General features: G+C 65.2%; 51 protein-coding genes and 1 other RNA gene (1 of these 52 running past the window's edge). 35 read left to right on the top strand and 17 right to left on the bottom strand.

The window, feature by feature from the left end; all coding sequences use genetic code 11:
* Positions 1-48: the 5' end (the start) of an acyl-CoA thioesterase gene (locus QUV25_RS14225; protein WP_300864903.1), read on the bottom strand. 363 nt of this gene lie to the left of the window's left edge; the window shows 48 of its 411 coding nt (coding positions 1-48); it begins with the start codon at positions 46-48; the stop codon falls past the left edge of the window.
* A gap of 35 nt (positions 49-83) precedes the next feature.
* Between QUV25_RS14225 and QUV25_RS14220 the strand changes: the two genes are divergently transcribed.
* The 7 genes from QUV25_RS14220 to htpX all read left to right on the top strand — a co-directional run bounded on the left by QUV25_RS14220 (position 84) and on the right by htpX (position 7032).
* The gene (locus QUV25_RS14220; RefSeq protein WP_300864902.1) at positions 84-2066 is read left to right on the top strand and encodes an ABC transporter ATP-binding protein/permease; all 1983 of its coding nucleotides are present in this window, start codon (positions 84-86) and stop codon (positions 2064-2066) included.
* 119 nt (positions 2067-2185) lie between these two features.
* Positions 2186-3106, top strand: a complete 921-nt coding sequence (locus QUV25_RS14215; RefSeq protein ID WP_300864901.1) for a LysR family transcriptional regulator — start codon at positions 2186-2188, stop codon at positions 3104-3106.
* A 316-nt stretch (positions 3107-3422) separates the two neighbouring features.
* Entirely contained in the window at positions 3423-3764 is a 342-nt protein-coding gene (locus QUV25_RS14210) for a hypothetical protein (protein ID WP_300864900.1), read from the top strand.
* The gene (locus tag QUV25_RS14205; RefSeq protein ID WP_300864899.1) at positions 3719-4123 is read left to right on the top strand and encodes a transporter substrate-binding domain-containing protein; all 405 of its coding nucleotides are present in this window, start codon (positions 3719-3721) and stop codon (positions 4121-4123) included. The genes QUV25_RS14210 and QUV25_RS14205 overlap by 46 nt, the downstream gene beginning before the upstream one ends.
* Positions 4120-5181: a dihydroorotase gene (gene pyrC / locus QUV25_RS14200; protein WP_300864898.1), complete on the top strand. Its 1062-nt coding sequence runs from the start codon at positions 4120-4122 to the stop codon at positions 5179-5181. Before QUV25_RS14205 ends, pyrC begins: the two co-directional genes overlap by 4 nt.
* A 19-nt stretch (positions 5182-5200) precedes the next feature.
* Positions 5201-5992, top strand: a complete 792-nt coding sequence (locus tag QUV25_RS14195; RefSeq protein ID WP_300864897.1) for a DUF3025 domain-containing protein — start codon at positions 5201-5203, stop codon at positions 5990-5992.
* Between the two features lie 170 nt (positions 5993-6162).
* Entirely contained in the window at positions 6163-7032 is an 870-nt protein-coding gene (htpX, locus tag QUV25_RS14190) for a protease HtpX (RefSeq protein WP_300864896.1), read from the top strand.
* 68 nt (positions 7033-7100) lie between these two features.
* On the opposite strand, the gene QUV25_RS14185 is transcribed toward htpX, so the two are convergent.
* A complete protein-coding gene (locus QUV25_RS14185) occupies positions 7101-7853 on the bottom strand; it encodes a glycine zipper 2TM domain-containing protein (protein ID WP_300865236.1) in 753 nt (250 codons plus the stop codon).
* Positions 7854-7986: 133 nt separating this feature from the next.
* Complete coding sequence (locus QUV25_RS14180) at positions 7987-9828, bottom strand: NAD(P)/FAD-dependent oxidoreductase (protein ID WP_300864895.1); 1842 nt, start codon at positions 9826-9828, stop codon at positions 7987-7989.
* A 57-nt stretch (positions 9829-9885) separates the two neighbouring features.
* On the opposite strand from QUV25_RS14180, the gene rnpB reads away from it, so the two are divergent.
* Positions 9886-10235: RNase P RNA component class A (rnpB, locus tag QUV25_RS14175), an RNA gene on the top strand.
* A gap of 38 nt (positions 10236-10273) precedes the next feature.
* Here rnpB and QUV25_RS14170 read toward each other — a convergent pair.
* The 7 genes from QUV25_RS14170 to ltnD are packed head-to-tail and all read right to left on the bottom strand — an operon-like array spanning position 10274 to position 17574.
* Complete coding sequence (locus QUV25_RS14170) at positions 10274-11074, bottom strand: metallophosphoesterase family protein (protein WP_300864894.1); 801 nt, start codon at positions 11072-11074, stop codon at positions 10274-10276.
* 17 nt (positions 11075-11091) lie between these two features.
* Positions 11092-12795 (bottom strand): MBL fold metallo-hydrolase, encoded by a 1704-nt coding sequence (locus QUV25_RS14165; protein WP_300864893.1) that lies wholly within the window; start codon positions 12793-12795, stop codon positions 11092-11094.
* 59 nt (positions 12796-12854) lie between these two features.
* Entirely contained in the window at positions 12855-13883 is a 1029-nt protein-coding gene (denD, locus tag QUV25_RS14160) for a D-erythronate dehydrogenase (RefSeq protein ID WP_300864892.1), read from the bottom strand.
* Positions 13880-14680 carry a 2-oxo-tetronate isomerase gene (gene otnI, locus QUV25_RS14155; protein WP_300864891.1) on the bottom strand — a complete coding sequence of 267 codons (801 nt, stop codon included), beginning with the start codon at positions 14678-14680 and terminating at the stop codon, positions 13880-13882. Before otnI ends, denD begins: the two co-directional genes overlap by 4 nt.
* Before the next feature lie 28 nt (positions 14681-14708).
* Positions 14709-15389, bottom strand: coding sequence for an aldolase (locus QUV25_RS14150; protein WP_300864890.1), 681 nt, complete (start codon positions 15387-15389; stop codon positions 14709-14711).
* Complete coding sequence (gene otnK / locus QUV25_RS14145) at positions 15386-16654, bottom strand: 3-oxo-tetronate kinase (protein WP_300864889.1); 1269 nt, start codon at positions 16652-16654, stop codon at positions 15386-15388. Before otnK ends, QUV25_RS14150 begins: the two co-directional genes overlap by 4 nt.
* Positions 16651-17574, bottom strand: coding sequence for an L-threonate dehydrogenase (gene ltnD / locus QUV25_RS14140; RefSeq protein ID WP_300864888.1), 924 nt, complete (start codon positions 17572-17574; stop codon positions 16651-16653). The genes otnK and ltnD overlap by 4 nt, the downstream gene beginning before the upstream one ends.
* Before the next feature lie 204 nt (positions 17575-17778).
* Here ltnD and dapF point away from each other — a divergent pair, with 204 nt between their 5' ends.
* The 26 genes from dapF to QUV25_RS14010 all read left to right on the top strand — a co-directional run bounded on the left by dapF (position 17779) and on the right by QUV25_RS14010 (position 49667).
* The gene (gene dapF / locus QUV25_RS14135; RefSeq protein WP_300864887.1) at positions 17779-18654 is read left to right on the top strand and encodes a diaminopimelate epimerase; all 876 of its coding nucleotides are present in this window, start codon (positions 17779-17781) and stop codon (positions 18652-18654) included.
* Between the two features lie 28 nt (positions 18655-18682).
* Positions 18683-19381 carry a DUF484 family protein gene (locus QUV25_RS14130; RefSeq protein WP_300864886.1) on the top strand — a complete coding sequence of 233 codons (699 nt, stop codon included), beginning with the start codon at positions 18683-18685 and terminating at the stop codon, positions 19379-19381.
* A gap of 7 nt (positions 19382-19388) precedes the next feature.
* Complete coding sequence (locus tag QUV25_RS14125; RefSeq protein WP_300864885.1) at positions 19389-20402, top strand: tyrosine recombinase XerC; 1014 nt, start codon at positions 19389-19391, stop codon at positions 20400-20402.
* Between the two features lie 97 nt (positions 20403-20499).
* Positions 20500-21585: a GTP-binding protein gene (locus QUV25_RS14120; protein WP_300864884.1), complete on the top strand. Its 1086-nt coding sequence runs from the start codon at positions 20500-20502 to the stop codon at positions 21583-21585.
* 304 nt (positions 21586-21889) lie between these two features.
* Positions 21890-22924 carry an RNA polymerase-binding protein DksA gene (dksA, locus tag QUV25_RS14115; RefSeq protein WP_300864883.1) on the top strand — a complete coding sequence of 345 codons (1035 nt, stop codon included), beginning with the start codon at positions 21890-21892 and terminating at the stop codon, positions 22922-22924.
* A 48-nt stretch (positions 22925-22972) separates the two neighbouring features.
* Complete coding sequence (locus QUV25_RS14110; RefSeq protein ID WP_300864882.1) at positions 22973-24811, top strand: STAS domain-containing protein; 1839 nt, start codon at positions 22973-22975, stop codon at positions 24809-24811.
* A gap of 22 nt (positions 24812-24833) precedes the next feature.
* Positions 24834-25379, top strand: coding sequence for an ATP-dependent protease subunit HslV (gene hslV, locus QUV25_RS14105; RefSeq protein ID WP_300864881.1), 546 nt, complete (start codon positions 24834-24836; stop codon positions 25377-25379).
* Positions 25380-25471: 92 nt separating this feature from the next.
* A complete protein-coding gene (hslU, locus tag QUV25_RS14100) occupies positions 25472-26809 on the top strand; it encodes an ATP-dependent protease ATPase subunit HslU (protein WP_300864880.1) in 1338 nt (445 codons plus the stop codon).
* 350 nt (positions 26810-27159) lie between these two features.
* Positions 27160-27585, top strand: a complete 426-nt coding sequence (mraZ, locus tag QUV25_RS14095; RefSeq protein ID WP_300864879.1) for a division/cell wall cluster transcriptional repressor MraZ — start codon at positions 27160-27162, stop codon at positions 27583-27585.
* Positions 27586-27594: 9 nt separating this feature from the next.
* Entirely contained in the window at positions 27595-28518 is a 924-nt protein-coding gene (rsmH, locus tag QUV25_RS14090; RefSeq protein ID WP_300864878.1) for a 16S rRNA (cytosine(1402)-N(4))-methyltransferase RsmH, read from the top strand.
* Between the two features lie 85 nt (positions 28519-28603).
* Positions 28604-28900 carry a cell division protein FtsL gene (ftsL, locus tag QUV25_RS14085; protein WP_300864876.1) on the top strand — a complete coding sequence of 99 codons (297 nt, stop codon included), beginning with the start codon at positions 28604-28606 and terminating at the stop codon, positions 28898-28900.
* Positions 28897-30654, top strand: a complete 1758-nt coding sequence (locus QUV25_RS14080) for a penicillin-binding protein 2 (protein WP_300864874.1) — start codon at positions 28897-28899, stop codon at positions 30652-30654. The genes ftsL and QUV25_RS14080 overlap by 4 nt, the downstream gene beginning before the upstream one ends.
* On the top strand, positions 30654-32192 hold the full coding sequence (locus tag QUV25_RS14075) for a UDP-N-acetylmuramoyl-L-alanyl-D-glutamate--2,6-diaminopimelate ligase (RefSeq protein ID WP_300864873.1): 1539 nt from the start codon (positions 30654-30656) through the stop codon (positions 32190-32192). The genes QUV25_RS14080 and QUV25_RS14075 overlap by 1 nt, the downstream gene beginning before the upstream one ends.
* On the top strand, positions 32189-33628 hold the full coding sequence (gene murF / locus QUV25_RS14070; RefSeq protein WP_300864872.1) for a UDP-N-acetylmuramoyl-tripeptide--D-alanyl-D-alanine ligase: 1440 nt from the start codon (positions 32189-32191) through the stop codon (positions 33626-33628). The genes QUV25_RS14075 and murF overlap by 4 nt, the downstream gene beginning before the upstream one ends.
* Positions 33618-34796, top strand: a complete 1179-nt coding sequence (gene mraY / locus QUV25_RS14065) for a phospho-N-acetylmuramoyl-pentapeptide-transferase (RefSeq protein WP_300864871.1) — start codon at positions 33618-33620, stop codon at positions 34794-34796. Before murF ends, mraY begins: the two co-directional genes overlap by 11 nt.
* Positions 34793-36586 (top strand): UDP-N-acetylmuramoyl-L-alanine--D-glutamate ligase, encoded by a 1794-nt coding sequence (murD, locus tag QUV25_RS14060; protein ID WP_300864870.1) that lies wholly within the window; start codon positions 34793-34795, stop codon positions 36584-36586. Before mraY ends, murD begins: the two co-directional genes overlap by 4 nt.
* A 41-nt stretch (positions 36587-36627) precedes the next feature.
* The gene (gene ftsW, locus QUV25_RS14055; protein WP_300865234.1) at positions 36628-37839 is read left to right on the top strand and encodes a putative lipid II flippase FtsW; all 1212 of its coding nucleotides are present in this window, start codon (positions 36628-36630) and stop codon (positions 37837-37839) included.
* A 174-nt stretch (positions 37840-38013) separates the two neighbouring features.
* The gene (gene murG / locus QUV25_RS14050; RefSeq protein ID WP_300864868.1) at positions 38014-39096 is read left to right on the top strand and encodes an undecaprenyldiphospho-muramoylpentapeptide beta-N-acetylglucosaminyltransferase; all 1083 of its coding nucleotides are present in this window, start codon (positions 38014-38016) and stop codon (positions 39094-39096) included.
* A 112-nt stretch (positions 39097-39208) separates the two neighbouring features.
* Positions 39209-40618 carry a UDP-N-acetylmuramate--L-alanine ligase gene (gene murC, locus QUV25_RS14045; RefSeq protein ID WP_300864867.1) on the top strand — a complete coding sequence of 470 codons (1410 nt, stop codon included), beginning with the start codon at positions 39209-39211 and terminating at the stop codon, positions 40616-40618.
* A 14-nt stretch (positions 40619-40632) separates the two neighbouring features.
* Positions 40633-41595, top strand: a complete 963-nt coding sequence (locus tag QUV25_RS14040) for a D-alanine--D-alanine ligase (RefSeq protein WP_300864865.1) — start codon at positions 40633-40635, stop codon at positions 41593-41595.
* An 8-nt stretch (positions 41596-41603) separates the two neighbouring features.
* Positions 41604-42398, top strand: a complete 795-nt coding sequence (locus QUV25_RS14035) for a cell division protein FtsQ/DivIB (protein ID WP_300864864.1) — start codon at positions 41604-41606, stop codon at positions 42396-42398.
* Positions 42399-42411: 13 nt separating this feature from the next.
* Complete coding sequence (gene ftsA, locus QUV25_RS14030) at positions 42412-43641, top strand: cell division protein FtsA (RefSeq protein ID WP_300864863.1); 1230 nt, start codon at positions 42412-42414, stop codon at positions 43639-43641.
* Between the two features lie 263 nt (positions 43642-43904).
* Positions 43905-45125, top strand: a complete 1221-nt coding sequence (gene ftsZ, locus QUV25_RS14025) for a cell division protein FtsZ (RefSeq protein ID WP_300864862.1) — start codon at positions 43905-43907, stop codon at positions 45123-45125.
* Positions 45126-45324: 199 nt separating this feature from the next.
* Positions 45325-46248 (top strand): UDP-3-O-acyl-N-acetylglucosamine deacetylase, encoded by a 924-nt coding sequence (lpxC, locus tag QUV25_RS14020; protein WP_300864861.1) that lies wholly within the window; start codon positions 45325-45327, stop codon positions 46246-46248.
* Positions 46249-46257: 9 nt separating this feature from the next.
* Positions 46258-46434 carry a hypothetical protein gene (locus tag QUV25_RS14015; protein WP_300864859.1) on the top strand — a complete coding sequence of 59 codons (177 nt, stop codon included), beginning with the start codon at positions 46258-46260 and terminating at the stop codon, positions 46432-46434.
* Positions 46435-46937: 503 nt separating this feature from the next.
* Positions 46938-49667: an IPT/TIG domain-containing protein gene (locus QUV25_RS14010; protein ID WP_300864858.1), complete on the top strand. Its 2730-nt coding sequence runs from the start codon at positions 46938-46940 to the stop codon at positions 49665-49667.
* A gap of 28 nt (positions 49668-49695) precedes the next feature.
* Here the strand turns inward: QUV25_RS14010 and ruvC are convergent, their stop codons facing one another.
* The 7 genes from ruvC to QUV25_RS13975 all read right to left on the bottom strand — a co-directional run bounded on the left by ruvC (position 49696) and on the right by QUV25_RS13975 (position 56423).
* Complete coding sequence (gene ruvC / locus QUV25_RS14005) at positions 49696-50244, bottom strand: crossover junction endodeoxyribonuclease RuvC (protein ID WP_300864857.1); 549 nt, start codon at positions 50242-50244, stop codon at positions 49696-49698.
* A complete protein-coding gene (locus tag QUV25_RS14000) occupies positions 50241-51230 on the bottom strand; it encodes a phosphatidate cytidylyltransferase (RefSeq protein WP_300864856.1) in 990 nt (329 codons plus the stop codon). The genes ruvC and QUV25_RS14000 overlap by 4 nt, the downstream gene beginning before the upstream one ends.
* On the bottom strand, positions 51230-51847 hold the full coding sequence (locus QUV25_RS13995) for a lysophospholipid acyltransferase family protein (RefSeq protein ID WP_300864855.1): 618 nt from the start codon (positions 51845-51847) through the stop codon (positions 51230-51232). The genes QUV25_RS14000 and QUV25_RS13995 overlap by 1 nt, the downstream gene beginning before the upstream one ends.
* 163 nt (positions 51848-52010) lie before the next feature.
* On the bottom strand, positions 52011-52796 hold the full coding sequence (locus QUV25_RS13990; RefSeq protein WP_300864853.1) for a transglycosylase domain-containing protein: 786 nt from the start codon (positions 52794-52796) through the stop codon (positions 52011-52013).
* Complete coding sequence (locus QUV25_RS13985) at positions 52793-53638, bottom strand: energy transducer TonB (RefSeq protein WP_300865232.1); 846 nt, start codon at positions 53636-53638, stop codon at positions 52793-52795. The genes QUV25_RS13990 and QUV25_RS13985 overlap by 4 nt, the downstream gene beginning before the upstream one ends.
* Before the next feature lie 43 nt (positions 53639-53681).
* Positions 53682-55745, bottom strand: coding sequence for an RNB domain-containing ribonuclease (locus QUV25_RS13980; RefSeq protein ID WP_300864851.1), 2064 nt, complete (start codon positions 55743-55745; stop codon positions 53682-53684).
* A 39-nt stretch (positions 55746-55784) separates the two neighbouring features.
* Positions 55785-56423: a YqiA/YcfP family alpha/beta fold hydrolase gene (locus tag QUV25_RS13975; protein WP_300864849.1), complete on the bottom strand. Its 639-nt coding sequence runs from the start codon at positions 56421-56423 to the stop codon at positions 55785-55787.
* Between the two features lie 19 nt (positions 56424-56442).
* On the opposite strand from QUV25_RS13975, the gene rodA reads away from it, so the two are divergent.
* Positions 56443-57597: a rod shape-determining protein RodA gene (gene rodA, locus QUV25_RS13970; protein WP_300864848.1), complete on the top strand. Its 1155-nt coding sequence runs from the start codon at positions 56443-56445 to the stop codon at positions 57595-57597.
* Positions 57598-57671: the final 74 nt, after the last annotated feature.

Here is a 57671-nt window from a genome sequence, read left to right as displayed (position 1 = left end):
GTCGACGGGCAGGGTACTTTGGGCGGGGGAGCTTGATTCGACGGACATGGGCACAATCTTGATGCAAACCGCGATTGTCCTGCATGCGCCCGTCTTCCTCCACTTCCGCCACCTCCCTACCCCACGCCACAGCTGCCACCGCCTCGCCCAACGGGCAGGCGGCCACTGCCCGTGGATCCGACTGGGCCACGCTTCGGCGTCTGCTGCCCTACCTGTGGCAATACAAATGGCGCGTGGTGATCGCGCTGAGTTTCATGGTCGCGGCGAAGATGGCCAACGTGAGTGTGCCGCTGCTGCTCAAGCAGCTGGTCGACGCCATGACCATCAAACCCGGCAGTGTCGAGGCCTTGCTGGTGGTGCCGTTGGGCCTGTTGCTGGCCTATGGAGGTCTGCGCCTGTCCACTGCCATCTTCACCGAGCTGCGGGAGCTGGTGTTCGCCAAGGCCACCGAGGGCGCCACCCGGAGCATTGCGCTGGAGGTGTTTGGCCACCTGCACGCGCTGAGCCTGCGTTTTCACCTCGACCGACAGACCGGTGGCATGACGCGCGACATAGAGCGCGGCACGCGTGGCGTGCAGTCGCTCATCTCGTATTCGCTCTACAGCATCGTTCCCACGCTGATCGAGGTCGCCATGGTGCTGGCGCTGCTGGGCACGCAGTTCGACATGGGGTATGTCTGGATCACCCTGGTGGCGCTGGTGCTCTACGTCACCTTCACGGTGATCGTGACCGAGTGGCGCACCCGTTTCCGGCGCGAGATGAACGAGCTGGAGTCGGCCAGCCAGACGCGCGCCATCGACTCGCTGCTGAACTACGAAACCGTCAAGTACTTCAACAACGAGACCTTCGAGGCGCGGCGCTACGACGAGGCGCTGGAGAAGCTGCGCCGCGCGCGCATCAAGAGCCAGACCACGCTGTCCATGCTCAACGCTGGACAGCAGCTGGTGATCGCCACTGCCCTGGTGCTCATGCTCTGGCGCGCCACCCAGGGCGTGGTGGCCGGCGACCTCACGCTGGGCGATCTGGTCATGATCAACGCCTTCATGATCCAGCTCTACATCCCGCTGGGTTTTCTCGGCGTGCTCTACCGTGAGATCAAGCAAAGCCTGACCGATCTGGACAAGATGTTTGTCCTTCTGGAAAAGGAGCGCGAAATCGCTGACCTGCCCGGTGCTACCGACCTGGTGCTCGATGGTCCTCCGGCGGTGCGTTTCGAGAACGTGCGCTTTGGCTACGAGCCGGCACGAGAGATCCTGCACGGCGTGAGCTTCGAAATTCCAGCGGGCAAAACGGTGGCGGTGGTCGGGCCTTCAGGTTCGGGAAAATCGACGCTGGCGCGCTTGCTGTACCGCTTTTATGACGTGACGAATGGGGAGCCCACGCGCTCCGCCGCTGCGCGGGTCGCTGCCCCCCATGGGGGTGGTTTCGCCCTGGGGCGGCCCGACGGCGAAACGGGTTCTGGTTCCGGGCTTCCGAATTCCGAGCAAGTCAGCGACGATTTCGGCCGCATCACCATCAACGGGTTGGACATCCGCCATGTCACCCAGGCCAGTGTGCGTCAGGCGATCGGTATCGTGCCGCAGGACACGGTGCTGTTCAACGACACGATTGAATACAACATCCTTTATGGTCGGCCCGATGCAGGGCACGACGCGGCCGTGGAGGCGGCCAGGGCCGCCCACATCCACGGCTTCATCGAGCGCCTGCCCAAGGGCTACGCCACGCCAGTGGGCGAGCGTGGCCTCAAGCTCTCGGGGGGTGAAAAACAGCGGGTGGCGATTGCGCGCACGCTGCTGAAAAACCCGCCGATCGTGATCTTCGACGAAGCCACCTCGGCCCTGGACTCGGCCAATGAGCGCGCCATCCAGGCCGAGCTGCGCAGCGCAGCACGCAACAAAACCTCGCTGGTCATCGCCCACCGCCTGTCCACCGTGGTCGACGCCCACGAAATCCTGGTACTCGTCAACGGCGATATCGTCGAGCGCGGCCGGCACGCCGACCTGGTGGCCCGGCCTGGTGGCGCCTATGCTGAAATGTGGGCCTTGCAACAAGTGAGCCAAGAATAGAAAGGAGAATCCTCTTCGGAGCGGAGATTCGTGCCATGACACCCCCGAACCGGCTTTGCCGGGCGGACAGTGTCTCCCCTTTGAGGGGTGGCGCGCGCAGCGCGACGCGGGGGTGGGTCATGGAAACCAAATGGCTGGAAGATTTTGTGAGCCTGGCCGAGACGCGCAGTTTCAGCCGGTCGGCGCAGCTGCGCCACGTCACTCAGCCCGCGTTCTCGCGACGCATCCAATCGCTGGAGGCCTGGGCCGGCACCGATCTGGTGGACCGATCCTCTTACCCCACGCGCCTCACGCCGGCAGGCCAGACCCTGCACGAGCAGGCGCTGGAGATGCTGCAGGCTCTGCAGGTCACCCGCGCCACGCTGCGCGCTCACACGGCGGCGGCGCAGGACGTGATCGAGTTCGCCGTGCCGCACTCGCTGGCCTTCACGTTTTTCCCCACCTGGCTGTCGGGCCTGCGCGAAACCTGCGGCCCGACCAAGACTCGGCTGATCGCGCTCAACGTACACGACGCGGTGATGCGCTTGGTCGAGGGCAGTTGTGACCTGCTCATCGCCTACCACCATGCGGGTCAGCCCATCCAGCTTGATATCGATCGTTACGAGATGCTGCCCCTCGGCCGTGAAATCCTCGCGCCCTATGTGAAACCCAATGCGCAGGGCGGTCCGATGTACGCGTTGCCTGGGCAGCCGGGCCAGCCGGTGCCTTATCTGGCCTATGCGCCTGGCGCTTATCTGGGGCGTGCGGTGGAGCAGTTGGTGAAACAGAGCCCGATTCCGGTGCACCTGGATCGCATCTATGAGACCGACATGGCCGAGGGCCTCAAGGCCATGGCGCTGGAAGGACACGGCATCGCGTTTCTGCCGGCCACGGCAGTGCGCAAGGATGTGCGCGCCAAGAAGCTGGTCTCGGCCGGCGATGGACTGGAGACGGCGCTGGATATCCGCATTTATCGCGAGCGACCCAATGCCCGCAAGGCCAAGCGGGCGCTCGAGAAGTTCTGGCAAGACCTTCAGACGCGCCTGGGCTCGGCCGGCTGAAGCATTCCACACGCTGCACGGTTCTTCGGTGGTCGTCTGTGGGCGGTGGAAGCCGGCGCGAAGTGTCTGACACTGCACGGCGCAATCCAACGGAGTGTTCATCAAGCTGCCACCCTGAATCGAAAAAACAGCGGTGTTGACCCAGGCAAGGTTTGTAATGGTGCCCTGAGCCAGACCGCTGCCGGGATGGGGAGACGCGACGCTCGACTCAACATCGCCCATCGGGATACGTCGGATCCTGGCTTGTTCCTCGATAGGCCAGGCGGGCAGGTGCAGCGATCCAGCTGCCTCTGGCGCGAGCAAGCTGCAACCGGATTTGGTGCCGCTGACCTCGGCCAACCGCATCGAGACGGCAGAGAAGCCGCAGGCCTTGCCGGAATGCGGCTACACCACCAACAACGCGGCAAGTCGCGAACAGGTGAACCTCGCCATCCCGCACGGCATGGCGGGCGTGCGCCTGCTGGTCAAGGCTTGCAGCAGGATTGATTCGATCGACAGCCCGGACATCAAGCGGCTCGTCTCCACCCGAGGTTCCACGCCCGTCACCGCGATGCGGCGCAGCGCCTCAAGTTTAAGCTCGTGGAGTGCGAGGATCATCTGCAGGCGCTGGAGATGGGGTCGAAAGGACAGGCTGATGCTTTCGCCCTGGACGAAGTGATGCTCTGCGACCTGGCCGCCAGCCGCCCGGGCCCCAAGGCGGTGAAGGGGGAGGGCCGGTTTTTCACCATCGAGCCGCTTGCCATCCTGTACCCCAATGGCGAAGAAGCTTTTCGCAAGTTGATCAACGACGAACCGCGCCGCCTGATTGACAGCCCCGATGTTCAGACCATTGACGAAAAGTGGTTCGGAGTCCCCGTCCGTCCAAGGGTGCCGTGCTCAATGGCCACCGATCCACCTGTTTCGCGATTTCGGGAAGTACCCGATTGCCAACATGCCTTGAGCGACCGAAGTGCGTCCACCCTTCTCGGGCTTGGACGCCGCTGTCGGCGGGGCGGGTTTTGCGACAATGGGGTATGAACACCCTTGCCGCCGCGACCCTGGCCCCGAACGCCCTCACCCTCACCCGCCCCGACGACTGGCACCTGCATGTGCGCGACGGCGAGGCCCTGCGCACCGTGGTGCCGCACACGGCCGCTCAGTTTGGCCGCGCCATCATCATGCCCAACCTCAAGCCGCCGGTGACTACCGCGGCGCAGGCACTGGCCTACCGCGACCGCATTCGGGCTGCGGTGCCCGAAGTGATGGTCTTTGAGCCGCTCATGACGCTGTATCTCACCGACAACCTGCCGGCCGACGAAATCGCCCGTGCGAAGGAAGCCGGTGTGGTCGCTGTGAAGCTCTACCCTGCGGGCGCCACCACCAACAGCGACGCGGGTGTGACCGACATCCGCAAGACCTACAAGACGCTGGAGGCCATGCAGCGCGCCGGCGTGCTGCTGCTGGTGCATGGCGAAGTGACCAGCCCCGACATCGACCTGTTTGATCGCGAGGCCGTGTTCATCGAGCAGCAGCTCCAGCCTCTGCGCAAGGACTTCCCCGAGCTCAAGATCGTGATGGAGCACATCACCACGAAAGAGGCAGCGCAGTATGTGGCTGGTGGAGACCGCTTCCTGGCGGCCACCATCACCGCCCACCACCTGCTCTACAACCGCAACGCCCTGTTCACTGGCGGCATCCGACCTCACTACTACTGCCTGCCGGTGCTCAAGCGCGAAACCCATCGCCAGGCGCTGGTGGCCGCCGCCACTGGCGGCAGCCCGAAGTTCTTCCTGGGTACCGACAGCGCGCCGCATCCGGCCCACCTGAAAGAGCACGCCACTGGCTGCGCCGGCTGCTATACCGCTCACGCCGCGCTGGAGATGTATGCCGAGGCCTTCGATGCCGTGGGTGCCATCGACAAGCTCGAAGGCTTTGCCAGCTTCTTCGGCGCCGATTTTTACGGTCTACCGCGCAACAGCGGCAGCGTGACGCTGAAGCGCGAAAGCTGGACGCCGCCCGAGAGCTTCACGTTCGGCGAAGCCGAGCTCAAACCCTTGCGTTCAGGCGAGCCGCTGGCCTGGAGACTGGTGGCCTGATCTGGGTCTCATCGACGCCGTGACCGCCAGCCCTGACGCCGTCGCGCCAGCTGGGTTCGCGCTCGACTGGCAACATCCGTGGTTCGAACCAGTGGCCAGCCAGGGGCAGCAAGTCCTCCAGATGCTGCAGACTGGGCGCACCTTGCCGGATGCACTGGGCGCTCTCGAAAAGATGGCCTTGCCAGGTGTTTCTTTCGTTCCCCAGTCCGACCTGCCCGACAGCACCCCCTACGAGCAGCACATTTTCGACACCGGCCGCGTGCCCACGCGCGACAACCTGCACGATTTCTTCAACGGCTTGTGCTGGCACCGCTTTCCCACCACGAAGCACCGCCTCAACCGGTTGCAGGCGGCCGAGATCGCGCGCAGCGGGGTGTGCCAGGTGCGTGGGCCGGTGCGCGACGCGCTGACGCTCTTCGATGAAAACGCCGCGTTGCTGCAGGCGCCAGACGAACTGTGGGACGCACTCAGACAGCGCGACTGGCCCAGGCTGTTCCTGGAGCTGCGCCCGCTCTGGTGCCAGGCGCGCCTGGTGCTGGTGGGCCATGCCCTGCTGGAAAAGCTGGTCACGCCCTACAAATCGATCACCGCCCATGTTTACGCGGTGCCTGTGCCGATGGAGTTGAATGGCAATTTGGTCGAGTGGGATTCATGGCTGTCCGGCCGGCTGCAAGCGAGCGAGCTGGCGGGTAAACCGTTCACCCCGCTGCCAGTGCTGGGCGTGCCGGGCTGGTGGGCGCCGAATGAAGATCCCGTCTTTTACGAAGATGCCTCGGTGTTTCGGCCGCCGAGGTCAGCCGCAAGCCCTTGAGCCCCAAGGGGTTTGGCTTGAAACCGCAGGCGGCGTCCCCATAACGGTTTCTCGGTATCATCCGCGCACCTCGCGACCCTCGGCGGCTCAAGTCGCCGGGGAACCTTGGTCATGCGGCTGGGTCGCAAGCAGCGCGCCGGTTTCCGGCAATCCGAATCGATGGAGCACACATGAAACGCATCCTGTTGTTTGTTCTGACCAACTTCGCCGTGATGGCGGTGTTGCTGGTCACCACCCGCATCCTGGGAGTGGACCGCTTTCTCACCGCCAACGGGCTGAACATGACGGCCTTGGCCGGGTTCTCGCTCGTCATCGGCTTTGGCGGAGCCATCATCTCCTTGCTGATGAGCAAGAAGATGGCCAAGTTCAGCACCGGCGCGCGCCTCATCAACCAGCCCCAGAACGCCGACGAGGCCTGGATCGTGCAAACGGTGCAGAAGTTTGCGGACAAGGCGGGCATCGGCATGCCCGACGTGGCCATCTTTGAGGGCGCACCCAATGCGTTTGCCACCGGCGCGTTCAAAAACTCGGCCCTGGTCGCCGTCTCTACCGGCCTGCTGCAAAGCATGACCAAGGAAGAGGTCGAGGCGGTGATCGGCCACGAGGTGGCCCACGTGGCCAACGGCGACATGGTGACCATGACCCTGATCCAGGGCGTGATGAACACCTTTGTGGTGTTCCTCAGCCGTGTGATCGGCTACGCGGTCGACAGCTTTCTGCGCCGCGGCAGCGACAGCAACTCTGGTCCGGGCATCGGCTACATGGTCACCACCATCGTGATGGACATCGTGCTGGGCTTTCTGGCCGCCATCATCGTCGCCTGGTTCAGCCGCCAGCGCGAATTCCGCGCCGACGCGGGCGCTGCCAACCTCATGGGTCGCAAGCAGCCCATGATCAACGCTCTGGCCCGCCTGGGCGGCCTCACGCCGGGCGAGCTGCCCAAGACCATGCAGGCGCTGGGCATTGCCGGCGGGCTGGGCAAGCTGTTCTCCACCCACCCGCCCATGGAAGAACGCATTGCCGCGCTGCAGAAGCTCTGACCATTCCGGGTTCTCCCAAGAAAAAAAGCGACCTCCGGGTCGCTTTTTTTTGGACAAGTATTCGCTGGTCAGTGGCGCTGCCATTTGCGCTGGTCGTCCTGGTCGCGGCGCTCCTCGCGCCGGTGCTCGCGGCGGTCGTGCTGGCGCTCACGCCGGTCGTCCTCGCGCCAGTGGCGGGGCGGGCCGGCGTACCAGTGGCCGGGCCGATAGCCGTTCACCCACACCACCTGCGGCGCCACCGGGTAGGTCGGGATGAAATGCGTACCAACGACCACGCGGGTGACGACCGGAGCGCGGTACTCCACCTGAGGCGCCTGGTACTGCACCCGAGGCTGAGGCGCGTAGCGGGGCGCTGGCGGCGGCAGGGCATCCACCGGCGTCACGCTCAGACGCACAAACCGGCCTGGGTCCTGTTGCATCTGCACGCTGTACTGCTGGCCGGCGTATTCGTACACCACGTCGTAGGCCACGGTGCGGTTCTCGTAGAAGGTCTGCGTGCCGCAGTTGCGCACGATCTCGGTGCGAGTCTGACCACCGCCTTCGATGCGGTCGCCCAGGATGGCGCCGCCCATGAGGCCGATCACCGTGGCGGCGGCGCGCCCGCTGCCGTTGCCGATGGCGTTGCCGATGGCCCCGCCCGCAATGCCGCCCATCAGCGCACCAGCACCCGATTTGCGGTCTTGCACCGAAATCTGCTCGTCCTGGCAGACCTCGCGCGGTACGGCCACTTGCTGCACCACCGGCGTGCTGCTGAGCACACGGCCTTGCGCTTCCTGCGCTTGCGCGGCGCTGGCACCGCCCAGCGCCAGAAGACCTGCCATCAGGGGCAGCAACACGGGCTTGTTCACAGGTTTCATGAATCACTCCGGCAAATGAAGAACTTGAAGTGTGAGCAGCTCATGTCAAGCGAATGTGGCGCCTGTGTAAAGTTGAGCCTCAACCCGACGGCCGGCATCAGGTCGTTGCGGTCTGGCCGAGCAGTTCGCGCGCCACCGCTTCGGCGACCTTCAGACCGTCCACGCCTGCCGAGAGGATGCCGCCTGCGTAACCCGCGCCTTCGCCGGCCGGATAAAGGCCACGGGTGTTCAGGCTCTGGAAATCGGCGCCGCGGGTGATGCGCAGCGGCGCCGAGGTGCGGGTTTCCACGCCGGTCAGCACCGCGCCGGCCATGTCGTAGCCCTTGATCTTGCGGCCAAACACCGGCAGCGCTTCGCGCACCGCCTCAATCGCGTAGGCGGGCAGGGCAGTGGCGAGGTCACCAAGTCGCACCCCAGGCTTGTAGGAGGGTTCCACCTCGGCCAGCGAGGCGGAGGGTCGGGACGCCACAAAGTCACCTACCAGCTGACCCGGCGCCTCGTAGCTGCCACCACCCAGCTCAAAGGCGCGCGCTTCAAGCTGGCGCTGCAGCACGATGCCAGCCAGCGGATGCACCTGGCCTTGTGCAGCCAGGGCCTGTGCCTGCGCGGCGTATCGCGCGCCGTCGGTCCCGCCGAAGGCGGCGGTCCAGAGCGCCATGTCTTGCGGGAACTGCTGGGGAAAGTCGGCTGGCTCGATGCCGACCACGATGCCGGCGTTGGCGTTGCGCTCGTTGCGCGAATACTGGCTCATGCCGTTGGTGACCACGCGACCGGGCTCGCTGGTCGCTGCCACCACGGTGCCGCCCGGGCACATGCAAAAGCTGTAGACGGTGCGGCCGTTCTGCGCATGGTGCACCAGCTTGTAGTCGGCCGCGCCCAGCAGCGGGTGCCCCGCGTGGCGACCCCAGCGAGCCTGGTCGATCACGCTTTGCGGGTGCTCGATGCGAAAGCCGACCGAAAACGGTTTGGCTTCCATGAACACCCCTGCGTCGAACAGCATGGCAAAGGCATCGCGCGCGCTGTGGCCCAGGGCAAGCACCGCGTGCCGTGTGGCCAGCTCGGTGGTGGCCCCAGTCGCCAGGTGCTGCACCTGCAGGCCGATGAGCTCCTGGGACCCGTTGCCGTTGTCGCCGGGCGCCATTGACACACCCACCACCTGCTGCTGGAACCGGATCTCACCGCCCAGCGCGATGATTTTCTCTCTCATGGCCTCCACCACTTTCACCAGCTTGAAGGTGCCGATGTGCGGGTGCGCCATGTACAGGATTTCAGCGGGCGCTCCAGCGGCCACGAACTCGCGCATCACCTGGCGACCCAGGAAGCGCGGGTCTTTGATCTGGCTGTAGAGCTTGCCATCGGAAAACAGGCCGGCTCCACCTTCACCGTACTGCACGTTGCTTTGCGGATCGAGCTTCTGATGCCGCCACAGCCGCCAGGTGTCCTGGGTGCGCTCGCGCACCGGTTTGCCGCGCTCGATCACGATCGGCCTGAAGCCCATTTGCGCCAGCGCCAGCGCAGCGAACAGGCCGCACGGTCCAAGACCCACCACCACCGGGCGCTTGGCGTCCGAAGCCGCCCAGCTTGCAGGCGCCTGGCCAGGCGGGTGCCAGGCCATGTCGGGCGTGGGCTGGATGTGGGGGTGCCTCTGAAACTGGGCCAGCAGCGTTGATTCCTGCGAAGGGTCTGCCAGGCTCAGATCCACGATGTAGACAGCGAGCAGATCGGCCTTGCGGGCGTCAAAGCTGCGCTTGAAAACCTGAAGCTCGGCGATGGCGATCGGATCCACCCCGAGGGCTTGCGCTGCCAGCCGCGTGAGGGCCTCAATGGGGTGGGGAGGCGGCCGGCGGTCACGCTCGGTCTCTGCCGGTGCGTCGGCGGCGCGGCGGTGCTCGGTGGCGATGGCCGCCAGCGGCAGCTTGAGTTCGGAAACGCGGATCATGGGCTTCTCGGTGGCTTGTGGTGATCAAGCAGGAGGGTGGGTCGATAATACCGGTGTGGAGCGCGCCAGGCCGTCGCTGGCACTAGACCCGAAAGGGTGTGCTGGAGGAACGTCCGGACTGCACAGGACAGCGCAGGAGGTAACACCTCTCCACCGACAAGCCCGGCGAGTTCGCTCAAAGGGCCCTAAGGTGAGGATCAGAGCAACAGAGACGAGCCGCTTCAGTGCGGGTGAAACGGGCAATCTCTGCGCGCAGCAATACCAAATAGGCCAGCGTTGATGTGGTTCCGCGGAGCTGGCGGGTAGGTAGCATCGAGCCGCCTGGGTGACCAGCGGCCCAGAGGAATGACGGTCACGTCCCGGGCAACCGGGACGCACAAAATCCGGCGTATCGGCGCGCTTCACACTTTTTTCATCACGCAGAGCCGCTGAGTGGCTCTGCCGCTCAGCTTCGCGTCATGCGGCCCGTGCGCAAGGCGTGGGCCCAGTCCGGGCGACGGTTGCGCTCGGCCAATGCGGCCATTTGCCCGAATTCGTAGGGCACGCTGATCAGATCGCTGGACCAGCCGCCCTCTCGCTGCTCCACCACCGCATACCGCGCGTCCGGACTGCCGTTTTCAATGCGGTGAAATCCGGAGTGGGGATGGGGGTGGTCGTCGTCGTAGGCCGGCAGGCCGACGCTGCCGGGGTTGACGATGAGCAGGCCCTGGGCAGTGCGGACCGACCGCGGCACGTGGCTGTGGCCGCAAGCCAGCAAGCCGATGTGGGGTGGGATGCGACCATCAAGGCGCTCTTCAATTTCCTCAGCTGAGGCGAGCAGCGCCACCTCGCCCACCGGCGTTTCCAGCAGGTATTCGATGTCGCTGCGCGGGCTGCCGTGGCACAGAGCCACATCGGACCCCAGCCGCTCGGGCCACATCTCACCGCGATGCAAACGGGGATCGCAGGGGTCTGCGTGGCTGCTCAGCCAGTGTCTGTCGTGTGGGGTCAACTGCTGGCTGGTGAACGCGTCCGACGCGTTCTGGCGCGCCAGGGGCAAGGTCAGCACCTGACGCTCGTGGTTGCCAGCGACATGCAACCACGGCAGGTCGCTCAGCCGTCGGGCGGTTTCCTTCGGCAACAGAGGCCCGCTGAGGGTGTCGCCCAGGTTCACCACCTGATGCACCTGGCGGTGCGCGATGTCGGCGATGACAGCCTCCAGGGCCGCCAGATTGCCATGAATGTCTGAGACCAGAGCCAGACGCATGCCCCCGCCAGCCACCGCTAGAGGTTGAAGCCGCCCAGGCTCTGGATGCGCTCCACATGCGCGAGCAGCGAGCGCTTGGCCACTGGCCACAGGCGCTCGGGCACGTCGTCGTAGGCCAGTGTCACCCAGTCGTCCATCGTCCCCTGCGGTTGAGTCTGCATGGCGCGGGCTACCTTGGCTTCGCGGGCGAGCCGGTGGGCTTTGAGGTGGGCGATGGCTGCGCGGGCACCGCCGTGTTCGGGCGCGCTCGGGTTGTCCGCTGTGCGCTTCAGATCGCCGAGCACGTGCCCGTGGGCGGGCAGGATGAAATCGACTTCGAACTGCTCACAGTGGTGGTCGAGCAGGTCGAGCGAATCGAGGTAGGCACTCATGTTGCCATCCGGCGGATCGATCACGGTGGTGCTGCCGTTCAGGATGTGGTCGCCGCTGAACAGCAGCCCGTCTTCCTCCAGCACCAGGCACAGGTGGTTGGCTGCGTGGCCGGGAGTGTGCACCACGCGCAACGTGTGCAGCGTCTCGCCGTTCGCGTTCTGCAGCGTCAGGCGTTCGCCGTCGGCCAGCGCTCGATCGGGCGTGAAGCGGCTGTTTTCGCGCGAGGTCGGGGCGCTCGGCAGGCCCAGGATGGGTGGCGGGGTTTTACCACCGGCGCTGCACAGGGCCTGCAGGCGAGTGGCACCGGGTGAGTGGTCCGGGTGTGAGTGGGTGCAGACAATGGCGCGCAGGTCGCCGCCAGCGGCGCGCCACAACCGCTCCAGGTGCTCGGGCAGGTCCGGTCCGGGGTCGATGGCCACATAGCCCGTGTTCGGGTCGCCAACCAGGTAGCTGTTGGTGCCTGGCCCCGTCATGAAGCCGGGGTTGGGTGCGGTCAGGCGCATCACGTTCTTCAGCAGCGGCACGGGTCGCTCGGTCTGCCAGTCCAGTGCATGGGTGATCTGGCCATCGGGGCAGACCAGGGCCAGCTCACCAAACGGCGCTTCGTGCTCCATGTGGCGCGACTCGGCGCCGCCCAGCAGACCGGCGCGTGGGCAGCTGGTGAACAGCGGTTCGTCGTTGACTGCGCACGCTGCCAGAACCGATTCCACGGTGGCGTGGGCTTTGAGGCGCTCCAGTGTGCGGATGGTCGGGAAGATGATGAAAAAGTTGCCGGCGGCGTGGCGCGCCAGAGCCTCGGCTGGGCGCACCCAGACCGGTTCGAACTGCTCGGACTCGTCGGCCACCGGCTCCTGACCCTCCGGCATACGGGCAACGAGAAAGGGCACGTCGAAGCGGCGCGGCAGGTCGCGGTCGGTGATCCAGTGGGCGAGCACGAACACCTCGGCCGCGTCCAGCGTGAGGCCGCGCGCGGTGCATTGCTCGGCGAAGGGCGCCTTGCGATCGAGTGCTGTGATGTCATCCGCACCGGCGTGCGCGCCGTTCGAACGGCGCGCCAGCAAAACGCCCAGCTCCTCAAAGCTCTCTCGGATGGCAGCGATCGCCTGGGTGAGGTGCAGGTCGCTCTGGCTGACCCGGCGCGTGGCCTGGGCGTGGCATTGGGCGTCGGCGGCATCGATGCCACCACCGGGAAACACGTAGGCGCCGGGTGCGAAACTGGCCGTCATGGAGCGGCGTGTCATGAGCACCTCGATGCCGCCGGCCGCGTCGCGCAACAGCAGAACGGTGGCGGCCGGACGCAGCGGCGCCGGGGTGCGGGAGGTGTGGAGCAGTTGAGTGGAGCGGACCATGACCGCATTGTGCGGCAGGTCGCCGAAGCGGCGGCCCTGGAAGCCCGGGTGCACGTCGCTCAGTGCTGCGCGAGGCGGGCCAGTACGGCCGGATAAGTCACGGCTTCGGGATGGTTTTGAACGTACTGGCGCAACACACTACCGAAGTCGGGATCGGGGGACAGGCCCAGCGCGGCGGCGCGCGGGCTTTCGAATCGCGAGGGCCAGGCCTGGACAATCTTTCTGACACTGGCATCGGGCTCATCCCGAATCAGGGCCATGACCTCGGGCCCGGCCAGGTCCTGCAAGGCCTGCAACATCTGGCGCACCGTGACCGTGAGCGCCGGCAGATTGATGGCGGTGCGCCCACCAAACGCCTCCCGGCTGGCCTCGGTGACCGCCAGGATGCCGGCGATGGTGTTGGCGGGCGAGGAGAGCGCAACCTCGGTGTCCCGGTCCACCGGGCAGGAGCTGGGCTGAGCAGCCAGCGGTTCGCGGAACAGGCCGGAAAGAAAACCGGAGGCCGCGCCATTGGGCTGGCCGGGACGCACCGATACCGTCATCAGCCGCGCTGAGCGGCCGTCGATGAAGCCCTTGCGCGTGTAATCGGCCACCAGCTGTTCGCAGATGAATTTGTGGATGCCATAGCTGGACTGTGGCGTGGGCAGGGTATCGTCGCGCACCACGGGGGGCAGCGGGATTGCTGCGTCGCTGCCAAACACGGCCACCGAGCTGGAGAAGAAAAACACCGGCGGTGCGTGGCCGGTAGCGGTCTGCGCGCGGCAGGCGTCGAGCAGGGCGCGGGTGCTGTCGAGGTTGGCGTGCAGGCCGAGGTCGAAATTCGCTTCGCACTCGCCCGAGACGGCGGAGGCGAGGTGGAACACCGCGTCCCATGGGCCAGCGGCCATGAGCGCAGGCACGCTGGCCAGCAGGTCGCCCGTGTGCACGTTCACGCGTGAGTCCTGCGTGAGCGCGGGGTCGCGCGGTGCAATCAGATCGGCCAGATGAATGCGCTGGATGTCGCGCCCGGCGAGCTGGCTGCGTTGCAGCAGGACGTGCGCCAGGCCTCGGCCGAGGAAGCCCGCGCCACCGGTGATGAGGATGTTCATGGGCTTTTTGAGGAGGCAATGGCCTGGTACCGGCGCAGCCAGTCCAGGCCTTCGCTGGTGCCGCTGCGTGGGCGGTATTCGCAGCCCACAAAGCCGCTGTAGCCCAGCGCATCCAGGCGGTCGAACAGGTGTGGGAAGTGGACCTCGCCTTCGTCAGGCTCGTGGCGGTCGGGTACGCCGGCGATCTGAATGTGACCCACGCCGGCAAAGTGCTTTTCCATGCGCTTGCTCAGATCGCCTTCCATGATTTGGCAGTGGTAGAGGTCCATCTGCACCTTGAGGTTGGGCGCACCCACCTCCGCCAGCACGTCGTGCGCCTGCTGCTGCCAGCTCAGGTAGAAGCCCGGCATGTCGCGGGTGTTGATGGGCTCGATCAAGAGCGTGATGCTGTGCGGCGCGAGGCGCTGGGCCGCCGCTCTCAGGTTGGCCACGTAGGTGGCGCGCTGCTGCGCTTCGCTCACACCCGCAGGCTTGAGGCCGGCCATGGCATGCAGCCGCTGGCAGCCGGTGGCCTGAGCAAATACCAGGGCCCGGTCGACGCTGGCGGCGAACTCGGCCTCGCGTCCCGGGATGCAGGCCATGCCGCGCTCGCCAGCGGCCCAGTCGCCTGGTGGCAGGTTGAACAGGGCTTGGGTGAGGCCGTTTGCCGTCAGGCACGATGCAATCTCTTCGGGCGTGTGCTCATAGGGAAACAGATATTCCACCGCGTCGAAACCGTCTCGTGCGGCTGCGGCGAACCGGTCGAGGAACGGAACCTCGGTGTACATCATGGACAGGTTGGCAGCGAAGCGGGGCATGGGTGTCTCGATGGGTGGATTGGCAGATTCACCAGGGGGCATTGAACTGCGTGCGCAACTCGTCGATTTGCGCGTCGCTCAGCGGCTTGATCGCGCGCGCTCCCAGCAGCCACAGGCGCGCGGTTTCCTCCAGCTCTTCCAGCAGAGCCATTGCGGCCGCGGGGCTGGTGTGCCACACCGTGGGACCCAGGCGCTCCAGCATCACCGCGCGCAGCGGCCGTGCGGCGTGTTCGATGCGCGCTGCCACGTCGTCGGCCACGGCGGGGTGACCCGGGCGGCGGTAGGCAATGAGTGGCACATGGCCGACTTTCATCACTTGGTAGGGCGTGAGCGGGGGCAGGATGTCGTCATCGCGCCAGACACCTTGCAGCGTGAGCGCGACCAGGTGGGTGGCATGGCTGTGCAGTACGCAGTGCGCCTCGGGCGCGCTGCCGTAGATGCGGCGGTGCAGCGTCAGCGTCTTGCTTGCGCGATCACCGCTGAGCTGGGTGCCACTCTCATCCACCCAGGCGAGCTGGGCGGGATCAAGAACACCCAGGCAGGCGTCGGTCGGGGTGATGAGAAAGCCGCCACCTTGCTCTGGGATGAGCCTCGCACTGATGTTTCCCGCCGTTGAATGCACGTAGCCGCGCTGAAACATCGATGCACCTACGCGCACGATCTCGGAACGAATCGTGTTCTGTGCCTCGGGCCAGACGGCCTTGCTCACAGCGTCACCCCGGCTTGCCGCAGTGCGTCGGCAAAAAAATCGACGCCACCGAAGTTGCCCGATTTCAGCGCCAGCCACATCGGTTCGCCCGAGTCCGGCAGTGTGGCCTCGGTCCAGGGCACGCCAGGGCAGATCGGCGAGCCGATGCGCAGCTGTGGCACGTTCAGGGCTTGCACCACGGCACCTGAGGTTTCGCCGCCCGCCACCACCAGGCGGCGCACGCCCGCCGTCACCAGACCCTGCGCCAGCGCCGCCAGCGTGTCTTCCACCAGCGCGCCAGCGGCTTCCACGCCCAGCGCAGACTGCACTGCTTTCACGTTGTCGGGCGCGGCTGTGGCGTACAGCAGCACCGGGCCTTGGGACAGCAGCGCCAGCGCCTGGGCCAGCAGCGTCGCTGCACCTTGTTCGCCGCGGTGCAGGGCCAGTGGGTCGAGCGCGATGGCGGCGCGACCGTCGGCGATCCAGCGCGCGACCTGGGCGTTGGTGGCTTGTGAGCAGGAGCCGGATAACACAGCCGCCGTCCCTTGCACGGGGCTCAATTGGGCCGCAGTGTCGCTCGGTGACCATCCGCCGCGTCGCAGGTAGGCCGGCGGCAAGCCCAGTGCCACGCCGGAGCCCGCAGTGATCAAGGGCAGATCGGCGCAGGCCTCGCCCAGGGCCAGCAGATCGCTGTTGTCGATGGCGTCGGCCACGGCGATCCGCACGCCGTCGGCACGCAGCTGAACGATCTGGGCGGCTGCGTTGGTGCGCAGCGCGTCTACCCGCAGCAGACCGACATTTTGCGCTGTCTGTGCCTGCAGCACACGTACCAGGTTGGCGTCCGTCATGGGTGTGAGCGGGTGGTGCTTCATGCCCGAATCACTGAGCAACTCGTCGCCCACGAACAGGTGGCCGCGGAACACGGTGCGCCCGTTTTCGGGGAAGGCTGGGCAGGCAATGGTGAAGTCGGTGGACAGCGCCTGCATCAGCGCGTCGGTCACCGGGCCGATATTGCCTTCTGCGGTGGAATCGAAGGTGGAGCAGTACTTGAAATAGATCTGGCGCGCGCCAGCGGCCCTCAAGGCGGCCAGCGCCTGCAGGCTTTGCGCCACCGCGTCAGCAGCGGGGATGGTGCGCGTCTTCAGTGCAATGACCACCGCGTCAGCCGCCGGCAACTCGCCATCGGGCACACCCAGCACCTGCACCGTGGGCATGCCAGCGCGCACCAGCATGCTGGCCACATCGGTGGCGCCGGTGAAATCGTCTGCAATGACGCCGAGGATCATGGGAGGTTTCCCTTGAGTGCGGGCAACTCCAGCCCGGCCAGCGCGGCATAGTACTTGACCACGGCCGAGTCGTCTTCGGACCCCAGGCCCATGGCGGCGGTGGACAAATAGAGCTGGTGGGCGGCGGCGGCCAGCGGCAGCGGGAATTTCAGCGCGCGCGCCGCGTCGAGCACGATGCCCAGGTCTTTCACGAAGATGTTCACCGCCGACAACGGCGTGTAGTCGCCCTCCAGAATGTGCGGCACGCGGTTCTCGAACATCCAGCTGTTGCCGGCGGCGTTGGTGATCACTTCATACAGCTGGCGCGGGTCGGCACCTGCCTTGATGCCCAGCGCCATGGCCTCGCAGGCGGTGGCGATGTGCACGCCCGCCAGGTGCTGATTGACCATTTTCACCGTCGAACCGACCCCAGCCTGATCGCCCAGCCGGTAGACCTTGCCAGCGAAAGCGTCGAGCAGCTTGCCCGCGGCGGCAAACGCCTCGGGTTTGCCTGATGCCATGACCGTCATCTGACCAGCTGCCGCCTTTTTTGAACCGCCCGAGACGGGGCCGTCGATCAGCCAAAGGCCTTTTTCTTCCAGTCGCCGCTCCCACACTGGTGGCAGTGCGGGGTCCACCGTGGCCGAGGTGACCACCACACTGCCGGGTTTCAGGTGGGTGGCCAGCCCCTGTTCGCCGAACAGCACCTGCTCGGTCTGGGCCGCGTTGACCACCAGCACCAGCACCACGTCGCATTTCGCAGCGAGTTCGGCCACGCTGCCGGCCGGGTGGCCACCGGCTTCTCCGAATGCGGCGAGCGCCTCTGGACGAGGGTCGAAGCCCCAGGTGGGTGTGCCTTGGCGCACGGCTGAGCAGGCAGCCCCCATGCCCATGGAGCCCAGGCCGATGACGCCAAGTGTGCGAGGGGTGTGTGTGCTCATGTGGGCAGAGTTGGGGATGGAGGTTGAAACGGGAAAAGCAGAGGCATCGAACCAAGTCTATGTGTACGATTGATGTGGTTATCATACAAATTTACCTCGAAAGCATCGATGCAGGTAAACCCTGAAAACCGTTCCCGGTTGTCTTGGTTGCATCGGGCTTCTCGCCGCTTTGGCCGGTCGGCTCGAGAGGGGATAATCGGCTGTATGCAGATCCGGTTCACCAAAATGCAGGGTGCGGGCAACGATTTTGTGGTGCTCGACGAGACCCGTGCCCGGTTGAACCTCAGCCCGGCTCAGTACCGCTGGCTGGCCGACCGACATCTTGGCGTTGGCGCCGACCAGATCCTGAGCGTACGACCCTCGCCTGGTCCCGAGCTGGATTTTGAATACGTGATCCACAACGCCGATGGAGGCGAAGTTGAGCACTGCGGCAACGGCGCACGCTGTTTCGTGCGTTATGTGCATGACCATGGGCTGACCGATCGCAACCCGGTGCGGGTGAAGGTGATGAAAGGCGTGTTGTCGCTGCAGCTGCACGCCGACGGCCGCGTCACGGTGGACATGGGTCCGCCTGTGTTCGCGCTGGCGCGTGTTCCCTTTGATGGCACTGGCCTCAAGGCCCATCCCATGGGCAACTTCGAGCGCTGGCCTGTGACCCTGCCGGAGGTGGGCGAGGTGCTGGTGTCGGTGCTGTCCATGGGCAACCCGCATGGGGTGCTGTTGGTGGGCGACGTCGACCAGGCGCCAGTCGAAAGCTGGGGCCCGATGATCGAGTCGCACGCGCGCTTTCCCGAGCGTGTGAATGTGGGCTTTCTGCAGGTGGTCGATCGCCACACGGCGCGGCTGCGTGTGTATGAGCGCGGCGCTGGCGAAACCCTGGCCTGTGGCACGGGCGCGTGCGCAGCTGTCGTGGCCGGTATCCGCCTGGGCCTGCTGGACCCGCAGGTTGAGCTCCATACGCGCGGCGGAGTGCTCAGTATCGAATGGGCTCCCAGCGCAACCCATGACGCAGCGGTGTACATGACCGGACCCGCCACCACCGTGTTCGAGGGCACGGTCGACGTGCCTGATCTGACCTGACTCCCCTCCGCTGTATCGTCTGCACACCATGATCGAACCCACCATTCCCCCCATCACCGAAGACGACATCGCCAATTACCTGGCCAACACGCCCGACTTTTTCGAGCGTCATGCCAGCCTGCTCGCGACGGTGCAGCTCACCAGCCCGCACAGCCACCGCGCGGTGAGTCTGCAGGAGCGCCAGGCCGAGATGCTGCGCGAAAAGATCAAGGCACTGGAGCTCAAGGCTGCCGGCATGATTCGCCACGGTCACGAGAACACCGCCATTGCCGACCGCTTGCAGCGATGGACCCGCGAACTGCTCCTGACCCGTGAGACGCGCGAGTTGCCGCGGGTGGCGGTGCGCGAGATTGCCGCGCAGTTTCTGGTGCCCCAGGTGGCCATCAAGGTCTGGGGGGTGGCGCCGGAATACGCTACCGAGGACTATGCCCAGGGCGCCAGCGAAGACGTTCAGACCTTTGCTTCTTCGCTCACGCTGCCGTACTGCGGCGCCAACCCGGGTCTGGAGGCTGCGAAGTGGCTGGAGGACGCGGCCTCTGTAGCCTCGCTGGCATTGATTCCGATGCGCGCTGGCATCGCGCCACACGCCTTTGGTTTGTTGGTGCTCGCTTCATCGGACAGCCAGCGCTTCGCCACCGACATGGGGACCGATTTTCTGGAGCGCATTGGCGAAATCACCAGCGCCGCCCTCTCGCGGCTGCGACCGGTGGTACCCGCCGCGGTGTGACGCTCCGTTGAGGCACCGCACCGAATCGGCACAAGAGGCGCTCAGCGCCGAAGACGGCGCGCTGGTGCGGCGCTACCTGGACCATGTGCGCGTGGAGAAACGGTTGGCTGAGCGCACCGTCATTTTGTACACCGGTGACCTCCAGCGGCTGGGCCAGCTGGCCTCAAAGGCCGGTCTGGGCCTGAGGCAGGTGCAAAACGCCCACGTCCGGCGCTGGGTCGCTCAAATGCACAGCGTCGGGCGCAGTGGGCGCGGCATTGCCCTCATCTTGTCGGGCTGGCGCGGGTTTTATGTCTGGCTGGGCCGACAAGCGCTGGTTGACCACAACCCGGTGCAAGACGTGCGCGCGCCCAAGGCGAGCAAGCCCTTGCCCAAAGCGCTTGGGGTGGACGAATCAATTCAACTGGCCAGTCACGTGCAGACCGGCGATCCGCCGGGGCTGGCCGCCCGAGATGCCTGCGTCACCGAACTGCTGTACGGCTGCGGCCTGCGCATTGGCGAACTGGTGGGGCTGGATGTGGCGGCTGGTCCGCGGGCGCGTGGCTGGATCGATACCAGCGAAGGTGAAGCTCATGTGCTGGGCAAGGGCAGCAAGCGGCGCAGCGTGCCTGTCGGTCGAGCGGCCTTGAGCGCCCTGGCAGCGTGGCTGGAGCATCGTGCCGCCTGGGCGGGCGAAGACCCCGCGCTGTTCATCGGTGCCCAAGGGCAGCGGCTCACCCCTCAGCACCTTCGGGTGCGCCTGAAACGCCGCTCCATGCTCGCCGGCCTGAGCACGCCAGTGCATCCGCACATGCTTCGCCACTCCTTTGCCAGCCACGTGCTGCAGTCCAGTGGGGACCTGCGCGCCGTGCAAGAGCTGCTGGGTCACGCCAGCATCGGCACCACTCAGGTCTACACCCGCCTCGACTTTCAGCACCTGGCCCAGGTCTACGACGCCGCCCACCCCCGGGCCCAGTTGGTCCGCCAGCCCGGCGAACCCTCCACCTTGGCCCCGAAACCGCCCAAAGACCCACCTGGATGAGCCAGGGTGAAGCCCCGTGCGCCAGCAGTGGCCGAGTGGGTGGACTACACTGCCCGCCAGCTTCTGTAACCTGTTTGCTCGTCTCCCATCGCCCGCCATGCCCCTGATTCCTGCCACCATCCTCACCGGCTTCCTCGGTTCTGGCAAAACCACGCTGCTCAAGCGGGTGCTCAGTGAAGCCCACGGTCAGAAGATCGCGGTCATCGAAAACGAATTTGGCGAAGAAAACATCGACAACGAGATCCTGGTGGCTGACACCGAGGAAAACATCATCCAGATGAGCAATGGCTGCATCTGCTGCACCATCCGCGACGACTTGCGCGCCACGCTGCAGGACCTGGCCTCCAGGAAGCGCAAGGGGGAACTCGTCTTTGATCGGGTGGTGATCGAAACCACCGGTCTGGCCGATCCTGGCCCGGTCGCTCAGACCTTCTTCATGGACGATGAGGTTGCGGAGCAGTATCTGCTTGACTCCATCCTGACCCTGGTCGACGCCAAACACGCCGCCCAGCAGCTCAACGATCGCCAGGAGGCGCGTCGCCAGGTAGGCTTTGCCGACCAGATTTTCATCAGCAAGGCCGACCTGGTGGATGCTGGTGAGCTCGATGCGCTGACCCACCGCTTGAAGCACATGAACCCCCGCGCGCCGATGCGCCCGGTGCACTTCGGCGAGGTGGCGCTCAAAGAGGTGTTCGACCTGCGAGGCTTCAACCTCAACGCCAAGCTCGACATCGATCCGGACTTCCTAAAGGCCGACGATGACCACGATCACGACCATGGCGACGGTCACGGCCATGAACAGCACGACCATGCCCCCGGTGAGCCCTGCAACCACCCGTCGCACCAGCATGGGCACGAAGGTCACGGTCACCACCACCACCATGACGACGACGTGAAAAGTTTTGTCTACCGCGCCACGCGGCCCTTCAACCCGGCCAAGCTGGAGGACTTCCTGGGCGCGGTGGTGCAGGTCTACGGGCCGCGCATGCTGCGCTACAAGGGTGTGCTGGCCATGGAAGGCACCGACCGCAAGGTCATTTTTCAGGGCGTGCACCAGCTCATGGGCAGCGATCTGGGGCCAGCCTGGGCTGAAGGTGAGGCGCGCGTGAGCAAGATGGTGTTCATTGGCCTGGATCTGCCCCGGGACATCCTGGTGCAGGGGCTGGACCAGTCGCTGGTCTGATCGCGGCGCGAATTGTCTGTTGCTTCTGCTGGATCCCAACGTGCTGTTTGTCTCGATTCTTCAACGGCTGGGCTTCCGCTCGGAACCAGTAGCCGCCACAAAACGCGCCCAGTCCTTACAATCGCGCGCCACCCATGCACACCCGGCGCGGCCTGGATCGAAGTCGACTCGAACCAGGGGTGCCGATGTGATTAGGGGTATAACCACGAGTTTGCCGGTCACCGGTGACCCAGCGGGGACCAACACCCGAAGCGCACAGCCCGTTATGCATTCCGCCTCGTCAGGCATTGAGAGGAGACCCCTTGTGAAAGCCCCGGCCAAGAAGACCACCCAAGCTGCCAAATCCGCCGGGACGGGGGCCAAGGGTCGAGCGTCTGCCCCTGCCAAACCCGCCGCGAAGTCCAAGCCGACAGCAAAGCCCGCAGCCAAGCCCGTGGCCAAATCCAGCAAGCCCGCCACGCCCGCCAAGAAGGCAGCGGCCGTCAAACCGGCCAAGCCGGTGGCCAAAGCTGCTTCGGTGAAGACCAGCAAGGCCGTTGCCAAACCGGTAGCCAAAGCTGCGACCAAGCCTGCGGTAAAGCCTGCGCCGAAGGCGGTCGTGAAGCCCAGTGCGGCGCCGAAACCCGCAGCCAAACCCGCAGCCAAGAGTGCCGCTCCTGTGTTCGGCAAGCCGGTCACCGTGGCACCACCCAAAAAACCCATCACCCTGCCGGTGGTGCAGCCCACGCCCAGGCCGCTGGGCAAACGCGCTGCCAAAAAGGTCATGATGGAGCAGATGACGCAGGCCGAGGTGGTGCCCACCCACGCGCCCGATGCTGCCAAAGCGACTTTTTCCACCATGAATGAACGTGTTGTCATGACGCCTCCCGTCCCCTCCGCCATCCGCAAGGATCCCAAGCGCGCCAACAACTGGAAGTCGCTGTCGGTCGACCAACTCACCGACGAAGACATCCAGGCCATGCCCGACAGCGAGTACATGGGTGATCTGCAACTGGCCTACTTCCGCCGCAAACTCAGTCAGCTGCGCGCCGATATGTTGGCCAACGCGGGCGAAACCACAGAGCACTTGCGTGAAGACACGGTGGTGGTGCCCGATCCTGCCGATCGCGCCACCATCGAGGAAGAGCACGCTCTGGAGCTGCGCACCCGCGACCGTGAGCGCAAGCTGCTGAAAAAGATCGAACAGGCCATCGCCCGTATCGATTCGGGCGACTACGGTTACTGCGAAGAAACCGGTGAACCCATTGGTGTGGGTCGCCTCATGGCTCGCCCCACCGCGAGTCTTTCTCTTGAAGCCCAGCAACGCCGCGAGCTCAAGCAGAAGATGTTTGGCGACTAGCCCGCTTTTCGAGATTTCCTCTTCACCCAGTTCCGGTAACCTCTCGGCATGTCCAAGGACGAATCGAACGGCGGCTTTCTGTCCAAGGTGGCGAAATTTGTTCGCCACCCGACCACCAGCTGGGCCGACCTGGACACGCGCACCGCGGATCGGGAAAGCGAGTACAGCAAGGCTGCGCTGAAAGAAATGATCGAGCGCAAGCGGCGCAACGATTTTGTGCGCAAGCGCGAATTCGACATGCTGCGCAAGATCCGCAGCCGCGAGGCCAGTGGCGAGGGGGGGCATGGCATCCGTCCTTCGTTCTTCCAGAGCAGCCTGCCGTCCAAGCCGGACGACCGGGCCATGACGCTCAAGAAGATCGACGAGATCGAAGCTCAGATGTCCATGCAATGGTGGAAAACCAAGGGGCCTGACTCGCTGGTCACCGGGTCCAGCCAGCACAGCACGGGCGGCACACCTCTGGAGAAAAAACCGGAGTCCCGGGAGCAGGATGGACCGGACGAGGAAAAATCCCGTGCCCGTGTCAAGCAGTATGGGGAAACCGAAGGCACGCCCCTGATCTCGGGCCACGACAGTCCTCCCGCGACCAAAGATGCTCCCGACGTGCCTGCGCCACGTCTTGCGGGTATGCAGCGGGAAAGTCCCGCAGCCGACCGCCAGTCCGCTCCAGTCGCTGCAGCGACCGTCCGCACCGGCCTGATGGCCATGGCCGGGCCTTCGCAGGCCGCGCCCGGCGGGCCCAACTCGACCTTTTCGCCTTCGCACTTTTTTGCGCTTGATGTGCAGGAGGTGGCTCAGGACCCCGAAGTCGAAGAAGCCGCCATCCGGTTTGCCAACGGCGACGATGCCGGTGCCGAGCAGGGTCTGCTGGAAGCCGTGGGCGAAGGGGGCGTCCGTATTGAGCAGGAAGAGGACTGGCTGGCGCTGTTCGACCTGTACCGGGCGACCGGTCAGCTGGCCTCTTTTGAGGGGCGCGCAGTCGAGTTCGTGAACCGTTTCAGCCGCTCCGCCCCGCAGTGGTATGACATGCCCGAGATGATCGGGCAGATCACCGGCAAGACCTACCGGCCCACCAGCGGCACCAGCCGGGCGGTGTGGGTGTGCGAGCCCGACGTTGATGCGCACGCCGTAGGCACCCTTCAGACCGTGCTGATGCGCGCTCCCCAACCCTGGGTGCTCGACTGGTCACAGCTTGAGTCGATCGACGTCAAGGCTGCGCGCGCACTGCTCGGCATGTTCACGCTTTGGGGCGATCAGGACGTGGAACTGCGTTGCCTGGGTGCCAACACCTTGCGCGAGGTGCTCAAGAACTCGACGCCCTCCGGCCGCCGCGACATCGAGCAGCTCTGGTGGGAGCTGCGCATGGCGGCGCTGCGCGTGATGAACCGCGCCGATGAGTTTGAACTCACGGCCCTGGACTTCTGCGTCACCTACGAGGTGTCGCCGCCGGGCTGGGAGCGGCCTCGCTGTCATTTCCAGAACATCTCTCCTGCAGCGTCCGCCGAAAGTGGGCAGTCGGTGCTGAGCGAACCGGTCATGGAGTCCGTGCCCTCGCATTTTTCGGGCGACTCCCAAAGCCCGGACAGTCAGTCTTCGGAACTCAATCAGCTCGGCTTGGTGGAGCTGTCGGGTGAAATCCGTGGTGATCCCCAGCCCATCCTGGAGGCGCTGGAGAAGCGGCTTCAGGGCGCAGACGTGATGATCATTTCCTGCCGAAACCTGATCCGGGTCGATTTTTCCGCTGCGGGGACCATGCTCAACTGGGTTTCGAGTCACCATGCCCAGGGCCGCAACGTGCAGTTCGTGGATGCTCACCGCCTCATTGCCGCCTTCTTCCACGTCATCGGCATCACCGAATACGCGCGCGTGGTCCAGCGCAACGATTGAGCCTGTTCGCGGGCTGAACACCATGGAATCGCTTCACGGCACCACCATCCTCTGTGTTCGGCGCAACACGTCCGAGGGTGTGCAGGTCGCCATTGGCGGCGACGGCCAGGTCACGCTGGGCAACATTGTGGTCAAGGGCACAGCGCGCAAGGTGCGCCGGCTGCACCACGACCAGGTGCTGGCGGGTTTTGCCGGCGCCACGGCCGACGCTTTCACCTTGTTTGAACGTTTTGAAGCGAAGCTGGAAAAGCACCAGGGACACCTGGTGCGTGCCGCTATCGAGCTCACCAAAGACTGGCGCACCGACCGCGTGCTGCGCCGCCTGGAGGCGATGCTGGCGGTGGCCGACCGCAGTGCGTCGCTCATCATCACTGGCAATGGCGATGTGCTGGAGCCCGAGCACGGCATCGTCGCCATCGGCTCGGGCGGTGCCTATGCGCAGGCTGCCGCCAAAGGGCTGCTCGATCACACCGACCTGAGCGCCGAAGACATTGTTCGAAAGTCGCTGGCCATCGCCGGTGAACTCTGCATCTACACCAACATGCACCACACGGTCGAGGTGTTGTGAGCGCTCGCGGCGCCTGACGCTGCTCGCCTCGCCCGCCAGGTCGAAAGACGGCAGGCTCCCCACCGGTGAATCTTGATCAAGGTCTCTGCCCCATGTCTTCCATGACGCCCCAGGAAATCGTTTCCGAACTCGACCGCTTCATCATCGGGCAGCAGGGCGCCAAGCGCGCGGTGGCCATCGCTTTGCGCAACCGCTGGCGTCGCCAGCAGGTGAATGCCCAGCTGAGGCCCGAGATCACACCCAAGAATATCCTCATGATCGGCCCCACCGGGGTGGGAAAGACCGAGATCGCACGCCGCCTGGCGGCGTTGGCCAACGCACCTTTCATCAAGGTCGAGGCCACGAAGTACACCGAGGTCGGCTATGTGGGCAAAGACGTGGACGCCATCATCCGCGACCTGGTGGAGATTGCCATCAAGCAGACGCGCGATGCCGCGGTGCGCGAGCAGCGCGCGAGGGCTGAAGATGCCGCCGAAGACCGAATTCTGGACGTGCTGATTCCACCACCTCGGCACGCAGCCCCGGGCGGCGGTGAGCTGGTCGCCAGCAGCGAGAGCACGGCGCGCCAGACCTTTCGCAAAAAGTTGCGCGAGGGGCATCTGGCCGATCGGGAGATCGAGATCGAACTCGCTGAGCCTCGTCCCACGGTGGACATCATGGGTCCGGCGGGCATGGAAGACATGGCCGAACAGCTGCGTGGCATGTTCAGCCAGATGGGTCAGGACAAGCGGCGCACCCGGCGCCTGAAAATCTCAGAAGCGATGCCGCTGCTGATCGACGAAGAGGCCGGCAAACTGGTCAACGAGGAAGAAATCAAGCAGCGCGCGCTGCAAAACACCGAGCAAAACGGCATTGTCTTCATCGATGAGATCGACAAGGTGGCTTCGCGCAATGACTCCGGCAGCGCTGAAGTGTCGCGCCAGGGCGTGCAGCGCGACCTGCTGCCACTGGTGGAGGGCACGACCGTAAGCACCAAACACGGCCCGATCAAGACCGATCACATCCTGTTCATCGCCAGCGGTGCGTTTCACCTCAGCAAGCCCAGCGACCTGATTCCCGAGCTGCAGGGGCGCTTCCCGATCCGCGTGCAGTTGCAGTCGCTGTCGGTAAGTGATTTCGAAGCCATTCTCACCCAGACGCACGCCTCGCTGGTGGTGCAATACCAGGCCTTGCTCGCCACCGAGGGCGTGACGCTGCAGTTCCGGCCCGAGGGCATTCTGCGGCTTGCCCAGATCGCCTGCGAAGTCAACGAGCGCACCGAAAACATCGGTGCGCGGCGGCTGGCTACGGTGATGGAGCATCTGCTCGACGAAGTGAGCTTTGGTGCCACGGCCTGGCAGGGCAAGACCCTGACCATCGACGCCTCCTACGTCGACGGCCGGCTGGCTGAGCTCAGCCGCAGCGAGGATCTTTCTCGCTACATCCTCTGAACCTCGACCCGGTCCGGTGAGCCCTGCGTCAGGGCATGACCGATGGTGGATGGCCGACTCCGGCGACGGAGGCTTGTGCGAGCGTGCCGTCCTACCGGTCGCACCAGCGTTAGCGTGAGGTTTTTCACGGGCCTTTGCACTGCCTCTGTTTGAAGCATCACTTGCACTGGGTGCTGTAAGTGCTTGCTTTTACAGCAGATTTCACACTGAAAGAGCGTCTCAAAACCGCTCTAAGTGGTTGATTTCATTGAAAAAATATGTAGCCACGCGCTTGCACTGCAGAGTTTTGCTGCTACAGTGGGAAAAAGTGCAATTAAGTGGTGAAAAGTGTTTTTTCAGGACTGACCTAGGTGTTTCAGGGTATTTCTTCTCTCAATCTCGATGCCAAGGGGCGGCTGTCTGTGCCGACCCGGTACCGTGACGCCCTGATTGAATGTCAAAACCAGCTCACCATCACGCGCCACCCCCACGGGTGTCTGATGATATTCCGTCGCACCGAGTGGAAGTCGTTCAGCGACCAGATTGCCAGTCTGCCCATGGAGGCGTTCTGGTACCGCCGCTATTTCCTCGGTCACGCCATGGACGTGGACATGGACGCCACGGGTCGGGTTCTGATTTCGCCTGAGCTGCGTGCTAACGCCGGGATCTCCAAAGAGGCCGTGCTGCTGGGCATGGGGAGCTTTCTCGAGCTGTGGGACGCAGAGACCTACGCCGCCCAGGAGGCTGAGGCCATGAAGGGCGACATGCCGGAGGCGCTCAAGCGCCTCTCATTCTGAAGGCCCGCGGTGCAAGACCCATGGAGCCACCAGACCGTCCTGTTGAACGAAGCTGTGAAAGCCCTCGCCATCAACCCCGACGGACACTATGTCGACGCGACCTTCGGCCGCGGGGGGCACGCTCGCGCCATCCTGCAGCAGCTCTCGCCGCAGGGACGGCTGACCGTCTTCGACAAGGACCCGCAGGCGATTGCCGCTGCTCAGGAATGGGCTGCCCGCGATGCGCGCATTGCCATCCGCCACGAGGGCTTTTCCCATTTGGGCGATCTGGGCCCGGCCAGTGCGGATGGTGTGTTGATGGATCTGGGGGTGAGTTCGCCGCAGATCGACAACCCCGAGCGTGGTTTTTCATTTCGTCACGATGGTCCTCTGGACATGCGCATGGACACCACGCGCGGCCAGAGCGTGGCTCAATGGCTGGAAACGGCCGACGTACCCACCCTCACGGAGGTCATTCGTGACTATGGCGAAGAACGGTTTGCTCAATCGGTTGCAAAGGCGATTGATCGTCGCCGACAGGAACGGGGCCCTATTCGAACCACCCGTGAGCTGGCCGAAGTCGTGGCTGGCGCGGTCAAAACCCGCGAGCCGGGCAAGGACCCTGCAACGCGCACATTTCAGGCTCTTCGGATTTTCATCAACGCCGAGCTTGAAGAGCTGCAACAAGCGTTGAGCGCCAGCTTGTCCGTGCTGCGTGCCCAGGGACGTTTGGTGGTGATCAGTTTTCACTCGCTGGAAGACCGCATGGTCAAGCAGTTCATGGCGCGCGCCTCGCGCACCGTGGTCGACCGCCGCGTGCCGTTCGCCGAGCCTGCGCCCATGCCACTGAGCGAGGTCACTCGCGTCATGCCCAGTGAAGCTGAGGTTCAGCTCAATCCGCGCGCCCGCAGCGCCGTGATGCGCGTGGCCACGCGCACCGAGGTGGCCGCATGAGCGCAGCTCAGGGCCACCCCAAGCTAGCTCGTACCCCCTCGGGGGGCAGTGAGGTCTGCGCAGCGATGACCGTAGGGACCTGGTCATGATTCGCCTGAACCTCATGCTGCTGGCTGCGGTCATGGTGAGTGCGTTTTATCTGGTGCACACCCAGTACGAATCGCGTCGGTTGTATGCCGCGCTGGACAAGGGCCACTCACAGGCGCGCAAGTTCGATGCCGAGCACGAGCAGCTGGTGGTGCAAAAACGCGGCCAGGCGGCGTCGGCCCGGGTGCAGCAGCTTGCCACGCGCCAGTTGCAGATGCGGCCGGTCACGCCGGGCATCACCCAGTACGTGACGCTTCCTTCCACCATGCCAACTGCTCAGGAGCAGCGCCCATGAGCCGCCGCAACGATCGGGGCAGCAGCCGAAGCATCAATTACAGCGCCAGCCCATTGCTCGCGAGCAAGACGCCGATGTGGCGCAGCAAGTTCATCGTGGCATCGCTGGCGATTGCCTTCGCCGGACTGGGTGCACGCGCGGCGTATGTGCAGGTGTTTGGCAACGACTTTTTCCAGCGCCAAGGCGAAGTGCGCTTCGCGCGCACGCTGGAACTGCCGGCCAACCGCGGCCGCGTGCTGGATCGCAACGGTCTGATCCTGGCCTCCAGCGTCGTGGCGCAAAGCATCTGGGCGATTCCCGAGGATGTCGATAAGGCGCATCCCAAGCTGCGAGAACTGGCCAAGCTGCTGGAGATGCCGCTGTCGGACCTGAAAAAACGGCTGGCCAACGACGACAAGACCTTTGTCTGGATCAAGCGCCAAGTGGATGCGCCCGTGGCCAAGCAGATCGCTGCGCTCGACATCAAGGGCATCTACCAGCGCCGGGAATACAAGCGCGAGTACCCCGAGGGCGAAGCAGCTGCGCATGTGGTCGGGTTTACCAATGTGGAAGACCGTGGCCAGGAGGGCGTCGAGCTGGCGTTCAATCGGCAGCTCTCTGGCAAGAACGGTTCACGCCGGGTGATCAAGGATCGGTTGGGCCGGGTGGTGGAAGACGTGCGAGATGTGATTCCGCCTCTGGATGGGCCTGACTTGCAGCTCTCCATCGACAGCAAGGTGCAGTACTTCGCCTACCAGAAGTTGCGCGAGGCGGTGCAGACCAACAAAGCGCGTGCTGGCAGCGTGGTGGTGCTCGACGCAGTGAGTGGCGAGGTGCTGGCGCTGGCGAACTACCCCAGCTTCGATCCCAACCGCCGCCGCAGCCTCAGCGGTGAGCAGTTGCGCAACCGCGCGCTCACCGACAGCTTCGAACCAGGGTCGACGATGAAGCCCTTCATCGCCGCGCTGGCGCTGGAGAAAGGGCTGGTCAAGCCGACCACGCCGATCCAGACCGCGCCCGGGCGCATCCAGATCGGAGGATCCAGCATCTCCGACTCGCACCCGCACGGTGTGCTCACCGTCAACGAGGTGATCCAGAAGTCCAGCAACGTGGGCACGGTCAAGCTCGCGATGCAGATGCAGCCGCGCGAAATGTGGGAGAGCTACGCCCAGGCCGGTTTTGGTCAGAAGCCGCAGCTGCCGTTTCCGGGCTCGGTGAGTGGCCGGCTTCGCCCTTATAAGTCGTGGCGCCCGATCGAGCAAGCGACCATGAGTTACGGCTACGGTCTTTCGGCATCGCTGTTCCAGCTCGCCCAGGCTTACACCATCTTCGCCCGCGATGGCGAGCTGATCCCTGTGAGCATGCTCAAGACCGACGCACCAGCGGTGGGCGTGCGCGTGTTCAGTGCTGAGAATGCGCAGGCTGTGCGCAAGATGCTGGAGATGGCCACGGCGTCGGGTGGTACCGCACCGCAGGCCCAGACCATGGGCTATTCGGTGGGAGGCAAGACCGGTACCGCCCGCAAACAAGAAGGCAAGGGTTACGCTGAAAACAAGTACCGCAGCTTCTTTGTTGGTCTGGCGCCGGTCGACCAGCCTCGCATCGTCGTGGCGGTGATGGTTGACGAGCCCAACAACGGTGTGTATTACGGCGGCCTGGTGGCGGCGCCGGTGTTCAGCGAGACGGTGCAGCAGACGCTGCGCATTCTGGGCGTGCAGCCCGACATGAACGTCAAGCCACAGATCGTCACCGAGCTGGTTGAGGAATCGTTCTGATGCGAACGCTCGATCGACCCGCCGCCATCGCCGCCTGGCTGCGCCAGCGCGTCTCTGGCACGCTGCAATGCGACAGCCGCCGCTTGCAGGCCGGCGACGGCTTCGTGGCCTGGCCAGGAGCGGCCACCGACGGGCGGCGCTTCGTGCCGGGCGCGCTGAGTGCGGGCGCATCAGCCGCTGTGGTCGAACAAGACGGTCTGCATGCCTTTGGCTTGAACGATGAGCGCGTACTCGTGGTGCCAGGATTGAAGGCGCTGGCCGGTCCGATCGCCAGTGCCTTCTTTGGCGAGCCCAGCACGGCGCTGGAGATCGTGGCCGTCACCGGCACCAACGGCAAGACCTCGTGTGCCTGGTGGACCGCACAACTGCTCTCGGCCCTGGGACGTCCTTGCGCCGTGGTCGGCACGCTGGGTATCGGTCAGCCGCCCACCGGGCGCGCGCCAGCTGCCCCGCTGGTGGCCACTGGACTGACCACGCCAGACCCGGTCACGCTGCAGTCCAGGTTGCGGCAGATGGTCGATGGCGGCATGCACGCCTGCGCCATCGAGGCGTCTTCGATCGGCCTCGTAGAAGCGCGGCTGAATGCCACGCGACTGCGTGTGGCCGTGTTCACCAACTTCACCCAGGACCACCTCGACTTCCACGGCAGCATGGACGCCTACTGGGCAGCCAAGTCCTTGCTGTTCGACTGGTCGGGTCTGAGCGCAGCGGTGATCAACCTGGACGATGCCAAGGGACACGAGCTAGTGCAGCGAGTGCGAGAACGCGGGATCGACCTCTGGACCGTGGGCTCTGAGAGCGCTGCGGTGGCTCCTCGCCTGAGCGCGGCCGGTGTCGCGATCACCCGCCAGGGCATGCGCATGACGGTGGTCGAGCGCGATGCGGCGGGGGTGGTGGTGGCATCGCACCCGCTGAGCTTGCCACTCGTGGGACGCTACAACCTGTCCAACCTGCTGTGTGTGTTGGGTGCGGCGCGCGCGCTGGGCTGGCCGCTGGCTGATGCGGTGCACGCTTGCGGTCAGCTCACAGCGGTGCCAGGCCGCATGGAGCAGGTGCCCGGTGGTACCGACCAGCCTCTGGTGCTGGTGGATTACGCCCACACGCCGGATGCGCTGGAGAAAGCGCTGCAGGCCTTGCAGCCGCTGGCGCGTCAACGCGGCGGTGTGCTCTGGGTAGTGGTGGGTTGCGGTGGCGACCGAGATGCGGCCAAGCGCCCACTCATGGCGGCGGTGGCCCAGCGAGAGGCGACCCGGGTCGTGCTCACCAGCGACAACCCGCGCAGCGAAGACCCGCTCAGCATCCTCAAGCAGATGCGCGCTGGTCTGACGATGGCGCGCCCGGTTCGGCTGGAGGTCGACCGGGCCGAGGCGATTGCGCTGGCCGTGCAAACAGCTCAATCCGCCGACGTGGTGCTGATTGCGGGAAAAGGTCACGAGGACTACCAGGAAATCCAGGGTGTCAAGCGCCCCTTCTCCGATCGCGACCAAGCCGCCGCCGCCCTGACCCGGCGGGCCGGCGCGCAGGGAGCCGCCGCATGAAGACCCTGAGTCAGCTGCTGCCGCAATTGCAGGGCGCCCACGCGGTGGGTGCGCTCGACCTGCTGGTGATCAACCGAGTGCATACCGATACACGCAGCCTGCAACCCGGCGATCTCTTCGTGGCGCTCAAGGGCGAGCGCTTCGATGCCCACGATTTTCTGCCGCAGGCCCGGGCACAGGGCGCGGTGGCTGCCATCGCGCACGGCGGTCTGATGGCCTCCGGCCTGCCCGGCGTGGAAGTACCCGACACACGTCTTGCCTTGGGTGAGCTCGCACAACGCTGGCGCGCGCAGTTCAGCTTGCCGCTGATTGCGGTGACTGGCAGCAACGGCAAGACCACTGTCACGCAAATGATCGCGTCCATCCTGCGCGCAGCCGTAGGTGATGCAGCGCACGCCACCCAAGGCAATTTCAACAACGACATCGGCGTACCACTCACGCTGCTCAAGCTCATGCCCTCGCACCGTTTGTCGGTGGTGGAACTGGGCATGAACCACCCGGGTGAGATTGCCACCCTGGCGGCCATCGCCCAGCCCACGGTGGCCCTGGTCAACAACGCGCAGCGCGAGCACCAGGAGTTCATGGTGTCGGTGGAAGCGGTGGCGCGGGAGAACGGGGCTGTGATCACCGCGCTGGCTTCAGACGGTGTGGCTGTGTTCCCCAGCGACGAAGTGCACACCGCCATCTGGCGCAAACTCTCCGGCCCACGCCGGTTGATCGATTTCAGCGACCAGGATGCCGCGGCCGCCGTGCATGTGCTCAGCGCCGATTGGGAAGGCGATGCCTGGACCGTTCGATTCGCCACGCCGCAGGGCGACTCACGCTGTCGCCTGCAGGTGGCCGGCCGCCACAACCTGCGCAACGCCATGGCGGCTGCGGCCTGTGCGGTGGCCGCCGGCGTGCCGCTGGTTGCCATCACCCAGGGGTTGAATGCCTTTGAGCCGGTCGGTGGCCGCTCGCGCGCGCTGAACGTAGCGTTGCCCGATCGCCGCCTGACCCTGATCGACGACAGCTACAACGCCAACCCCGATTCGGTGCTGGCCGCCATCGACGTGTTGGCCGAGTTGCCCGCGCCGCGCCTGCTGGTGCTGGGTGACATGGGCGAGGTCGGCGAGCAGGGACTGGCGTTTCATCTTGAGGTGTTGCGCCATGCCCGCACCCGGGGCATCGAGGCCGTGCACTGCGCGGGTGACTGGATGCGCCAGGCTTGTGCGGCACTGAAAAGTGCTGGCGAGGCGGCCCCTCAACACTGGAGCGAGGTGGAAGCCCTGAGCGCGCATGTGGCCGACCAGGTGAACGCCACGGGTGCCGGCGCGCTGCGAAGCGTTCTGGTCAAGGGATCGCGGTTTATGCGCATGGAGCGTGTGGTGCAGGCGCTGAAGGCACTGGACCAGGACACGACAGAACAACGGAAGGACGCCCCGCATGCTGCTTAGCCTCACCCTGTGGCTGCAATCGCTGGGGCCGGAATTTGGCTTCCTGCGGGTGTTCCAGTACCTGACGTTCCGCGCCGTGATGGCGGCCATGACGGCGCTCATCCTGGGTCTTGTGGCAGGCCCGTATTTCATTCGTCGGCTGGCGGCGCTGAAGATCGGCCAGCCGATTCGCGACTACGCGATGCAGTCACACCTCAGCAAGAGCGGCACGCCCACCATGGGCGGTGTCTTGATCCTGTTCTCAATCGCACTGTCCACGCTGCTGTGGTTCGACCTGTCCAACCGCTTTGTCTGGATCGTGTTGCTGGTGACGCTGGGTTTTGGTGCCATCGGCTGGGTAGACGACTGGCGCAAGGTGGTTCACAAAGACCCCGAGGGCATGCGCTCGCGAGAGAAGTATTTCTGGCAGTCGGTGATTGGCCTGGTCGCCGCTTTTTACCTGGTCTTCAGTGTGTCCGAGACCAACAACCTGCGCGTGCTGCAGCTGTTTTTCGAGTGGGTCACCTCAGGATTCACCGTCGAGTTGCCGCCTCAGGCCGGTCTGATGGTGCCGTTCTTCAAGGAGATCAGCTACCCGCTCGGCGTGTTCGGCTTTGTCTTGATGACCTACCTGGTCATCGTTGGATCCAGCAACGCAGTCAATCTGACCGATGGTCTCGATGGCCTGGCCATCATGCCGGTGGTGATGGTCGGCTCAGCTCTGGGCGTGTTTGCCTACGTGACCGGCAACGCGGTGTTCGCGCGTTACCTGCTGGTGCCCCATATCCCGGGCGCGGGCGAACTGCTGATCTTCTGCGCCGCCATGGCCGGCGCCGGGTTAGCCTTTTTGTGGTTCAACACCCACCCGGCCCAGGTGTTCATGGGCGATGTGGGCGCACTCGCACTGGGCGGCGCGCTGGGCACCATCGCCGTGATCGTGCGGCAGGAAATCGTTCTCGCCATCATGGGCGGCATCTTCGTGGTCGAGGCGCTCTCCGTGATGGCGCAGGTGACCTATTTCAAGTACACGAAACGCCGCTTTGGTCAGGGTCGCCGTCTGTTCCAGATGGCACCGCTGCACCACCACTTCGAGAAAAAAGGCTGGAAAGAAACGCAAGTGGTGGTGCGCTTCTGGATCATCACCATGTTGCTCTGCCTGGTCGGTCTGTCGACCCTAAAGCTTCGATGAACACGCTGAAGGACCAAACCGTTCTCGTCCTGGGCCTGGGCATCTCCGGCCTGGCGATGGCGCGCTGGTGCGTGCGCTGCGGCGCGCAGGTCACCGTGGCCGACACGCGCGCCACGCCACCCCAGTTGGCCGCTCTGCGCGCCGAATGCTCCGGTGTGCGCTTTCGCTCAGGCCCACTGGACGAGGCTTTACTCGCGGAGGCGCCCTGGACCGTCATCGCCCGCAGCCCGGGCCTTTCGCCGCAGGAGCTGGCGCCACTGCGCGACTGGGCCCATGCCCATGGCGCTGCCTGGGTAGGCGAGCTGGATCTGTTTTCGCAAGCCCTGCGCGATCTGTCGCAACGCGAGCACTTGCCTTACCACCCCCAGGTGCTGGCCATCACCGGCACCAACGGCAAAACCACAGTCACCGCGCTCACCGGGCTCCTGCTGCAACGCGCAGGCGTGCGCACTGCCGTAGCCGGCAACATTGGACCGGCCTTGCTCGACGTGCTGGCGCAGGCCCTGGACGCAGAGACGCAAGCGGAGAAAACCACCGCGCGGCTCGAAGCCGAACAGGCGCCGGATTCCTTCTCTGCCGTGGTGGAGGCAGGAGCGAACGAGCCTAGCGCTGCCATGCCTGTCGTCAGCGCCGAAGCTGCACCGAGCCCGGATGCCGGTGATGAAGACCTCGACACGGATGAAGGCAGCGGCGATGAGGCAGAGATGCCCATGCTGGTGCCGTCCCCCCCAGCACCTGCGCTGCCGCCTCACCTGCCCGCTGTCTGGGTGCTCGAAGTGTCGAGCTTCCAGCTCGATGGGGTGGCGGGTGGTGCCTGGGACAGCGTGCCCACCGCCGCCACCTTGCTCAACATCAGTGAGGACCATCTCGACTGGCATGGCAACCTGGATGCTTACACGCGTGCCAAGGCCGCGGTTTTCGGCGCGCAGGCGTTGATGCTGCTCAACCGCGACGACGAGCGCGTGATGGCATTGAAGCCGGCGATGAACACGGTCAAGGTGGGGGGGCGCAACCGACAGCAGCCCGCTCGGCCGTGGGCCAGCTTTGGCCTGAATGCGCCCACCGAAGTGGGCGACTGGGGCATCGAGTCGGTCGGCGGCATGGACTGGCTGGTGCGCGCGCTGGCGCTGGACGAAACGCGCAAGCGCGGTCGCGCCGCGCAAGAGGCCGAGGAGATCTACTTCCAGCGTCTGATGCCGGTCGATGCACTGCGCATCCGTGGCCGCCACAACGCCGCCAACGCCCTGGCGGCACTGGCGCTGGCGTCCAGCACCGGCGCAGCCCTGGGCGCCATGCTGCATGGTCTTCGCGAATACCGTGGCGAGCCCAACCGCGTCGAGCCGGTGGGCATCATCGATGGCGTCGAGTACTTCAACGACAGCAAGGGCACCAACGTCGGTGCCACGCTGGCGGCGGTGAGCGGCCTGGGCGCCGAGCGCCGGCTGGTGGTCATTCTCGGCGGTGATGGCAAGGGGCAGAACTTCCAGCCGCTGGCCGAGCCGCTGGCGCGTCACGCACGCGCGGTGGTGTTGATCGGCCGCGATGCTCACCTGATCCGCTCGGCCGTGGCCGATTCGCTCGACCCCGTGCCGATGCTGGATGCGCAGACCCTGCCTGAAGCAGTTCGACTGGCTCAGCAACAGGCGCAACCGGGCGACGCCGTTCTGATGTCGCCCGCCTGTGCAAGCCTCGACATGTTCGACAACTACGCGCACCGCGCATGGGTGTTCGTTGAGGCGGTACGGGCGCTCGCCGATGAGCGCGGTGTGGCACTGGAGGGTTCGGCGTGATCGCGGTTCTGCAGTCCACCTGGGCGCGGCTGCGCGGTGCGATGGCCGGCGGTAGCGACGGTTTGCCCGTGCGCCTGTCCAGCCGCAGCTACGGCGGCACCCGCGGCCCGGCGGTGCGCGACATGGGCTTTGACCAGCCCTTGCTGTGGGTCGTGGTGACCTTGCTGGCCTGGGGCCTGGTGATGGTGTATTCGGCTTCCATCGCGCTGCCAGACAACCCCCGCTTCGGCAACTACGCGCCCACCCATTTCGTCACTCGCCACGCGTTCTTCATGTCCATCGGGCTGTTGGCCGCGGTGGTGGCTTTCCAGTTCCCCATGCACGTCTGGGAAAAGCTCGCTCCCTGGCTGTTTGCACTGACCCTGGTGTTGCTGGCCCTGGTGTTGATTCCGCAACTGGGCAAGGCAGTGAATGGCGCTCGGCGATGGATTCCGTTGGGCGTGATGAACTTCCAGCCGTCCGAGCTGGCCAAGCTGGCGGTGCTGCTCTACGCGGCGGATTACATGGTGCGCAAGATGGAAGTCAAGGAGCGCTTCTTCCGCGCGGTGATGCCGATGGCGTTTGCGGTGGGTGTGGTGGGTATGTTGCTGCTGGCTCAGCCCGACATGGGCGCTTTCATGGTGATCGTGGTCATCGCCATGGGCATCCTGTTCCTGGGTGGCGTCAACGCGCGCATGTTTTTTCTGATGGCGCTGGTGGTCATCGGCGCCTTTGCGGTCATGGTCATGACGAGCGAGTTCCGTCGTGCGCGGGTATTTGCCTACCTGGACCCCTGGAGCGTGGAGCACGCGCTGGGCAAGGGCTACCAGCTGTCGCACTCGCTGATCGCCTTCGGTCGCGGTGAGATTTTCGGCGTCGGTCTGGGCGGCAGCGTGGAAAAGCTGCACTGGCTGCCGGAAGCCCACACCGACTTCCTGCTCGCGGTCATTGGCGAAGAGTTCGGCCTGATCGGCGTGCTGCTGCTGATCGGCCTGTTTCTCTGGCTCACGCGGCGCATCATGGACATCGGACGACAGGCAATTGCACTCGATCAGGTCTTCTCCGGCCTGGTGGCACAGGGCATCGGGGTATGGATGGGCTTTCAGGCGTTCATCAATATCGGTGTCAACCTCGGCGCTTTGCCCACCAAGGGCCTCACCCTGCCCCTCATGAGTTACGGCGGCTCGGCGATCCTGATCAACCTCGTGGCCCTGGCCATCGTGCTGAGGATTGATTATGAAAACCGCCAGATGATGCGCGGAGGTCGGAAATGATCATTGCACGGTTTCGTCAAAACCGGCAGGCGGCTGCGCAGCAGACGCGGCTGCGGGACGCGGCCATGATGCGCGGAGGTCGGAAATGATCATTGCGCGGTTTCGTCAAAACCGACAGGCGGCTGCACAGCAGACGCGGCTGCGGGACGCAGCCATGATGCGCGGAGGTCGGAAATGACTTCCCACACACCCTGCGCGCTCGTGATGGCTGGTGGCACCGGTGGCCACATCTTCCCGGGTCTGGCTGTGGCTGAGGCACTGCGTGAGCGTGGCTGGCGGGTGCACTGGCTGGGTGCACCCAGCAGCATGGAAAGTCGCCTGGTGCCGCCGCGGGGTTTTGCGCTGGAGACCATCGATTTCGGTGGCGTGCGCGGCAAAGGCCTCAAGACCCTGTTCTTGCTGCCGCTGCGGCTGCAGCGCGCCTTCTGGCAGGCCTTCCAGGTGGTGCGTCGTGTGCAGCCCGACGTGCTGGTGGGGCTGGGGGGTTACATCACCTTCCCGGGCGGCATGATGGGCACCTTGCTCGGCAAGCCGCTGATCCTTCACGAGCAGAATTCGGTTGCGGGCATGGCCAACAAGGTCCTGGCCAGCATCGCCGACCGCGTATTCACCGCCTTCCCGAACGTCATGAACAAGGCGCAATGGGTTGGCAACCCCTTGCGCGCCGGTTTCCTGACCCAGCCCGCGCCAGAGCAGCGTTTCGCCGAGCGGCGTGGGCCGCTGCGCCTGCTGGTGGTGGGAGGCAGCCTGGGCGCCAAGGCGCTCAACGACACGGTTCCGAAGGCCCTTGCCTTGTTGCCCGAAGCCGAGCGCCCCACGGTGATTCACCAGAGCGGCGAGAAGCAGATCGACGCGCTGCGTGCAGGCTACGCAGCCGCTGGCGTGCAAGCCGAGCTGACCCCATTCATCGAGGACACGGCACAGGCCTTCGCCGACGCCGATCTCATCGTCTGCCGGGCGGGTGCCAGCACCGTGACCGAGATCGCCGCCGTGGGCGCCGCTGCCCTGTTTGTGCCATTCCCGTCCGCCGTGGACGACCACCAGACCACCAACGCCCGTTTTCTTGCCGACCACGGCGCAGCCTGGCTGGTGCCGCAGCCCGAGCTCACGCCCGAAGCACTGGCCCGCACGCTGCGGACGGTGCAGCGCGAGCAACTTCAGGAGATGGCCAGCAAGGCCAAGACGATGCAAAAAACTGATGCTGTGGCAGCGGTCGTGGCCGCCTGTGAACAACTGTCGAAGGTGAAACTGGCATGAAACATGCCATTCGCCACATCCATTTCGTCGAGTGCGATAACGCGCAGCCGCGGCCTGGGCTGTGCGGGGCGGTGCCCGCCAATGCCGACAAGGGTCGCGGAGGGCTCACGGCATGAAACATGCCATTCGCCACATCCATTTCGTCGGCATTGGCGGTGCGGGCATGAGCGGTATCGCCGAGGTGTTGCTCAACCAGGGCTTCCGCATTTCCGGTAGCGACCTGGCCGAGAGCAGCGCCACGCGGCGGCTGGTGGCCATGGGCGCTGAGGTGTTCACCGGCCATGATGCGCGCCACATCGAGGGCGCCGATGCCATTGTCACTTCCACCGCTGTGAAGGCCGACAACCCCGAGGTGGTCGCGGCACACGCCAGGCTGGTGCCTGTGGTGCCGCGCGCGGTCATGCTGGCCGAGCTCATGCGCTTGAAGAAGGGGGTGGCGATTGCCGGCACCCACGGCAAGACCACGACCACCAGCCTGGTCGCCAGCGTGCTCGCGGCAGCCGATCTGGACCCAACTTTCGTGATTGGTGGGCGCCTCAACAGCGCGGGTGCCAATGCCCAGCTGGGTTCTGGTGAATACATCGTGGTCGAGGCGGACGAGTCCGACGCCTCGTTCCTCAACCTGCTGCCTGTGCTTTCGGTCGTGACCAACATCGATGCCGATCACATGGACACGTATGGCCACGACTTTGGTCGCCTCAAGAGCGCCTTCGTCGAGTTCCTGCACCGCATGCCGTTCTATGGCGCAGCGGTGGTCTGTGTGGACGACGCCTCGATTCGCGAAATCCTGCCGCAGATCGCCCGTCCCATCACCAGCTACGGCTTCTCCGAGGACGCCCAGGTTCGCGCCACCAACGTGCGTGCCGAAGCGGGCCAGATGCGCTTCACCGTGCAGCGGCGCAACGGCGTGTCGCTGCCCGATCTGGAGGTGTTGCTCAACCTGCCGGGCGACCACAACGTGCTCAACGCGCTGGCCGCCATCGGTGTGGCGGTGGAGCTGGGCGTTCCGGATGCCGCGGTGGTGCGCGCCCTGGCCGAGTTCAAGGGCGTGGGCCGGCGCTTCCAGCGCTACGGAGAGGCCAGGCTGGCCAGTGGCGGTACCTGCACCCTGGTGGATGACTATGGCCACCACCCCGTGGAAATGGCGGCCACGCTGTCGGCGGCGCGCGGTGCATTTCCCGGTAGGCGTCTGGTACTGGCGTTTCAGCCGCATCGATACAGCCGCACACGCGACTGCTTTGAAGATTTTGTGAAGGTGATCGGCCTGGCCGATGCCGTGCTGCTGGCTGAGGTGTATCCCGCGGGCGAAGCACCCATTGTCGCGGCCGACGGTCGCTCGCTGACGCGTGCGCTGCGGATCGCCGGCAAGGTGGAGCCGGTGTTCGTGGACGACGTGACCGCCATGCCCCAGGCAATTCTGGACAACGCGCGCGACGGCGACGTGGTGCTCTGCATGGGCGCGGGCTCCATCGGCGCGGTGGCGGCTCAGGTGATCGAACGGGCCGGTGAGGTCAAGGCATGAACAAGGAAACTCCAATGACCCACATCGACTCACGGGCCATGGGCAAGGTGGCGGTGCTGCTGGGCGGCCGCTCGGCCGAACGCGAGGTCTCGCTGATGTCTGGCCAGGGCGTGCTGGCGGCGTTGCAAGCCAGAGGCGTGGATGCACACGCTTTCGATCCCGCCGAGCGCGAACTTGGTGAGCTGAAACGCGATGGTTTTGCTCGCTGCTTCATCGCGCTGCACGGCCGTTTTGGCGAAGACGGCACGGTGCAGGGCGCGCTCGAACTCATGGGCATTCCCTACACCGGTCCCGGTGTGATGGCCTCGGCGGTGGCGATGGACAAACTCATGACCAAGCGCATCTGGATCGCCGAGGGTTTGTCGACTCCCGCCTGGCGCCAGGTGCACAGCGCCGAAGAAACCCGCGCCGCGTTCGATGCACTGGGCACTCCGATGATCGTCAAGCCGGTACGCGAGGGCTCGACGATTGGCCTGACCAAGGTGCTGAGCCGTGAACAGTGCGATGCCGCCTATACGCTCGCCTCGAAGCAAGACCCGATGGTGATGTGTGAGCAGTTCATCGCCGGCGACGAAGTGACCTGCCCGGTGCTGGGCACTGGCGACGAGGCGCAGGCATTGCCGGTGATCCGTATCGTGGCGCCCGATGGCAATTACGACTATCAGCACAAGTACTTCACCGACGACACGAAGTACCTCGTGCCCTGCGGTCTGCCCGAGGGCGAGGAGGCCGCGATCCAGGCGCTGGTGTTGCAGGCCTACCGCACGCTGGACGGTCGCGGCTGGTCGCGCGCCGACGTGATGATCGACGCCGCCACACGAACGCCCTACCTGCTGGAGATCAACACCTCGCCTGGCATGACCAGCCACTCGCTCGTGCCCATGTCGGCGCGCGCGGCCGGCATGTCGTACGAAGACCTGTGCCTGACGCTGCTGGCCAGCGCGGCGCTGGATAACCCCAGTCCTGCGACCCCCTGAGGCCCACCATGCCGGCCACCGACCTGCCCCTGGACGTCAAGCTCATGACCGCCGCCACGCGCGCGCTGGCGGCGCTGTTTGCGTTCATGTGCCTGGGTGCCTTCAGCCTGTGGGCGGTTCGCCATCCTGTGTGGTCGGTCAAGGGCATTTCGGTGCACGGTGATGTGGTGCACCAGAACGCGGTGACGTTTCGCGCCCAGCTCGCCACGCAGATGAAGACCAGCCTGTCCAGCAGTTTTCTCACGGTGGATCTGCAGCAGGTGCGCCGTCTGTTTGAAACCGTGCCCTGGGTACGCCAAGCGGTGGTCCAGAGAGAGTTTCCCAACCGCTTGCGCGTCACCTTGCAGGAACACCAGGCTGTGGCCTGGTGGGGTGAAGCGGGCTCTGGCCAGCTTGTCAACGATGCCGGCGAAGTGTTCGAGGCCAATCCGGAAGACCTCGACGGCCTGCCCGAGCTTGCTGGACCGCGCGACCAGTCCGCCACAGTGTGGGTGCTCTACCAGGCCTTGCGCACAGACCTGTCGCGACTCGACCTGGGGCTCGATCGCCTGGAACTCAATGAGCGCGGCAGCTGGCGAGCCACGCTGGACAGCGGCGCCAAGGTGGAAATCGGCCGAGGCACGCCAGATGAACTTCAGGCCCGGGTGCAGCGCTTCACCGCCACCCTCAGCCAGCTCACCCAGCGCTACCCCGGGGCGCTGGAGTCGGTCGATTTGCGCTACCCCAACGGCTACGCGCTGCGTGTGCGCGGCGTGACCACGGTGTCGGACAGCGACACCAAGCCCCAACCCAACACGAGATAACCCACGGATCATCATGGCCAAGGAATACAAGGACCTCGTCGTCGGACTCGACATCGGCACCGCCAAGATCATGGTGGTGGTGGCCGAGGTGCTGCCCGGTGGTCAGCTCAAACTCGCCGGTCTGGGCGTGTCGGCCAGTCATGGACTCAAGCGCGGCGTGGTGGTCAACATTGACGCCACCGTGCAAAGCATCCAGGCGGCGCTCAAGGAAGCGGAGCTGATGGCCGACTGCCGCATTGCCCGTGTCTACACCGGTATCACCGGCAGCCACATTCGCGGCATCAACTCCAGCGGCATGGTGGCGATCAAAGACCGCGAGGTCACCGCAGCCGACGTGGCCCGCGTGATCGAGACCGCCAAAGCCATCAACATTTCGACCGACCAGCGCCTGCTGCTGGTGGAGCCGCAGGAGTTCGTGATCGATGGCCAGGAAGTGCGCGAGCCCATCGGCATGAGCGGTATCCGGCTGGAGGCCAAGATCCACATCGTGACCGGCGCGCAGAGCGCGGCCGAGAACATCATCAAGTGCGTGCGCCGCTGCGGGCTGGAAGTGGACCAGCTCATGCTCAACCCCCTGGCGTCCAGCCAGGCGGTTCTGACCGATGACGAAAAGGAACTGGGCGTTGCGCTGGTTGACATTGGCGCAGGCACCACCGACGTGGCGATCTTCGCCGGCGGTGCGATCCGCCACACCGCGGTGATTCCGATCGCTGGCGACCTCATCACCAGCGACATCGCGATGGCGCTGCGCACGCCGACCAAGGATGCCGAAGACATCAAGGTCGAGAGCGGTTGCGCCAAGCAGCTGCTGGCCGATCCGGACACCCAGGTCGAGGTGCCTGGTCTCGGCGATCGCGCACCGCGCATGCTCAGTCGCCAGGCGCTCGCTGGCGTGATCGAGCCTCGAGTGGAAGAGATCTTTGCGCTGGTGCAGCAGGTGGTGCGCGACTCGGGCCATGAAGAAGTGCTGTCCTCGGGCATCGTGCTCACTGGCGGCAGTGCGGTGATGCCCGGCATGGTCGAGCTGGGCGAAGACATCTTCCTGAAGCCGGTGCGCCGTGGCATGCCGAGCTACGCCAGCGCGCTCTCGGACATGGTGGCGCAGACGCGTGCGGCCACTGTCATGGGCCTGCTCGAAGAAGCGCGGCTGGCGCGGGTGCGCGGCCACAAGGTGGCACAGAAGGCGGGGTCCATGCAGGGCGCACTGGACCGGGTGAAGAACTGGTTTGTGGGGACGTTTTGATGAATCACCCTCACCGCGCTTCGCGCGACCCCCTCAAGGGGGCAGCACCTGAGGGCTGGCCAAGCCAGCTTCACGTTGCCTCTGGACTGGATCCCGGCATGCATCTTGGTCCGCCGCCTCGGCCGCTCCGTCGACGACGATGGCGATGTTCGGAGCACACCGGACCGCCTGGCTGAGGCAGACACAGCGTCTATTTTTGGGTTTGAGTTCTGGTTTTTGACGAATCAACGCCTTGCGGCAGCGGGCACAACAGGAGAGAAAAAATGGGCATCGAAATGATTGAAGTGGAAGAGTTCAACCTGGGCACCCAGATCAAGGTGATCGGTGTCGGCGGCGGTGGCGGCAACGCGGTGGACCACATGATTTCGCGCACCGTGCAGGGCGTGGAGTTCATCTGCGCCAACACGGATGCGCAGGCCCTGGCACGCAGCTCGGCGCACAAGACCATCCAGCTCGGAGGCACCGGTCTGGGCGCCGGCAGCAAGCCTGAAAAGGGCCGCGATGCTGCGGAGCAGGCCATCGACGACATCCGAGCGGCTATCGACGGCGCTCACATGCTGTTCATCACCGCCGGCATGGGCGGTGGCACCGGCACCGGTGCAGCACCCGTGATCGCGCGCGTGGCCAAGGAAATGGGCATTCTCACCGTGGGCGTGGTCACCAAGCCGTTCGACTGGGAAGGTGGTCGCCGCATGACCAACGCCGACAACGGCCTGGCCGAGCTCGAAGCCAATGTGGACTCGCTGATCGTGGTGCTGAACGAAAAACTGCTGGAAGTGCTGGGCGATGACGTGACGCAGGACGAGGCTTTTGCCCACGCCAACGACGTGCTGAAAAACGCTGTCGGCGGCATCGCTGAGATCATCAACGAGTACGGCAATGTGAACGTCGACTTTGAAGACGTGCGAACCGTGATGGGCGAGCCAGGCAAGGCCATGATGGGCACGGCCGTGGCCGCTGGACCGGACCGCGCGCGCATCGCGGCCGAGCAAGCGGTGGCCTGCCCACTGCTCGAGGGCATCGATCTCTCCGGCGCCAAGGGTGTGCTGGTGCTGGTGACGGCAGCCAAGGGTTCGCTCAAGTTGTCGGAATCCAAGCTGGCGATGAACACCATTCGCGCCTACGCCTCGCCCGAAGCGCATGTGATTTACGGCGCCGCCTACGACGACAGCCTGGTCGATGAAATGCGCGTCACGGTGGTGGCCACCGGGTTGTCGCGCCAGGGCGCTCGCCGCACGGCGCCTCCGCTGCAGGTGCTGAGAACGGGTACCGACAACGTGCCCTTCAACGCACCACCTACGCTCAATTCGGTGGTCGCCGGCCCGGGTGGCAGCGGCGCCGTTCAGCCAAGCTACGAAGGCCTGCAGACCCCCAGCGTCTGGCGGACCAACCGCACCCAGGCTGCAGCCAAGGTGGACGCGCTGTCTTCGGGCGGCATGGACGATTTTGAGATTCCGGCTTTCCTGCGCAAACAAGCCGATTGATCGTTGTAAAGCTACTGCGCAGCCCGATCTGACGCCTGTGGTGCTCGCCGTACCCAAGTACGGCTCCGCGCCGCGGCGTCACCTCGAACCGCTCGCTACGCTATCCAATCGATCAATCGAAGCGGTTCGGTCCTCTTGGCTATGGCCAGGATAGTGGCCTTGAGCAGCCTGGTTCCGCTCGAAAAACTAAAATTCAAAGATGTTGGCTCAACGCACCCTCAAATCTCTGACCAAAGCGGTGGGCGTTGGCCTGCACAGTGGTCAGCGGGTGGAGCTGACGCTGCGACCTGCGGCGCCAGACACCGGCATCGTGTTCCGACGCGTCGACCTGCCGGAGCCGGTTGAGATCGCGGTCAATGCCGAAGCGGTGACCGACACCCGGCTGGCTTCAACGATCTCTAACGGCGGCGTGAAGGTGCACACGATTGAACACCTGATGAGCGCTTGCGCCGGGCTGGGGCTGGACAACCTCATGGTCGACATCACCGCCGAAGAGGTGCCCATTCTCGACGGCTCCTCGGCGTCGTTTGTCTACCTGCTGCAGAGCGCAGGCATCGTCACGCAAAAGGCGCCCAAGCGCTTCATCCGCCTGCTCAAACCGGTGGAAGTGCGAGAAGGTCAGGGTGCCAGCCTGAAGTGGGCGCGCCTGGAGCCGCACCACGGTTACACGCTGACATTCGAGATCGAGTTTGATCATCCCGCGGTCAATGCCACCGGGCAGCGCGTGGTGTTTGACTTCGGCAGCGGCACCTATGCGCGCGATATCGCGCGTGCCCGCACCTTCGGTTTCACCAAAGACGTGGAGATGATGCGTTCCCATGGACTGGCCATGGGGGGCGGGCTGGACAACGCCATCGTGATGGACGATGTGAAAGTGCTCAACGCCGATGGCCTGCGCTACCAGGACGAGTTTGTGAAACACAAGATTCTGGATGCCATGGGTGACCTCTACATCGTGGGCAAGCCGCTGCTCGCCGCTTACAGCGCGTTTCGAAGCGGTCACGCCATGAACAATCAGCTGCTTCGCGCTTTGCTGGCGCAGCCGGACGCCTACGAGATCGTGACCTTCGATCAGGACCAGCAAGCGCCGCAGGGATTCGCCCAGCTCGCGCCCGCCTGGTAGGCCCTGAGCATGTTGCTCTTTCGTTTCGCCATCTTTTTCCTGCTGCTGGCAGCCGGTGTCTGTTTCGCTCTCTACATCGCCACCAGCAAGCCGCATTACAAGCGCTGGGGATTGATGATCCTCAAATGGACGGTCATCGCCGCGCTGGGCTTTTTTGGTGTGCTGATCCTGGAGCGTTTGCTCTAAGGTCTGTTCACACTTTTTTCACCCCGCTGCCTGCGGGCTGTGGCCCAAGAGGCCAAGCGCCACGACTGCGTTGCCTTGCCGCTAGGCTGTCCCGGCCGCGTTTCTCGCCTCGCATATAGATCTCTTGAACCGCCACGCGTGTCGAAAAACGGTGCTTCAGTCTCTGATCGACTGAAGCTCCCGCCAGACAGACCGGATGCACGGAGCGAAGACAGGACGTGGACTCGACACGGGCGCGCCTTGTCGGTGCCGGCCATGCCGACGCTCACCGCCTGTCGACCAAAAAAGCCGCGCGTCAGGCCACCCCGCGGTTTTGCTGGTCAGTTTCTCAAGGCCTGCGTGCAGCCCCTCACAATGCGCGAATCCCGCTGGCTGTCGCCTCGGGCTGTGGTGCCGTCGCGGCACTGGATGCATTGTTGCCTGGGGAGCCTGTCGCCGTGAGCCTGTTTCTGATTTGTAGGCCTGCCTTAGTTGAAGGCCATAGGCGCCTGTTACAACGGTTTTTGGCTGCCACGGCCCTGGTGCTCCTGGTGGCCTGTGGTGGTGGCGAGAGCGCCAGCAACCTGGTTCCAGAGGTTGGCCAGCCGGCGCCTGCGTTGCCTGCGGCGCCTGCCACGGCGCCCACGATCACCAGTTTCTCGCCAACGTCAGTGGCTGCAGGTGGCGAGGTGGCCATCATCGGCACGAACCTTGATCGGGTGAGCAGCGTGCGGCTGGGCGGCGTTGCTGCGCCTGGCTTCACCGTGCGCTCGGCCACCCGCATCGACGTGGTGGTGCCCAGCGGTGCGTTGAGCGGGGCCATCGAGGTCTCGGGGCCCAATGGCGCTGCGCAGTCGGGTGTGCCTCTGACCATCCTCCAGGTGGTCACGGTGAGCCGGGTTGAACCGACTTCCGTGGTCGCTGGCGGCCAGCTCACCTTGAGCGGTACGCAGATCGATCGCATCCAGCGCGTGAGCCTCGGTGGCGTGACCTTGCCGCCGGTGGGTGTGGCGACCGCAACCAGCCTCCGCGTGACGGTGCCGATGGGCGCGCCCTCGGGCAGCCTCACCGTGGTGGATGTCAACAATGTGGCCCAGGTGCTGCCACAGGCGATCACGGTGTTGACCCCAGTGAGCATCGCCGGTTTCTCGCCCATGGCTGCCCTGGTGGGCGGGCAGGTGGTTGTGAGCGGTCAGGGGCTGGATCGCGTCGGCGCGGTGTTGTTCAGCGGCACCAGCACCGCCGCCAACATCACGGCGCGCAGCACATCGGCGCTCACGGTGACGGTCCCCGTCGGCGCGGCCACCGGGCCGATCACGCTGCAGTTTGGCGTTGGCGAAAGCCTGCGGTCCACGGCGAGCTTCAGCGTCATTCCCCGCATCGAGGTGGACAGCGCTGCCGTGTACACGGTGAGCGCTGCCGGTGACCCAGTGACTCTCACGGGTCGCGGTCTGGACGAGGTGAGCGGCGTATTGGTCGGTGGAAGTCCAGCGACTATCAGCGGTCGCAGTGCGACTCAGATCGTGTTCCCAGCGCCTGCCGGCGCAGCTTGTGCCGCGATCACCCTGACGTCCGCCTCGCAGCCCAATGTGGCGGCGGGCAACCTGGTCGTCGGATCGGGTTGTGTGAATCCGGTGCAGATTTCGGGCATTGAATTCGCCCAGGTGCAGTCGCAAGCCGCCAATGCGAACTACCAGCGCCTCAACCCAGGACAGGAGACCTGGGTCAGAGCTTATGTCAACGCCCCCACGGCAGGTCGCCCGGCGCCGTCGGTGCGCTTGCGCGGCTTCAATGGCACCACCACCTTGGGCACGCTGGACATGACGGGCCCGACGACGCTGCCGCAACTGCCCACTGGCCAGACACCCTCCGACAGCCAGCGCTACAGCCTGACGCAGACATTCCGGGTGCAGTTGCCCGCCGCCTGGGTCGACCCCGGTTTGCGTGTGAGAGTGGAAGTGGACCCGAGCAATGCCGTTGGCGCCCAGACCAGCCAGGAGGCTACGCCCGTGGTGGGTTCGGCGACGCGACTGACCGTGGTGATCGTGCCGCTGGTATCTGGCTCTAACCAGCCCGCGCTGCCCAGCCAGGCTCAGGTGCTCAACGAGCTGGCGCGCACCTTGCCGCTGGCGCGCAACGAAATCACCGTGAACTTCCGCGCGCCTTACACGCTCACCAGCGTGACCGACGGCGTGGACACCAGCGCCGAATGGAGCGATACGCTGTCTGAACTTGAAGCACTGCGCCGCCGCGAAGCACCGAACGCTCTGTACTACGGCTTGGTCCGGCCGATGGTGAGCGGAGGCATCGCGGGCATCGGCTATGTCAATTCCCAGACCTCGTTTTCCCCCAGCCTGTCCAGCCTGGGCTGGGATTCCTCACGCACCAGCTGGGGTCGCACCATGGTGCACGAGCTGGGGCATAACTTCTCGCGTCGGCACACCGATTGTGGCAACACCGCCAGCGCGGATGCGGCCTATCCCTATGCAGGCGGCGTCATGCCGCCTGTGCCGCTGTTCGACAGCAATACGCGCACCATCGTGGCGCCGGGAGCAGGCTCTACCCGGGCCGATGTCATGGGCTATTGCGGCGGCAGCTGGTTCTCTGACTACAACTACAGCTTTGTGCAGAGCTTCCTGGAAGCGCAGCGTGGTGCGGGCAACATCGGCTTGTTCGAGGTTGCTGCAGCGGAGACCCCGCTGCTGGTGATCAGTGGCACCATCGAAGGCAGCAACGCGCGCATCGACAAAGTGTTGCCCAGTCGCGGGCGGGTGCCTGCGCCAGCGGAAACCACGCACCAGGTCGAGGTCACCACCACCGACGGGCGCACGATTCGTGTGGGGGTGGTGGCCACCGAAGTGGACCATGCCGATCCACCCGCGCAACACTTCACCGGCGTGCTGCCTGATCCTGGCCGCGTCGCCAGGATCGCGGTGCTCAGCGGTGGCCGCAAGATTGGCGAGCGCGTCGCCGCCATGCCCAAGGCGCGTGCAGCCAGTGCCAGCCCGCGTGACACCACACCTTGGGCCAACCGCAGCGTGAACGGCGCCAGCACGGTGTTCACCTGGAACGCCGCGCTCTATCCACTGGCCACGATCGAGCATGTTCTGCCCAACGGCCAGCGCAGCGTGCTCGCGCTGCAAGCGCAAGGGGGCCAGGCCCAGCTGGGTACCGCGCACCTGCCAGCCGGCGGGTTGTTCGAAATTGGTCTGTCCGATGGCTTGAACGTGCAGACGCTGACGCTGCCGCGCTGAAGTTCAGGCCGAGACAATCGGCCCGGGCTCAGTAGTGGCGTCCGCCCTTGTAGGCCGCGTGGGTGCGCGCTTGCAGAGGCGACACCCGGTTGATCGCCGCCACCGTGCGACTCACCTGCGCGTGGGTGATGCACAGACCCAGGGCATCAGCGGCATCCTGGCCCGGCAGGCCGGGAAGGCGCAGCAGGCGCTTCACCATCTCCTGCACCTGCGACTTGGCGGCCTTGCCGTGGCCCACTACCGCCTTCTTCAGCTGCAGAGCGGTGTATTCGGCCACCGACAGATCGTTGGACACCAGCGCGGTCAGGCAGGCACCGCGGGCTTGGCCGAGCAGCAGCGTGGCCTGGGGGTTGACGTTGACGAATACGATCTCGCAGGCCGCCACGCCGGGCTGGTAGCGCGCGACCACCTCGTTGATGCCGTCGAACAGGATGCGCAGGCGAGCGGGCAGGAGAGCACCGTTTTTCGGACTGGTCTGGATGGTGCCGCTGGCCACGTAGTGCATCTCGGCGCCTTCGGTGTCGATGACGCCAAAGCCGGTGCACTGCAGACCGGGATCGATGCCCAGGATTCTCATAGGTCGAAGGTCCAGCGCACCGAGTGGAAAAACACCGGTGCAGCGAAACACAGGGCGTCAACCCGGTCAAGCAGACCGCTGGCGCCGGTGACCGAGCGACCGGCCGAGCCCCAGTGGGTCACGCCACGGTCGCGCTTGATGGCTTTCATCACCAGGTGGCCCAGTGAGCCGGCGATGCAGGCGACCAGCGCCATACCCAGCGCCGCCAGAGGCTTGAAGGGCGTGATGCCCGCCATGAGCACGCCCAGAAGTCCGCCAGCCAGCAGGCCGTAAACCCAGCTGCGCCAGTGAAAACTGTCGCTCACCGCAGGAGCCACCGGGCGCTGCAGTCGCCGCGAAGTCAGATGCTGCACCAGCATGCAGGACTGCACCACGAGAACCAGGAAAAACACCAGAAAGGCGGTCTTGCCACTGAAGTCGGGGAAGTCGAGCATGAGCAGGGCGGGTACGTGGCTCATGCCGTATACGCACACCATGATGCCCCACTGCAGCTTGGCGTTGCGCTCCAGGAATCGCTCCGGGTCGTTGCCGAGCGCACTCACGGCAGGTACCGCGAGGAACACATAAACCGGGATGAACACCGTGAAGAGGTCAAAATGCTCGGTCCACACCAGCGCGTACTGCATGGGCAGCACGAGGAAAAACGCGAGCACCAGGCTGCGGTGGTCACCGCGCCGCGTCGGCGACAGGCTGATGAACTCGCGCAGGACCAGGAACGAGATCAGGCCGAACAGCGTGATGGCCACACCGTCGCCCGCTGCCCACCCGACCCAGAACACCAGTGCCATCAGCCAGGAGCTGCGCAGCAGGTCCCCGTAGTCCTGCAGTTGCTGCGCGCGCGCGCTGGGTTCGGTGGCTGACGTCCTTTGCTCGCGCAAGGACAGCAGCACGCCCACCACCGTGGCGATGGCCAGCAGGCCGAAAAGACCCACAAACAGCAGGCCAACCTGCTGTTCCGGCGTGAGGCTGCGCAGGAAGGTCCGCATCAGACGTCTCGCAGTGACATCACGGCCGCGCGCGCTCGGGCCAGAAATTCAGTGCGCGGCTCCTCGGCGCCGAGCTGCATGGGTTCGCCAAACGTGACCGAGCACAGCACCGGGACGGGCACCACCTCGCCCTTGGGCATCACCCGCTGCACGTTGTGAATCCAGGCCGGGATCAGGACCACCTCGGGAAAGCGCTTGGCCAGGTTGTACAGACCTGACTTGAACGGTTGCGGATCTTCTGCAAAACCCCGCGTGCCTTCGGGAAACAGGATCAGCGAGTCGCCGCTTTCCAGCGCGTCGATCAGCGGTTGCAGTGGATCCTCATCGCCTTTGCGCTCGCGCTCCACGTAGACCGCGTTGAACACCTCGGTGGTGATGAACCGCTTCAGGTTCGAAGTGGTCCAGTAGTCGCGTGCCGCGATCGGTCGAGTGATGCTTCGCAGCTCCTGCGGCAAGGCCGCCCAGATCAGCACCAGGTCGGCGTGGCTCTGGTGGTTGGCAAAATAGATGCGCTGTTCGGCCTTGGGCGGGCAGCCGTGCCAGCGCGCCTGCGCGCCGGTGAGCAAGCGCACGAGCCCCAGCAGAAACAGACTCATCGCCTTGGCGCGCAGGTTCATGAGCGCGCCCGCACCAAAAACCAGCGCATCCACACGCAGTCGAGGCGCGAAATGCCTCCCTTCAGAGACACCACAGAACGGGCTTCGCCCGGCCGCAGGTGTCGTTCTCCCTTGCGCGTGGGAAGGCGCGAAGCGACGCAGGGGGGGCTTGCGTCTACCAAGGTCATGGAAGACTCACCGCTCCCATGCGCGCGACGATGGTGTTGGTGCGACGGGCGAGGTAGGCTGAGCCCTGGCGGGTCTCGAAGAACTTCGGGCTTGGCAGCATGACCGCCAGCCGCGCCGCTTCATAGGCGCTGAGTTTCGCCGCCGGCTTTTTGAAGTAACGCTGGGCAGCGGCCTCGGCGCCAAAAACCCCTTCGCCCCATTCCACGCTGTTGAGGTAGATCTCCAGGATGCGCTGTTTGGACAGCAGCGCTTCGAGCATGAGCGAGAGCACCAGCTCCTGACCCTTGCGCAACAGGTTGCGCTCACCCGAGAGCAGCAGGTTTTTCGCCAGCTGCTGGGTGATGGTCGAGCCGCCGACGATTTTGGGCGGTTTGATCGCCTTGAGCGCAGCCTCGGCCGCATCGGGCTGCTTGGCCAGCCGGCGCTCGATTTGCTCGACCCGTTTCTCTGCCTGCGCCTGGCGCCGTTCGTTTTTCTGCCAGGCCGACTGCAGCGCCTCCCAGTCGACCCCGCCGTGTTCGGCAAAGCCGGCGTCTTCCGAGGCCATCACTGCGCGCTTGAGCTGGGGGCTGATCTGGTCATCATCCACCCAGGTGGCCGACCAGCGCCAGGTCTTTTCGGTGGTCAGGCTCTGGTGTGCCACGCGCCAGGCTTCCGAGCGCATGAAGGCGGTGCTCTGCGGATCGACCACCGTCATCAGCGCGATGCGAAACAGAAAAAACAGCTGCAGCGCGATGCCGGCCAGCAGCATCCAGAGCAACCAGCGGCCAAACGCTCTCATTGGCCGGTCATCTGGGTTTGCAGCGTGGCGTCGCGCGTGAAGCGAAAGCGCGAGACGACCACGATCTGATCGGCCTGGCGCCGCATGGCGTCGCTGAAGCGGTCGAAGTTGAGGCTGCGCACGATCGCCTGGGCGCGGCGGTCGAGCACCGCCTGGCCTGAGGATTGCACAACCTCGGTGTGCAGCACATCGCCGGTGAAATTGACGGTGATGATCATCGTCAGCTCACCGTAGAGCTTGCGTCCGGCGGCCTCGGGGAAGTTGGTGGTACCGCGGTCTTCGATGCGGCGGCGCAGATCGTCGTAGTAGATGGCGTAGACGGCTTCGCGCGTCGCCGGGCTGATGTAGCGCTTCTTGGGCCGCGCGTTCTCTTCGTTGATGCGCTTTTCGATCTCGGCCAGGATTTTCACCAGGGCTTTGCGGCGCGCCTCGCGCTCCACCAGCTGGGGGCTCGGGTTGACCGCCTCCAGGTCGGACGGTGGCATCGAGGCCAGCTGTTTGCGCACCTGGGCCAGGATCTGGTTCTGTTGCTGCTTGAGGGCCTCGATCTGGCGTTCGTCTTCGTCTGCAGTGTCACCCAGGCGGGCATTGGGTGTGGGGGGCAGCGGCGAGGTGGCGCGGCCCTTGTCCGCCTCGCCGCCGCCGGCGAGCGAAGCCTGGGCGATGGCCATCGCCTTGTCGGGGCGCTCGTCGCTCTTGGCATTGACCAGGATGACCTCCAGCGGCGTGTCCTGAAACACCCTGTTGAAGCCTTCCGGATTCACAAAGCGCACCGTGAGCAGGGCGGCGTGCAGCGCCACCGAAACGCCCAGCGCGAGCTGCAGGGTGCTCAGGGCCTTCAGGGAAGCAAGGACGGACTTCACGGCGCCGATTATCCCTGCTGGCTCAGCCGCCTGCCGGGGCTGCTGCGCCGGCTTGCGCCGCGTCATCGACCGATTCGTCGAGGTTGATCGCCAGCGCCAGCGGACTGGCCAGCGCATCGTCATCCTCGCCGCTGTCGTCCTCGGTGGTGTCGTCCACCGGCTGGTCGATCCGCTCAATCACGGTGCCCGAGATGTCCAGTGTGATCTCGTCGATGGCACCCAGGCGCACGCGCACATGCGCGCCGCGCGGCAGGCCCTCGGCGCCCATCACCGGCAACACCAGCGGCAGCGTGTCGGCGCGCACCAGGTTGTCCTTGAACAGGGTGGCGGTGAGCTCACCGATCTGGGCCTGCTGCAGGTGCTTGAGCGTCCAGTAGCGCTCCATGCCGTTCTGGAAGCCGTTGTACGCGGTGTAGGCGGCGTCAAACGCGCTGATGACGGCAAACAGGTTGGCGTCCTTGGGTTTGAATGGCGCGGCCAGCGCCGCGGTGTTGCCGTGGCGCGCGCAGGCAATGATCTGCCACTGGTTGACCAGATCCACATAGCGGCGCAGCGGCGAGGTGCTCCAGGCATAGGCTGGCACGCCGATGCCGGCGTGCGGCTGGGCCTTGGTGCCCATGCGCACCTTGACGCCGGGCGCCAGACTCGCCTGGCTGCGGTAGATGCCGGGCACGCCGCACGCCGCCAGCCACTGTCCCCAGGTGCTGTTGGCCAGGATCATGGCCTCGGCCACCATCAGGTCGAGCGGGGCGCCGCGCTGGCGCGTGCCGATCACCACGGTTTCGCTGCCATCGGGCTCGTCGCCCGTCACGCCCTGCAGTTTGAAGCTGTAGTCGGGCCGGTTGAACGTCTCTGGCTTGCCGCGCACCACTTCGCGCTGGGCCTTGAGGTGACGCGCCAGGCGCCACAGAAAGGCCAGCTGTGGCTGCAGGGCTGCGATGTCGGCGGCCACGGGCTCGGCCGAGGTTTCTCCGAAGAGCCAGGACTCGGTGATCACCGCGTCCAGCTGGTCGTGCCGCAAATTGAGTGCGATCGGCACCCGCTCCAGCTGAGTGCGGGTTTCGGTGATCTCCAGGGTGGCTTCGTCGAGTGTGGCGTAGAGCGACACCGCAGGACAGTCGCGACCAGCCACCAGGGTGTAGGCCTGCACCACGGCGTCGGGCAGCATGGTGATCTTGTGACCCGGCATGTAGACGGTGGACATGCGGTGGCGCGCCACGCTGTCGATCTCGCTGTCGGGCTGGATCGCCAGGCCCGGTGCCGCGATGTGGATACCCAGGGTGACCGTGCCGCTGCCCAGGCCTTGCACGGAGAGGGCGTCGTCGATTTCGGTGGTGTGGGAATCGTCGATGGAAAACGCCTGCACGGCCGCGAGCGGTAGCTCCTCGGCAATGGCGGGCGCCTGCAGCGGCGGGAAGCTTGTGCCCTTAGGGAACTGGTCGAACAAGAAACGCTGCCAGTGGAACTGGTAGGCGCTGCTGATGGCGCCCGCCTTCTCCAGCAGGACCAGAGGTGCGACATGGCTGCCGCGCGCGGCCTCGACCACCGCCTTGTACTCGGGTGCGTTCTTGTCGGGTTTGAAAAGAATCTTGTACAACTGCTCGCGCACCGGCGCCGGGCAGACGCCGGCTGCCAGCTCGGTCGCCCAGACCTCGATCTGTGCCTGCACCTGCTGCTTTTTTTCGATCGCCGCCAGCGCCTGCGCCAGGATCTCGGGCGGCGCCTTCTTGTAGCGACCCTTGCCGGCTCGGCGGAAGTAGTGAGGCGCACCCTGCAGGCAGAGCAGGGCAGCGACCTGCTCGGTGGTGGTGGCCCGGTCGCTGAAATACTCACGCGCGAGGTCAGCAAAGCCGAACTCGTCCTCGGGCGCAAATTCGTAGGCCAGTTCCAGCTCCAGGGTGTCGGCCAGCGCGGTGGCGGCCGGCATCAGCTCGGCCGGAGCGGGTTTCTCGAAACGCAGCAAGGCGTTGGCGGACTTCACCTTCACCCGTTTGCCCGAATCCAGCTCCACCTGAAGAGAGCTCTCGGCTTCGGACATGAGGCGGCCGGTCAGCAATTTCCCGGCATCGTCGAACAGAATGTGCATGGGCGGGATTGTCCCACGCGGCCTGCGACGGTCCTGGAATCAGCCCGCCAACTGCAGGAAATCGAACAAGGCGTCGATGTGCTCGTCAAAGTCGCTGATGGCGTGATCGCTGCCGGGCAGCAGCCGCAGCGCGCCGCCCTGGCAGAAAGTCTGCATCTCGCGCCAGTCCAGCACCTCGTCGCCCTTTGCGATGATGGCGAACAGATCGTTGGGCGCGGTGGCTTGCCGGCTGGATTCGCGGTCAATGTCGGCTTCCAGCAAGCGCAGCTGCTCGACGAACTCGGGGCGGAAGTGAAAGGTGTCGCTCGGGTTGTGCCAGCTGGTCTGCTCGCCGATGTATTTGGCCAGGTCGCGGGCGGGAAACACCGCCGGATTGAGCAAACCGGTCCGGCAGCCCAGGCGCAACGACAGCCAGCGCGCATAGAAGCCCCCGAGCGAAGACCCCACGACAACCATCTGCGCTTTTGGCCAGTCCTGAACGCTCTGCTGCAGAAGGGTCATGGCCGCGTGGGGAGAGGGCAGAAGCTGAGGGCACGACCAGGTCACTCCCGGGTGATGCGCGGCCACCCGCGCCGCCACCTTCTGCGCCTTCATCGACTGGGGAGATGACCGGAACCCATGCAGGTAGAGCAGGTGGGTGGTGCGGGGCGCTGGGCGCTGGTGTGGCGAGGTGGTCATGGGCGAAGGATAATTCTGCATGGCCGTCGTTTTTGACAAACCCACGCTGCTGCAGCGCGTTGCCCCGATCTTTCAAGGATTTGACGGGCCGCTGTTTGTCGCCGTGCTGCTGCTGGCGGGCATCGGCCTGATCACGATGTACTCGGTGGGCTTTGACCACGGCACGCGCTTCACCAGCCATGGGCGCAACATGCTGCTGGCGGCAGCCGTGATGTTCATCGTGGCGCAGGTGCCGCCGCAGCGGTTGATGTCGCTGGCCGTACCCGTGTACACCATCGGGGTGGTGCTGCTGATCGCGGTCTTTCTGTTTGGCATCGAGAAAAAAGGCTCTCAGCGCTGGCTCAATGTGGGCCTGGTGATCCAGCCAAGTGAGCTCATGAAGATTGCCATGCCTTTGATGTTGGCCTGGTGGTTTCAGCGCCGCGAGGGGCAGCTCAAGTCGCTCGACTTTGCGGTGGCGCTGCTGCTGCTGGCCGTGCCCGCCGCGCTGATCCTCAAACAGCCCGATCTGGGCACCACCTTGCTGGTGGTCGCCTCGGGTTTGTTTGTGATCTTTTTTGCCGGACTGAGCTGGAAGATCATCGTGCCTCCGGTGGTGCTCGGCGTGCTCGGCATCATCACGCTGATCATCATGGAGCCGAGCTGGTGCGCGCCCGACGTGGACTGGCATGTGCTGCGCGAGTACCAGCGTCAGCGCGTGTGCACGCTGCTCGATCCCTCCAAAGACCCGCTGGGCAAAGGGTTTCACATCATCCAGGGCATGATCGCGATCGGCTCGGGTGGTGTCTGGGGCAAAGGTTTCATGCAGGGCACGCAGACACACCTGGAGTTCATTCCAGAGCGCACCACCGACTTCATCTACGCCGCCTTCTCGGAAGAGTTTGGTCTGCTGGGCACCCTGGGCCTGATGCTGGCCTTCATTTTTCTGGTGATGCGTGGCCTGGCGATCGCCCTGGATGCGCCTACGCTGTTTGCGCGGCTGCTGGCCGGCGCGCTCACGCTCAACGTGTTTGTCTACGCGTTCGTGAACATGGGCATGGTGAGCGGCATCCTGCCGGTGGTGGGCGTGCCGCTGCCCTTCGTGAGCTACGGCGGCACCGCGATGATCACACTCGGTGTGGGACTGGGCATGCTGATGTCGATTGCGAAGTCCAAGCGGCTGATGCAATCTTGAGCACGAGCCCCCACGTTCCGCCGCTTCGCGGGTCGCTGCCCCCCGAGGGGGCTGGGCCTGCCTTGGGGCGGCCC

The organism is Hydrogenophaga sp., assembly GCF_030373245.1.
Taxonomy (GTDB): domain Bacteria; phylum Pseudomonadota; class Gammaproteobacteria; order Burkholderiales; family Burkholderiaceae_C; genus Hydrogenophaga.
The sequence above is the reverse complement of the archived record's forward strand: the minus strand, read 5'-3'. Positions and strand labels throughout refer to the sequence as shown.

What these genes read in the sequence shown, in the direction of transcription:
- QUV25_RS14220 (WP_300864902.1), top strand. Translation starts at nt 84, where the DNA reads ATGCGCCCGTCTTCCTCCACTTCCGCCACCTCCCTACCCCACGCCACA.
- QUV25_RS14215 (WP_300864901.1), top strand. Translation starts at nt 2,186, where the DNA reads ATGGAAACCAAATGGCTGGAAGATTTTGTGAGCCTGGCCGAGACGCGC.
- QUV25_RS14205 (WP_300864899.1), top strand. Translation starts at nt 3,719, where the DNA reads ATGGGGTCGAAAGGACAGGCTGATGCTTTCGCCCTGGACGAAGTGATG.
- pyrC (WP_300864898.1), top strand. Translation starts at nt 4,120, where the DNA reads ATGAACACCCTTGCCGCCGCGACCCTGGCCCCGAACGCCCTCACCCTC.
- htpX (WP_300864896.1), top strand. Translation starts at nt 6,163, where the DNA reads ATGAAACGCATCCTGTTGTTTGTTCTGACCAACTTCGCCGTGATGGCG.
- QUV25_RS14185 (WP_300865236.1), bottom strand. Translation starts at nt 7,853, where the DNA reads ATGGCAGGTCTTCTGGCGCTGGGCGGTGCCAGCGCCGCGCAAGCGCAG.
- QUV25_RS14180 (WP_300864895.1), bottom strand. Translation starts at nt 9,828, where the DNA reads ATGATCCGCGTTTCCGAACTCAAGCTGCCGCTGGCGGCCATCGCCACC.
- QUV25_RS14170 (WP_300864894.1), bottom strand. Translation starts at nt 11,074, where the DNA reads ATGCGTCTGGCTCTGGTCTCAGACATTCATGGCAATCTGGCGGCCCTG.
- QUV25_RS14165 (WP_300864893.1), bottom strand. Translation starts at nt 12,795, where the DNA reads ATGGTCCGCTCCACTCAACTGCTCCACACCTCCCGCACCCCGGCGCCG.
- denD (WP_300864892.1), bottom strand. Translation starts at nt 13,883, where the DNA reads ATGAACATCCTCATCACCGGTGGCGCGGGCTTCCTCGGCCGAGGCCTG.
- otnI (WP_300864891.1), bottom strand. Translation starts at nt 14,680, where the DNA reads ATGCCCCGCTTCGCTGCCAACCTGTCCATGATGTACACCGAGGTTCCG.
- otnK (WP_300864889.1), bottom strand. Translation starts at nt 16,654, where the DNA reads ATGATCCTCGGCGTCATTGCAGACGATTTCACCGGCGCCACCGATGTG.
- ltnD (WP_300864888.1), bottom strand. Translation starts at nt 17,574, where the DNA reads ATGAGCACACACACCCCTCGCACACTTGGCGTCATCGGCCTGGGCTCC.
- dapF (WP_300864887.1), top strand. Translation starts at nt 17,779, where the DNA reads ATGCAGATCCGGTTCACCAAAATGCAGGGTGCGGGCAACGATTTTGTG.
- QUV25_RS14130 (WP_300864886.1), top strand. Translation starts at nt 18,683, where the DNA reads ATGATCGAACCCACCATTCCCCCCATCACCGAAGACGACATCGCCAAT.
- QUV25_RS14120 (WP_300864884.1), top strand. Translation starts at nt 20,500, where the DNA reads ATGCCCCTGATTCCTGCCACCATCCTCACCGGCTTCCTCGGTTCTGGC.
- QUV25_RS14110 (WP_300864882.1), top strand. Translation starts at nt 22,973, where the DNA reads ATGTCCAAGGACGAATCGAACGGCGGCTTTCTGTCCAAGGTGGCGAAA.
- hslV (WP_300864881.1), top strand. Translation starts at nt 24,834, where the DNA reads ATGGAATCGCTTCACGGCACCACCATCCTCTGTGTTCGGCGCAACACG.
- hslU (WP_300864880.1), top strand. Translation starts at nt 25,472, where the DNA reads ATGTCTTCCATGACGCCCCAGGAAATCGTTTCCGAACTCGACCGCTTC.
- ftsL (WP_300864876.1), top strand. Translation starts at nt 28,604, where the DNA reads ATGATTCGCCTGAACCTCATGCTGCTGGCTGCGGTCATGGTGAGTGCG.
- QUV25_RS14080 (WP_300864874.1), top strand. Translation starts at nt 28,897, where the DNA reads ATGAGCCGCCGCAACGATCGGGGCAGCAGCCGAAGCATCAATTACAGC.
- QUV25_RS14075 (WP_300864873.1), top strand. Translation starts at nt 30,654, where the DNA reads ATGCGAACGCTCGATCGACCCGCCGCCATCGCCGCCTGGCTGCGCCAG.
- murF (WP_300864872.1), top strand. Translation starts at nt 32,189, where the DNA reads ATGAAGACCCTGAGTCAGCTGCTGCCGCAATTGCAGGGCGCCCACGCG.
- mraY (WP_300864871.1), top strand. Translation starts at nt 33,618, where the DNA reads ATGCTGCTTAGCCTCACCCTGTGGCTGCAATCGCTGGGGCCGGAATTT.
- murD (WP_300864870.1), top strand. Translation starts at nt 34,793, where the DNA reads ATGAACACGCTGAAGGACCAAACCGTTCTCGTCCTGGGCCTGGGCATC.
- ftsW (WP_300865234.1), top strand. Translation starts at nt 36,628, where the DNA reads ATGGCCGGCGGTAGCGACGGTTTGCCCGTGCGCCTGTCCAGCCGCAGC.
- murG (WP_300864868.1), top strand. Translation starts at nt 38,014, where the DNA reads ATGACTTCCCACACACCCTGCGCGCTCGTGATGGCTGGTGGCACCGGT.
- murC (WP_300864867.1), top strand. Translation starts at nt 39,209, where the DNA reads ATGAAACATGCCATTCGCCACATCCATTTCGTCGGCATTGGCGGTGCG.
- QUV25_RS14040 (WP_300864865.1), top strand. Translation starts at nt 40,633, where the DNA reads ATGACCCACATCGACTCACGGGCCATGGGCAAGGTGGCGGTGCTGCTG.
- QUV25_RS14035 (WP_300864864.1), top strand. Translation starts at nt 41,604, where the DNA reads ATGCCGGCCACCGACCTGCCCCTGGACGTCAAGCTCATGACCGCCGCC.
- ftsA (WP_300864863.1), top strand. Translation starts at nt 42,412, where the DNA reads ATGGCCAAGGAATACAAGGACCTCGTCGTCGGACTCGACATCGGCACC.
- ftsZ (WP_300864862.1), top strand. Translation starts at nt 43,905, where the DNA reads ATGGGCATCGAAATGATTGAAGTGGAAGAGTTCAACCTGGGCACCCAG.
- lpxC (WP_300864861.1), top strand. Translation starts at nt 45,325, where the DNA reads ATGTTGGCTCAACGCACCCTCAAATCTCTGACCAAAGCGGTGGGCGTT.
- QUV25_RS14015 (WP_300864859.1), top strand. Translation starts at nt 46,258, where the DNA reads ATGTTGCTCTTTCGTTTCGCCATCTTTTTCCTGCTGCTGGCAGCCGGT.
- ruvC (WP_300864857.1), bottom strand. Translation starts at nt 50,244, where the DNA reads ATGAGAATCCTGGGCATCGATCCCGGTCTGCAGTGCACCGGCTTTGGC.
- QUV25_RS14000 (WP_300864856.1), bottom strand. Translation starts at nt 51,230, where the DNA reads ATGCGGACCTTCCTGCGCAGCCTCACGCCGGAACAGCAGGTTGGCCTG.
- QUV25_RS13995 (WP_300864855.1), bottom strand. Translation starts at nt 51,847, where the DNA reads ATGAACCTGCGCGCCAAGGCGATGAGTCTGTTTCTGCTGGGGCTCGTG.
- QUV25_RS13990 (WP_300864853.1), bottom strand. Translation starts at nt 52,796, where the DNA reads ATGAGAGCGTTTGGCCGCTGGTTGCTCTGGATGCTGCTGGCCGGCATC.
- QUV25_RS13980 (WP_300864851.1), bottom strand. Translation starts at nt 55,745, where the DNA reads ATGCACATTCTGTTCGACGATGCCGGGAAATTGCTGACCGGCCGCCTC.
- QUV25_RS13975 (WP_300864849.1), bottom strand. Translation starts at nt 56,423, where the DNA reads ATGACCACCTCGCCACACCAGCGCCCAGCGCCCCGCACCACCCACCTG.
- rodA (WP_300864848.1), top strand. Translation starts at nt 56,443, where the DNA reads ATGGCCGTCGTTTTTGACAAACCCACGCTGCTGCAGCGCGTTGCCCCG.